Source organism: Gemmatimonadota bacterium, assembly GCA_040388625.1.
GTDB lineage: Bacteria > Gemmatimonadota > Gemmatimonadetes > Gemmatimonadales > Gemmatimonadaceae > Fen-1247.
The window spans coordinates 115,344-172,691 of record JAZKBK010000006.1; the positions used below are offsets into that span (position 1 = coordinate 115,344).

The 57,348-nt window shown below is 61.6% G+C and carries 43 protein-coding genes (1 of these 43 cut by a window edge); 16 read left to right on the forward strand and 27 right to left on the reverse strand.

Annotated features, from left to right (window positions below):
• The 13 genes from trmFO to V4529_14170 all read right to left on the reverse strand — a co-directional run.
• Positions 1-494: the 5' end (the start) of a methylenetetrahydrofolate--tRNA-(uracil(54)-C(5))-methyltransferase (FADH(2)-oxidizing) TrmFO gene (trmFO, locus tag V4529_14110; protein MES2359463.1), read on the reverse strand. Its footprint begins 862 nt before the window's first position; 494 of the gene's 1,356 nt are visible here — the first part of the coding sequence; its start codon is at positions 492-494; its stop codon lies off the left edge, out of view.
• On the reverse strand, positions 487-2,928 hold the full coding sequence (topA, locus tag V4529_14115) for a type I DNA topoisomerase (GenBank protein MES2359464.1): 2,442 nt from the start codon (positions 2,926-2,928) through the stop codon (positions 487-489). The genes trmFO and topA overlap by 8 nt, the downstream gene beginning before the upstream one ends.
• Positions 2,929-2,987: 59 nt before the next feature.
• Positions 2,988-3,251, reverse strand: coding sequence for a DUF494 family protein (locus tag V4529_14120; protein MES2359465.1), 264 nt, complete (start codon positions 3,249-3,251; stop codon positions 2,988-2,990).
• Positions 3,244-3,804, reverse strand: a complete 561-nt coding sequence (locus V4529_14125; GenBank protein MES2359466.1) for a shikimate kinase — start codon at positions 3,802-3,804, stop codon at positions 3,244-3,246. The genes V4529_14120 and V4529_14125 overlap by 8 nt, the downstream gene beginning before the upstream one ends.
• Positions 3,801-5,024, reverse strand: a complete 1,224-nt coding sequence (gene aroC / locus V4529_14130; protein MES2359467.1) for a chorismate synthase — start codon at positions 5,022-5,024, stop codon at positions 3,801-3,803. The genes V4529_14125 and aroC overlap by 4 nt, the downstream gene beginning before the upstream one ends.
• Before the next feature lie 595 nt (positions 5,025-5,619).
• Positions 5,620-8,166, reverse strand: a complete 2,547-nt coding sequence (locus tag V4529_14135) for a hypothetical protein (protein ID MES2359468.1) — start codon at positions 8,164-8,166, stop codon at positions 5,620-5,622.
• Position 8,167: 1 nt separating this feature from the next.
• A complete protein-coding gene (locus tag V4529_14140) occupies positions 8,168-10,153 on the reverse strand; it encodes an AMIN domain-containing protein (GenBank protein ID MES2359469.1) in 1,986 nt (661 codons plus the stop codon).
• A complete protein-coding gene (locus V4529_14145) occupies positions 10,150-10,638 on the reverse strand; it encodes a hypothetical protein (GenBank protein MES2359470.1) in 489 nt (162 codons plus the stop codon). Before V4529_14145 ends, V4529_14140 begins: the two co-directional genes overlap by 4 nt.
• Positions 10,635-11,249: a type 4a pilus biogenesis protein PilO gene (gene pilO / locus V4529_14150; GenBank protein MES2359471.1), complete on the reverse strand. Its 615-nt coding sequence runs from the start codon at positions 11,247-11,249 to the stop codon at positions 10,635-10,637. The genes V4529_14145 and pilO overlap by 4 nt, the downstream gene beginning before the upstream one ends.
• A gap of 1 nt (position 11,250) precedes the next feature.
• The gene (locus V4529_14155; protein MES2359472.1) at positions 11,251-12,039 is read right to left on the reverse strand and encodes a PilN domain-containing protein; all 789 of its coding nucleotides are present in this window, start codon (positions 12,037-12,039) and stop codon (positions 11,251-11,253) included.
• Entirely contained in the window at positions 12,036-13,082 is a 1,047-nt protein-coding gene (gene pilM / locus V4529_14160; GenBank protein MES2359473.1) for a type IV pilus assembly protein PilM, read from the reverse strand. The genes V4529_14155 and pilM overlap by 4 nt, the downstream gene beginning before the upstream one ends.
• Positions 13,083-13,169: 87 nt before the next feature.
• Positions 13,170-13,631, reverse strand: a complete 462-nt coding sequence (locus tag V4529_14165; protein ID MES2359474.1) for a hypothetical protein — start codon at positions 13,629-13,631, stop codon at positions 13,170-13,172.
• The gene (locus tag V4529_14170; GenBank protein MES2359475.1) at positions 13,628-14,533 is read right to left on the reverse strand and encodes a hypothetical protein; all 906 of its coding nucleotides are present in this window, start codon (positions 14,531-14,533) and stop codon (positions 13,628-13,630) included. The genes V4529_14165 and V4529_14170 overlap by 4 nt, the downstream gene beginning before the upstream one ends.
• A gap of 170 nt (positions 14,534-14,703) precedes the next feature.
• Between V4529_14170 and V4529_14175 the strand changes: the two genes are divergently transcribed.
• Positions 14,704-15,012, forward strand: a complete 309-nt coding sequence (locus tag V4529_14175; GenBank protein MES2359476.1) for a hypothetical protein — start codon at positions 14,704-14,706, stop codon at positions 15,010-15,012.
• A gap of 218 nt (positions 15,013-15,230) precedes the next feature.
• On the opposite strand, the gene V4529_14180 is transcribed toward V4529_14175, so the two are convergent.
• The 3 genes from V4529_14180 to V4529_14190 are packed head-to-tail and all read right to left on the reverse strand — an operon-like array spanning position 15,231 to position 18,547.
• Complete coding sequence (locus tag V4529_14180; protein MES2359477.1) at positions 15,231-15,827, reverse strand: prepilin-type N-terminal cleavage/methylation domain-containing protein; 597 nt, start codon at positions 15,825-15,827, stop codon at positions 15,231-15,233.
• Between the two features lie 21 nt (positions 15,828-15,848).
• Positions 15,849-17,213, reverse strand: coding sequence for a sigma-54 dependent transcriptional regulator (locus V4529_14185; GenBank protein MES2359478.1), 1,365 nt, complete (start codon positions 17,211-17,213; stop codon positions 15,849-15,851).
• The gene (locus V4529_14190) at positions 17,210-18,547 is read right to left on the reverse strand and encodes an ATP-binding protein (GenBank protein MES2359479.1); all 1,338 of its coding nucleotides are present in this window, start codon (positions 18,545-18,547) and stop codon (positions 17,210-17,212) included. The genes V4529_14185 and V4529_14190 overlap by 4 nt, the downstream gene beginning before the upstream one ends.
• A gap of 235 nt (positions 18,548-18,782) precedes the next feature.
• Here V4529_14190 and V4529_14195 point away from each other — a divergent pair, with 235 nt between their 5' ends.
• On the forward strand, positions 18,783-19,961 hold the full coding sequence (locus V4529_14195) for a hemolysin family protein (protein ID MES2359480.1): 1,179 nt from the start codon (positions 18,783-18,785) through the stop codon (positions 19,959-19,961).
• Positions 19,962-22,323: 2,362 nt separating this feature from the next.
• On the opposite strand, the gene V4529_14200 is transcribed toward V4529_14195, so the two are convergent.
• Both V4529_14200 and V4529_14205 read right to left on the reverse strand, forming a co-directional pair.
• Positions 22,324-23,694, reverse strand: a complete 1,371-nt coding sequence (locus V4529_14200; GenBank protein MES2359481.1) for a TldD/PmbA family protein — start codon at positions 23,692-23,694, stop codon at positions 22,324-22,326.
• Positions 23,691-25,310 (reverse strand): TldD/PmbA family protein, encoded by a 1,620-nt coding sequence (locus V4529_14205; protein MES2359482.1) that lies wholly within the window; start codon positions 25,308-25,310, stop codon positions 23,691-23,693. The genes V4529_14200 and V4529_14205 overlap by 4 nt, the downstream gene beginning before the upstream one ends.
• 558 nt (positions 25,311-25,868) lie before the next feature.
• Between V4529_14205 and V4529_14210 the strand changes: the two genes are divergently transcribed.
• From V4529_14210 to V4529_14220, 3 genes are read left to right on the forward strand one after another with little or no spacing between them, the layout of a single operon-like run.
• Positions 25,869-26,231: a hypothetical protein gene (locus tag V4529_14210; GenBank protein ID MES2359483.1), complete on the forward strand. Its 363-nt coding sequence runs from the start codon at positions 25,869-25,871 to the stop codon at positions 26,229-26,231.
• A gap of 2 nt (positions 26,232-26,233) precedes the next feature.
• Positions 26,234-26,662, forward strand: a complete 429-nt coding sequence (locus tag V4529_14215) for a phage holin family protein (protein MES2359484.1) — start codon at positions 26,234-26,236, stop codon at positions 26,660-26,662.
• Entirely contained in the window at positions 26,626-27,030 is a 405-nt protein-coding gene (locus tag V4529_14220; GenBank protein ID MES2359485.1) for a DUF3618 domain-containing protein, read from the forward strand. The genes V4529_14215 and V4529_14220 overlap by 37 nt, the downstream gene beginning before the upstream one ends.
• A gap of 80 nt (positions 27,031-27,110) precedes the next feature.
• Here the strand turns inward: V4529_14220 and V4529_14225 are convergent, their stop codons facing one another.
• On the reverse strand, positions 27,111-27,551 hold the full coding sequence (locus V4529_14225; GenBank protein MES2359486.1) for a hypothetical protein: 441 nt from the start codon (positions 27,549-27,551) through the stop codon (positions 27,111-27,113).
• Between the two features lie 190 nt (positions 27,552-27,741).
• Here V4529_14225 and V4529_14230 point away from each other — a divergent pair, with 190 nt between their 5' ends.
• A complete protein-coding gene (locus V4529_14230) occupies positions 27,742-30,351 on the forward strand; it encodes a M1 family aminopeptidase (GenBank protein ID MES2359487.1) in 2,610 nt (869 codons plus the stop codon).
• 64 nt (positions 30,352-30,415) lie between these two features.
• Here V4529_14230 and msrB read toward each other — a convergent pair whose 3' ends face one another.
• The 7 genes from msrB to V4529_14265 form a co-directional block, all read right to left on the reverse strand.
• Positions 30,416-30,964, reverse strand: a complete 549-nt coding sequence (gene msrB, locus V4529_14235; protein MES2359488.1) for a peptide-methionine (R)-S-oxide reductase MsrB — start codon at positions 30,962-30,964, stop codon at positions 30,416-30,418.
• An 86-nt stretch (positions 30,965-31,050) separates the two neighbouring features.
• Positions 31,051-31,887: a HEAT repeat domain-containing protein gene (locus V4529_14240; protein MES2359489.1), complete on the reverse strand. Its 837-nt coding sequence runs from the start codon at positions 31,885-31,887 to the stop codon at positions 31,051-31,053.
• Positions 31,884-33,281 carry a HEAT repeat domain-containing protein gene (locus V4529_14245; GenBank protein MES2359490.1) on the reverse strand — a complete coding sequence of 466 codons (1,398 nt, stop codon included), beginning with the start codon at positions 33,279-33,281 and terminating at the stop codon, positions 31,884-31,886. Before V4529_14245 ends, V4529_14240 begins: the two co-directional genes overlap by 4 nt.
• Positions 33,282-33,293: 12 nt before the next feature.
• A complete protein-coding gene (locus V4529_14250; protein ID MES2359491.1) occupies positions 33,294-34,175 on the reverse strand; it encodes a hypothetical protein in 882 nt (293 codons plus the stop codon).
• A complete protein-coding gene (locus tag V4529_14255; protein MES2359492.1) occupies positions 34,172-34,744 on the reverse strand; it encodes a sigma-70 family RNA polymerase sigma factor in 573 nt (190 codons plus the stop codon). The genes V4529_14250 and V4529_14255 overlap by 4 nt, the downstream gene beginning before the upstream one ends.
• 245 nt (positions 34,745-34,989) lie before the next feature.
• A complete protein-coding gene (locus tag V4529_14260) occupies positions 34,990-36,597 on the reverse strand; it encodes a DHA2 family efflux MFS transporter permease subunit (protein MES2359493.1) in 1,608 nt (535 codons plus the stop codon).
• A gap of 36 nt (positions 36,598-36,633) precedes the next feature.
• Positions 36,634-38,766: a DPP IV N-terminal domain-containing protein gene (locus V4529_14265; protein MES2359494.1), complete on the reverse strand. Its 2,133-nt coding sequence runs from the start codon at positions 38,764-38,766 to the stop codon at positions 36,634-36,636.
• Positions 38,767-38,906: 140 nt separating this feature from the next.
• On the opposite strand from V4529_14265, the gene V4529_14270 reads away from it, so the two are divergent.
• The 4 genes from V4529_14270 (at position 38,907) to V4529_14285 (ending at position 45,807) form a co-directional block, all read left to right on the forward strand.
• Positions 38,907-41,963, forward strand: coding sequence for a M14 family zinc carboxypeptidase (locus V4529_14270; GenBank protein MES2359495.1), 3,057 nt, complete (start codon positions 38,907-38,909; stop codon positions 41,961-41,963).
• A gap of 248 nt (positions 41,964-42,211) precedes the next feature.
• Complete coding sequence (locus tag V4529_14275; GenBank protein MES2359496.1) at positions 42,212-42,895, forward strand: Ig-like domain-containing protein; 684 nt, start codon at positions 42,212-42,214, stop codon at positions 42,893-42,895.
• 177 nt (positions 42,896-43,072) lie between these two features.
• Entirely contained in the window at positions 43,073-43,744 is a 672-nt protein-coding gene (locus tag V4529_14280; protein MES2359497.1) for a PEP-CTERM sorting domain-containing protein, read from the forward strand.
• Between the two features lie 188 nt (positions 43,745-43,932).
• A complete protein-coding gene (locus V4529_14285) occupies positions 43,933-45,807 on the forward strand; it encodes an amidase (GenBank protein ID MES2359498.1) in 1,875 nt (624 codons plus the stop codon).
• Between the two features lie 387 nt (positions 45,808-46,194).
• On the opposite strand, the gene V4529_14290 is transcribed toward V4529_14285, so the two are convergent.
• Positions 46,195-47,112 (reverse strand): hypothetical protein, encoded by a 918-nt coding sequence (locus tag V4529_14290; GenBank protein MES2359499.1) that lies wholly within the window; start codon positions 47,110-47,112, stop codon positions 46,195-46,197.
• Between the two features lie 2,382 nt (positions 47,113-49,494).
• Here V4529_14290 and V4529_14295 point away from each other — a divergent pair.
• From V4529_14295 to qatD, 6 genes are all read left to right on the forward strand, one after another.
• The gene (locus V4529_14295) at positions 49,495-50,016 is read left to right on the forward strand and encodes a hypothetical protein (protein ID MES2359500.1); all 522 of its coding nucleotides are present in this window, start codon (positions 49,495-49,497) and stop codon (positions 50,014-50,016) included.
• Positions 50,017-50,697: 681 nt separating this feature from the next.
• A complete protein-coding gene (locus tag V4529_14300) occupies positions 50,698-50,943 on the forward strand; it encodes a helix-turn-helix transcriptional regulator (GenBank protein MES2359501.1) in 246 nt (81 codons plus the stop codon).
• 785 nt (positions 50,944-51,728) lie between these two features.
• The gene (locus tag V4529_14305; protein MES2359502.1) at positions 51,729-53,735 is read left to right on the forward strand and encodes a P-loop NTPase fold protein; all 2,007 of its coding nucleotides are present in this window, start codon (positions 51,729-51,731) and stop codon (positions 53,733-53,735) included.
• A 309-nt stretch (positions 53,736-54,044) separates the two neighbouring features.
• Complete coding sequence (gene qatB / locus V4529_14310) at positions 54,045-54,671, forward strand: Qat anti-phage system associated protein QatB (GenBank protein MES2359503.1); 627 nt, start codon at positions 54,045-54,047, stop codon at positions 54,669-54,671.
• Positions 54,668-56,065 carry a Qat anti-phage system QueC-like protein QatC gene (qatC, locus tag V4529_14315; GenBank protein MES2359504.1) on the forward strand — a complete coding sequence of 466 codons (1,398 nt, stop codon included), beginning with the start codon at positions 54,668-54,670 and terminating at the stop codon, positions 56,063-56,065. The genes qatB and qatC overlap by 4 nt, the downstream gene beginning before the upstream one ends.
• Before the next feature lie 8 nt (positions 56,066-56,073).
• On the forward strand, positions 56,074-56,847 hold the full coding sequence (gene qatD, locus V4529_14320; GenBank protein MES2359505.1) for a Qat anti-phage system TatD family nuclease QatD: 774 nt from the start codon (positions 56,074-56,076) through the stop codon (positions 56,845-56,847).
• Positions 56,848-57,348 lie beyond the last annotated feature (501 nt).

The following is a 57,348-nucleotide window of genomic DNA, read 5'->3' on the forward strand; positions in this document are numbered from 1 at the left end:
ACTGGCGCGATCGCGTCATAGAACGCGAGCGCATCACTCCCGAGCCTCCGTCTGAGTGATTCGGCCAACAAATCGCCGGTCAAAGGTCCGGTGGCGATCACAGCGGGTGCAGCTGGCAGTTCGCCGATCTCGTCGCGCATCACTGTGATATTGGGATGCGCCAGAATGCGCTCCGTCACCGCGGCCGCGAACACATCGCGATCCACCGCGAGCGCCGTGCCGGCTGCAACACGCGCGATGTCGGCGCACTCGAGCACAAGACAGCCCAACTCGCGCATCTCCGCCTTGATGGCGCCGTGCGCGGTGGACAGTTCCGTGCTCTTGAACGTGTTGGAGCAGACCAGCTCCGCCAATCGGTCGGTGCGATGCGCCGGTGTCTGGCGCACCGGCCGCATCTCATGCAGCTCTACGCGATGTCCGCGTTGAGCAAGCTGCCACGCAGCCTCCGATCCGGCGAGGCCGCCACCGACCACGGTGACAACGTCGTCATGCAACGACGGCCTCCGCCGGCGGAGCAGCGGCCTCCCACTCATTCTGACACTTCATGCAGCGGCGGTATTCACCGCGAGCCTTGCTCGACTTCGCTTCAGCCCCGACGAACCCACACTCCGGACAGGTTTCCGCGACCGGCTTGTCCCACACCACGAAGTCGCACGCGGGATAGGTCGCACAACCGTAGAACGCCTTGCCACGTTTCTTGGACCGTCGCACGGCGACATCACCACCACACTTGGGACACTTGACGCCCGTGGGCATGGAGCGAGTGCCGCGACATTTCGGGAACTTGCTACAACCCAGAAATTCACCGCTACGACCGGTTCGAACCACCATCGGAGCACCGCATTCGTGACAGATCTCGTCCGTCGCACGCGCGACTTTCTTTTCACCGCGAAGCGGGCGGGTGAACTTGCATGTCTTGGGGTGGTTTTCGCACGCCATGAACGGGCCAAAGAATCCACCGCGCGGGACGAGCTTGCCGCCGCAATCAGGACACTTCTGCCCTTCGAACTCCGACAGGTCGTGCGCAGCGGCGATCAGCCCTTCGACGTCCGCATGCTTGACCTGCTCGGCGAACGGGCCGTAGAACGCGCTGAGCATTTCGTGCCAGTCGACGCTGCCGTCCTCCACCTTGTCGAGGTCGCTTTCCATGTTCGACGTGAACTGAACATTGAATATGTCAGGCAGACTCTTCACCATCACGCGCTCAACCTGCTCTCCCAGACCTGTCGGAAAGAAGCGACGTTGCTCCAGCAGTACGTAACGCCGTTCTGCAAGCGTCGAGATGATCGATGCGTAAGTCGATGGACGACCAATGCCAAGTCGCTCCAGCTCCTTCACCAGGCTTGCTTCCGAAAATCGCGGAGGCGGCTCTGTAAAGTGCTGCGTCGGCTCGATGCGCTTGACCGGGATGTTTTCCCCTTCCGACATCGCCGGCAGTGCCTGCTCGTCTTCGAGCGCCTTGCCGTCGCCGGCTTCGCGCGCTTCCTGGTAAAGCGCCTGATAGCCCGCGAATTTCATGACGCTTCCGGTCGCACGGAACACGTACCGCCCGAGATCGAAATTCACGGTCGTCGTATCGAACACCGCCGGCGCCATCTGCGACGCCATGAAGCGTTTCCACACCAGCTCGTAAAGCTTGAACTGGTCATCCTTCAGATAGCGTTTGATGGCATCCGGCCGACGCGTCGGATCGGTGGGACGTACGGCTTCGTGCGCGTCCTGCGTGTTCTTGCTCTTGCTATCGCCGTATAGCTGCGGACCCCCACGCGCGAGGAACTCCTCACCGAACAGAGTCCTCAGATAGTCGCGCGCCGCAGTCGCGGCCGACTCCGCGACACGTGTGGAATCGGTACGCATGTAAGTGATGAGACCAACTGCCCCTTCGGCGCCGATCTCGATGCCCTCGTACAGATCCTGCGCCAGTCGCATCGTACGCTTGGAGCCGAAGCCGAGCCGCTTGGCCGCTTCCTGCTGCAGTGTGCTGGTCGTGAACGGCGCGTACGGGTTCTTGCGACGCTCGCGACGCTTGACCTCCGTTACAGGGAACGTCTTGAGTCCACCGATGTCGTCGAGAATGCGCTGCGCTTCCGCCGCGTTGGTTATCTCTGGCTTCTTTCCATCGACGTGGTGCAGCTTTGCCGTGAATTCCTGACGCTCCTTCTCCAGCAACGCCGCGATCGTCCAGTACTCTACAGGCTTGAATGCGCGAATCTCGCGCTCGCGCTCGACGATGAGTCGCAATGCGACAGTCTGCACGCGCCCCGCGGATGCGCCCTTCTTCACCGTCTTCCACAACATCGGGCTCGCCTTGTAACCGACAAGCCGGTCGAGCATGCGACGCGCGAGCTGCGCCTCAACCAGACGCTCGTTGATCTGTCCGGCGTTGTCGATCGCCGCACGTACCGCATCACGCGTTATCTCGTGGAACAACACGCGCCTGATCGGCGCGCCACCCTTGCGCTGGATCTGCGATGCAACATGCCACGCGATCGCTTCGCCTTCGCGATCAGGGTCAGTCGCTAGATATATCTGGCTCGATTCCCTGGCGGCGGCCTTCAGCTCCGCGAGCGTCTTCTCCTTGCCCGGAATCGTGACGTACTCGGGTTCGAAGTTGTTTTCAACATCGATACCCATCTTCTTCACAGGAAGGTCACGGATGTGACCGATCGTCGCGCGCACCTTATACCCGCGCCCGAGATACTTCCCGATGGTCTTGGCCTTGGCCGGCGACTCGACGATAACTAGCGCCTGTCCATTGCCGCTGCCATCCATCGAAACGTCGTCATCGTACACGACGGCTTCGGCAGCGGCAGTCTTGCGCACGCCCTTGCCGGCCGCCTTGCGAGCGGCCTTTCGGACCGGGGTCTTTGCCACGGTCTTCTTTTTTGTTGTTCCGGCGCTCTTCGCCGCCGTCTTTCGAATTGCCATGATTTTACCATTGCCGGATTGCTCCGGATTCAATACGTAGTGAGTACCTGCTGATTCTTTCAGTGCGTGGTGATCGGAGAAGCGTCGCCGCCCCCCGAGCTTCCGTCGCCCAGGACGAGCCGGAGGTCGGTCAAGGCGACCCGCCCGTCGAAATGGGTGAGCACGCGCTCGATCACATGCTCGAGCTCCGTCGCGTCGAGTAGCCCCGACCGGCTGAGGCCGACCAGGTAGCCCCACGCTTCCGCCGTGAAGCGGCTGCGCTCGTGGGGTCCCAGGACGCGCATGGGGCGCGGTACGCTATAGCCGTCTATTCCTTCAGTCATTCCCGTTTTCTAAGTCTCGCTCGGCGGAAAGCACCAGCTCCACCACCGTGGCGATCACATTGGATCTTGCGGTATTGCCTGTCTCCACCGTCATCTCCGAACATCCCTCGTATGCCGCCTTGCGCGCATCGTAGATCGTGCGCATGGCTTCGTACGGGTCGCCGGATTTGAACAGTAACGGCCTTCGCCGGATTCCCCGTCCCATACGACGAACAGCGGTCTCCGGTGCCACTCTAAGGTATATGATACGTCCCGCGCCGAGCAAATGTGCTGTGGCTTCGCTGTTGAGTACCCAGCCACCGCCCGGCGCGATCACCGATGGCGCCATGCGGGCAACCGCCGCGCTGGTCTCGGCTTCCGCCTTCCGAAAGACAGCCTCGCCGTCCTCCTCGAAGATCTTGCTTACTGTCTTACCGAACGATCGTTCGATGTGGGTGTCGAGATCGATGAAGCCGCGCTTCAGCCGAGCTGCTACTCCTCGACCGACGGTGCTCTTGCCAACGCCGGGCAACCCGACGAGCACTACGTGCTTCACGTTCGCGTCAGCAGTCACCCAGCGTCATGCCCTGTCACGTGGCCACCGTCGCGCTCAGCCAGATACAGTAGATACCCCTCACGGTTCCGTCGGACCTCATTGAGGGAGTCGCCACCGAACTTTTCGAGCGCCGAGTCTGCCAGGATGAAGGCGGCCATCGCTTCCGCGATGACTCCCATGGCCGGGACCGCTGTGACGTCGCTCCGCTCGACTGTGGATGCGGCGCTCTCGCGCGTAGTCATCTCGACCGAGCCAAGCGGCCGCATGAGCGTACTTATTGGTTTCATGGCCACGCGGAGCACGAGCGGCTCACCGGTAGTCATACCCCCTTCCAGGCCACCGGCGTTATTGCTGCGCCGGCTCAGCCTGCCGCGGGTGATCGCATCTTCAGAGGGATCGATCTCATCGTGAACGCGGGATCCGTGCAGCCGCGCCGCCTGAAATCCCATGCCGATCTCGACCCCCTTTACGGCCGGAATGGACATGAGGGCAGCGGCGAGCCGCCCGTCGAGCTTGCGATCCCATGAAACGTGCGATCCAAGACCGACCGGGAGGCCGGTCACTACCACCTCACAGATTCCACCCAGAGTGTCGCCGGATCGCTTGGCCTCGTCGATGAGCGCTACCATCCGTGATTCTGCATCACTGTCGAGCGTACGAAGTGGTGAGCTGTCGGCCGCCGTGTTGAGGTCGGCGGGCAGGTGTTCCGGCCGGCGCGCCACGACATCCCCCAGTTCGACCAGGTGGCTTCCGATTGTCACGTCCAGTTGTTTCAAGAACGTGCGGCAGACGGCGCCCGCTGCAACGCGCGCTGTGGTCTCGCGAGCAGAGGCGCGCTCGAGTATGTCTCGCGCGTCCGCGCGGTCGTATTTGAGCATTCCCGCGAGATCCGCGTGCCCAGGGCGCGGGCGCGTGACAGCCCGCTTCCGGAGACGGGAATCCGCCGACTCGTCCGGGAGTGGCGCCGGACTCATGATCTCCTGCCAGTTGCGCCAATCGTGGTTGCGGATGAGCATCGCGATCGGCGATCCGAGCGTCTCGCCAGCTCGCACGCCGCTCAGGATCTCCGCACGGTCCGTTTCGATCTGCATTCTACGTCCGCGTCCATAACCCGCCTGCCGGCGTGCGAGCTGCGCGTCGACATCTTCGACGAGTAACGGGATGCCAGCAGGCATTCCTTCGAGAATCGATACGAGCGCAGCGCCGTGCGACTCGCCAGCGGTAGTAAAACGAAGCATTTGGGACAATAATAAACCCGGGCGGGGGCGGTCCGGCAAACGATTTCCATCCGGTGGCGACAGAATACCGCGGTATCTCGGTCGAATGTGCCGGAGTGCCCGTGTCTCGGGCGTTGGCCGAGGCTCGGGTTTTGTCGCCAGGCGTAACAGTGGACGAAGTGGCTCGCGGGAATTGGCGACAGTGAGGTCAGTGGTAGGATTGGAATCAGCGGTGGCACTGGAGTCCGTGGTGGCACTGGGATCACTGGTGGGGCTGGAATCAGTTTGTTGCACTGGAATCAGCTTGTGGCGCTGGGAGCAGTTTGCGGCACTGGGATCCGTGGTGGCACTGGGATCAGTTTGTGGCACTGGACTCACTAGTGGCACTGGCATGAGTTGAACCTCTGGGTTCAACCACCCCCACGTGCACCAGAGCTGGCACGTGCGACCAATCCACATGCAACCACGTCCGGCGTCGCATCAGCCGCAACCACGCTCTGCGTCGCATAGGCGCTGGCTGCACTCACCGTCCTCTCTACCGCACTTCAGCGAAACAACAAAGCCCGGCTCATCGCCGGGCTTTGTTGCTATCGATATGTTTCCTGCGCCACCGATCTTACGGGGGACAGCTGGCTCCGCCGAACAGCGTCGGATCCACGTTCACGATCACGACTCCCTTCGCGGTCGCGCCAACAAGAATCAGCTGTCCGCTGGGCTGACGAACCGCTGATTTGATCGGTCCGATGATCGGATTCTTGATCGGGATCACTGCGATACGCTTGAAGTGATTGTTCTCGTACACCTCGATGGACGGTTCCGTCGAGGCCGCGAATGAATAGCACGACTTGAGTGGTGACGATGCCGTGATGCCGTTTCCGCTGTTGCGCGGATCGAAATCAAAGCCTGGATTGCCGGATGTCGCGGTCTGGAATGTCCCCTGGTGTCTAAGATCCTGATTGAAGAGATAGATCGAGTCCGCGCGAACTGCGGCGAGCGCGCCGTCGAAGTTGATGGCGACACCACCTACCCGAGCGAAGGTATTCGCCGTGAGATCGGCCACGCGCTCAGGAGGAGAAACTCCCAGGTCGACGACCGGTATCGGGATTTTGGTGACGGTGCCATTCGACAACGTGATCGTGGAATCCAGTCCGAAGGCTGCGTTGAATCCGATGACTCTGCTGCCCTGCACGGCGCCGCCCTCTCCGAGGATGGCGCGAGCGAAGTTCCCGGAGCTGCGCGCGAACGTCGTGTCGCGAAATCCAATCAGGGGCAGCTGGACAACGATCGAGTAGAACGTGGTATCCAGCTTCGTGATGGTATCGCCGGCAAATTTTGGCACGTGAGGTGTCGTCCCCAACGGCTGCTGGAAGGGTACGAGAACTGAATCAGAGCCGGCCGCACAGTTCTGGCCGTTTCTGTCGCAATTGACGCCGAACCGGTCGATCTCGAGGGAGTCCGCCGTTCCGGCGGTCTGACCCATCGCCTGCTCGAAGAAGAAATGCGAGCTCTTCGTGGTCAGGTTCTCGTAGCGCACCGTTCCCTCGTTGGCGAACGGTGCCGTCTGACCGGGTGTTGGCGTGGTCGAGTAAACGAGAATCACCTGGTCGCAGGTCGTCCCCGAAGGGAACGCTGACGCGGTGCGGCATGTGGGCGCCAGGTACTGCGGCCTGTCGCTGAAGTCGTACGGCGTCTTCTGCGAAATGTTCACGGGCGGGTTCGTGCCTGTGGCTGCTACGGTCTTCACCGTGAGCGCCCGAATGTGAGGCAGCGGATATCGATACACTTCCCGCCCTTCACTCGAGAACGGAATCGAGTGATCGACGAGGCTTACATATCCGATCGACGTACCACCGGAATTTGCGACGAGAAGCGTGTCGCCATAATCACCAGTGGACGGGTTGCGCGGCCATGGGGCGATGCCCCACGGACGCGATCCAACCGCGATCGGCGACTTGAAGCTGGAATCGGCGAGGTTGAAGACTTCCAGCTCGTTGCGATCGATGTTCGTGAGGTAGAGCTTGTCGTAACGTGGGTGATAGATCGCGTCCGCAATCGTGCCGCCGCTCGGTACCTGACGTGTCACGCCGGCCACGACGACAAGCGTATCTACGCGATCGACTCCACTGGCGAGCTTCGCGTAACCCTTCACGCCGCTGGCTGTTGTCGCGAATGCCTTGACGTACACGGTCGTCGGGAACGGTGGTACGATGCTGCTTGGAATCTTCAGATTGAACTTGCGCGGGAGCGACGTCAGGTGTCCGTCGGAAGTCGAATCTCCCTGCACCACGATGGGCCCGCCGATCGTCGCGCTGATCTCGAAGCCGATATCGGTTATGCCCGAACCGGTGGTGTCGGTCGCGGTCACGGAAAGTGTGTCGTTCACTTCCACACGCTTGTCGGATCCGAAGTTGACGAGTGCTGCCGCTTTCACTCCGGTCGCCGTCTTCACCTGCAAAGTGATGGGCGTACCAAGCCCACGGTTGCCGAGTGAGTCGCGGATGAATGGTGTCAGCGTCACCGCGCCAACGGCAGTCGACGGAGGAACCGGCATCGTCAGCTGCGTGGCTGTCGAGTCGCCGAGCGGACTCGAGAACGCGATGGAATCCGACGATGTAAAGGCGCCCGAAGTCTGGTAGCCAAGCCACTGAACCTTCACCTTGCTGGTCCCGGTGATTCCAATGACTGTCGACTTGCCCACGATAGCGGTGGAACCGGTTACCGGTGCCGTAATCACAACATTGGCCGGCGCGAGATTTCCTGTGCCCAGCTTGAGGGTGTCGGGCTTGGAGGCGTTTCCGGCTCCGTCATATGCGATTCCCACCAGGGTGACCGGCGTTCCGGCGGGAACGCTCCGCGGCACGGATAGCGAGAAGGCGAGGCTTGTGCTTGTCACAGCTGAGTGAAAGGCGGTATCGAATGCCGCTGTCACACCGCCCGTTGCGTCTATATGTACGCGTGCGATTCCAAGATTGTCGCCAACACTTGCCGAGAAGGATAGTACAGAATCCACACTGCTCGTCGCCTTCGCTAGAGCGATGGTCGGCACGGTGTGATCGCTCGTTCCGTCCAGCGTCTGGTCGCTGCACGCGAGCGCGCCAAGGGCGAGGGCGCCGAGGGCGAGCACCGTGAATACCTCGACGGATTGCCTAATGTGCTTTGTCATGTTACCGCTCACGAGTCGATCTCACGCGCTCACCGTCGTCGATGACGTGCGGCGTGATGAGAATGAGAAGGTCGCGCTTCTCTTCGGACTTCTGCGTAACGCCGAACAGCTTGCCAACCAGCGGAAGGTCGACGAGGACCGGAATGCCACTCTTGCTCTGCGTCACCTGCGTGACGGTGAGACCACCGATCACGGCCGTTTCGCCGTCGTTCACGAGGAGCCGGTTATCCGCGCTCTGCTTGTTGAACACGTAGCCGATGTCGGATCCTGCGAGCTGCGCATCCGAGTTCTCGGCGTGAACGTCCAACAGCACCTGATGGTTGTTCGTGATGTGAGGTGTGACCTGGAGAATGATACCGACCGAGTGGAAGCTCACTGTCGCTTTCGGCTGAACCGCTCCGGCCGCGCCCGACTGTTGCGTGCTCAGGTCGAGCACGCGTACCGGGATATCCTGACCCACCTGAATGTTTGCCTGCCTGTTATCCACCGTCACGATGCTCGGCTCCGCCTGCAGATCAGCGAGGCGTACTTCCTGAAGAGCGTCCAGGAAGCTCGTGAGCGAGAAGTGACCGAGCGCAGCGGAGTAGACGAGCTGCAAGGCCGGCGATGCTATGCGATTGTTCGCGTCCGCAATGCCGGACAGTGTGTTGCCGCCCAACGCGATCCTGTTCCCCGTAACGGGTGTGCCGCCGCCAAGTCCAATCGGTACGCCGTCGGCGTTCGTGATCGGTTTGAGCGTGGTCGGATCGATGCGCGGCGCGAGCGTGCTGAAGAACTGGTTCTGAGTGCCGAGGTCGTACGAGAGACCGAGATCCTCGATGTTCGTGCGATCGACGAACACAATCTTCGCCTTGATCGAGACCTGCGGCGTGCGGACGTCCAGTGCCTCGACGTAATTGATGATGCCGGCGATGCGCGAAGGCGTCTCAGTCACTATCAGCGTGTTGGTCCCGGGGTTCGACGCAACCGCGCCACGCGTGATGCAGGTCTGGTTGCCGAAGCTGGTCGCGCTTCCGGCCGAGCCGGCTGCACTGGCCGGCCCGCCGGCGACGCAGTCCTTTGCGAGCAGCTTGGTAACGACAGGCACGAGCGAATCGGCCTTTGCGTAGTTGACGGGAATGAGCTGAGTAACCAACGGCTCGAATGCCTGACGGGCCTGTACGTTGGCGTAGCTGTCGACGGTGATGATTCCGGACGCAGGATCTTCCGAAGCCGCAAGGCCCTGTCCCTGCAGGATCGCGCGAAGTGCGACGTCCCACGGTTGGTTCCGGATCTCGGCTGTAACCGTTCCGGTAACGTCGCGGCCCGTAACGATCGTGCGCCCGGCAAACGTGGCAAAGGCGGCGATGACGTCGCGAATGTCGGCGTCCTGGTATGTGACGGTAATGCGGGGCTGCGTCGACTGCTGCACGCTCGGCAGATACGACGGCTGACTCACGACCGTCATCGTGGAGCGCGGCGGTGCGATCGACGGCGAAGCGTCATCGTTGGAGCGAGCATTTTCGTGCGCCACGTCGGCCGCGCGGCCGTCGAGGCCGGTCCATGAGGCGAAACCACCCGAGCCGCCGCTGATCGAGACGCGCACCTCGTTGTTGCCGCGCTGTACCTCGTACGGATGAGAGCCGTCCAGTTGCAGCACGACCCGAACGACCGTCGCCGAGAACTGTGACACGCGGACGTCTGTGATTCCGCCGCGTGCGACTTTATCGTATGCAGACGGTGTCTCGGACAGTGAGGCGCCCTTGATATCCACGACGACGCGGTAGGGGGCGTCGAGTGTGAAATCCTGGATCTCGACCGGACTCTGAACGCCGATCACAACGTCAGCGTGGCCAGTCGCGGGGACGACGCTCACTCCAGTTACGGTCGGTGCAGCCGTCCTGGGACACACACCAGAACAGGCAGTGTATCCCTGTGACGCGGCAGGAGTGAGAGAATGGCCCGGCGCGATTGCAAACGCGGCGAGGGTGATCAGGGGCAACTTCATGGTGTCCTCTTTATTGTGGTATCACCGATCGCGAGCGTTTCCTGACGGCTGAATCCGAATTCCTCGAGCGCAAACGTGACGACCTTTGGATCGATTCTAACGACGCGCATGCGGCCCAGTGCGGTGCCGACCTTGACGCGGTACTGCTCCTTCGTCCCGAGATCACGAAGCACGGCGACAGAATTCCGCCCAAGCGGATCGAATGCGATCGTAGTCAGTCGCAGATCGGATAGCGTGGGCCGGATCTCGCTGCTCTTGACCAGCGAGACGAACGGATCGCGCCGGCCATCGGGATCGTATCGAAAGACTTCGCGATTGAACGTGACGGTGGCCGTGCTGTCGTGAGTGCCGGCGGAGTCTGCGACCTCGTCGACCTGGGCATGTGCATCACCCTTCACCAGGAGCAACAAGGCAATTGCCATCACCAACGTCGCTGCAATCGCGAGAGGATGGTTCACAACGCCGTTACGCTTTTGCGTCGTCATTTTGTCTCCTTGCTCAGCACAAGCGGAGTTGTGCGTGCGACGTAGGTCTGGAGTTGAAAGCTTGCGTCGAGCAGTGACTCACCGGCCTTCTGATGCGATTTGTCCTTGTCGCCCGGGTGGATCTTGAGCTCCAGTCCCAGTGGTGCCATGATGCGGTTGAGCGAGCCAACGTTGGTGAGGAATTCGGCGAGCTCGTGGTAGCCGCCCATCACCGACACCTTGTAGCGGTACGTATCGAACTGCTCGCCGGGAATCACAGGAACCGGCTCGACCGACGCGAGGTCGAGTCCCACGCGCCGTGCCGCCGTGGACACATTTTCGAGGAGCGAAGGAACTTCGTTCGAGGTCGGGACGAGCTCGCGCATCATGTCCAGATTCTTCTGATATTGCGCGGCTTCTGTCTGCAGCTGCTGTACGGTGCCGCGAGCTATCGCGACACGCGCCTTGCGATTGTTCGTCTCGACGGAATCGACGTGGGCACTGAGCGCGCCGATCGTTACGGCCTTCGGTGTGAAGATGAACCACCAGAACGCCACAGCGAGCAGAATCGCGATGATTCCGGATCCGACCAGCGCCTGTTCGCGCTGCGTCATGTTTGCGCCGATTGCCATGCTAGCGCACCGCTATTGAAAGGGGAACTGTCTGCAGCATATGCGCAGGCGGAACTTCGGTCTGTGCTTCGAGCTGGAACTCTGTCACTTCCTTGCCCTCGGCCGTAACGAGGTCGGAGCGGGTCAGCTGTACATTCTTGATGAACGGAGACGCCTCGAGGCTCTTCATGAATTGCGTGAGAGCCTGGACGTCGACCGTCTGGCCGACGATGCGGAACGTCATCGCGTTCGCAACTCCGTTGAACAGCGAGTCAGCGCGAGCCTTTCGAGCCGCCGCCGAAGCCTGTTTCATGCCGCCAGTCTTTTTGGCGCTGTCCACCTTGGCCTTTCCAGCGGCGGACGTGTCACCGATCGTTGCTGCGGTCGTAGTGACGGCACTCGTCTGAGTTATGGAGACCAGCCAGGTGTACTGCGGCACGGCGAGGTTTACGGCCTCGAGCACGTGCGGCCACGTGTACCGCGTATCATCGATCGACTTGATGATGGCAAGCTGCTGATATACCGAGTCACGCGCCGTCTCTGCATGACTGCGCGCAGTGAGCACAGCGGCAAAGCGGGCGGAGTCCGTCGCAGCCGCGGATTCACGTGTGTCCACGGCACTCTGCTGCCTCGCCTGCAACAGGTACATGCCTGCGATTCCGCCGAGCCCCAGTACCACGCCAGCGACGGCAAATATGAGGTACTTGTCCTTCAGGTTCGCGCCAAGACTCGCGATGGCCGCGCCGGGAGCAAAGTCAGCACCACGACGAGTGGTGCGCTTGGCGCCGGGCAGAAGATTGATCTCTATCATGATGCCTTGCGGAGGCCGAGCCCCACGGGAAGCATTAGGAGCGGCGCGATCTCGTCCATGGTGAAGTGCGAGAGCGCACCGTCGCGTACGTGGAGATTCGCGAGTGGGTTGGCGTATTCGACCTTGAGGTGAAGCCGTTGGCCAAGCACGTCGGCGAGGCCCGGAACCCGCGACCCACCGCCACAGATGTAGATCGCGCGAACCTGCGGCGCGCCGCGCGCCGATGCGGCCAGGAAGGCTGCCGCCCGTTCGACACCGACGGCTATTTCCTCTCCGCGAGCTTCGAGGACGGCGTCGAGCTGAGCGGTACGATCGTAGCCACGCACCATGCGCTCCGCATCGTCCGCTGCAAGTCCGTGATGGCGTTGAAGGTCTTCCTGAAAACGACGAGTCCCGACAGCCAGGTCGCGCGTCAGGATCGGCACGCCGTTGTCCAGAACATTGACGTTCGTTATTTCGTTGCCGACGTTTACCAGCGCCACGGCGCCGCGCATCGCTTCGGGATGGTTCAGCTCGAATGCATTGTGCAACGCGAAGGCGTCGACATCCACCAGGCTCGGGGTAAGCCCGGCCTCGGCGAGAATGCGGAGCTTTGCGTCCACCAGCTCCCGCTTGGCCGCGACGAGCAGCACGCTCATCTCTTCGGGATTCGAACCCTCATCATCGTCGAGAACCTGGAAATCCAGCTCGACCGATTCGACGTCCGGGACGTGCTGCTCAGCTTCCCAGCGCATGAGCTCGCGCGCCTGTTGTTCCTTGACACGCTCGGTCTGGATGCGCTTGATGATGACGTCGCGTCCGCCGACAGCGGTGACGACCTGAGTCGCCTTGACACCCGCCCTTTCCATTGCTTCCTGAATCGCATCCGACACCAGTCGTGGATCCATTACCTCTCCTTCGACTATTGCGTCCGGAAGAAGTGGTGCAACGGCAACCTTCACCAGCTCCGGAACCCCGCGGGCGTGATCCATGATCACGACCTTGATGAGTCCAGAGCCGATGTCGAGTCCAACCGTTGTCTTACTGCGGCCGAAAAAGGACATGCGACTCCATCTTGAGTTCGGACGGGAAGTCCGTTACGCAACTCTTATCGAGGTCAATACGACTGGTCGGCCCAAAAGGTCACGTTTTCAGAACAACTCCACCCAGGCTCGATCCGGTACCGGGTGAAGCGAGAAATCGGTGGTATCGTGCGGGATCAGCGCGGTAATGCCAACCCGGTGACGGGCTGCCAGGCTTCCCCCATGAATTGTCGCTGTCGCGACTATCCATACGATCGAAGTATCGACCTTTTCCACCGTTGCGTTGAGCACGATGTTTCCATCGCTACGACTGGTGGCTCCGACGGGTCCGAGCGGGAGGTAGCGCAGGGTGCGGGCGTCGGCGGCCGCAAGCGCGTTCCACGCTTCGGACTCTGCACCGATCAGAACCTGGCGCTGGAGTGTGCCGGCTCTGGCGGTTTCCGTCTCGGTGAGAGCACCGTTGATCGCACCGAACATGAGCGCGCTGCCGAGTATCATCAGGAGCAGTACGATGACGAGAGCGAAGCCGCGTCGATCCGGCCTCACCGTCCCGATATTCGTGACCGTCATCTGTTGCGGATGGCAACGGTCACGGTTGCCGAATCGGCGACGAGCGGCGCGGCGAGTCCCGGCAACCGTACGGGGCGCTGATATCTCGCACGCGATACGATCTCGACGCGCGCGACATCGGTCGTGGGCCCGGTGCCTGCGAGAATGGCACCGGTGTGCGTGAAATATCTGAACTTGATCGGCGGGCCCACAGCGGCTTCGTACGGGCCGCTCACCGGTTGGACCGGTGCACACCCGCCGGTGCATCGGCGATAGCCCAGATACCATTTACCATCGCCGCCTCGATAAACGTCGTACCGGACGCGCCGGATAAAGCGCACTGGATGTCCACGGTGCACGCCAGCGGTCAACGCCGACGTGAGGGATATCTCGTATGAACGGCCTGACCCGACGTCGCTCGCGGACAGCAGGCCTGCTGAAAGGGGGCATCCGGTGAATGTCGGCGTGGTTACGAACGAAGCGATGCGCGCGCGCGTCCAGCCCGCAGGAGACGCGGATGACGAGTCCTTGAAGATGAGCACGTAGTCACCGGTATCGGGGGTGGTAACCCAGCTGGAGAGCGTGCGGCCGCTCGCGAGAGTGTCGGGTGGCAAGGTGATTCGCGCGGAGGTCGGAGCCGCGCAAACCGTCGACGACCCGATCGCCGAATAGAATTCCACTGCAGTGTCGGAGGCGAAGAGGATGCTGTCCCCCGCTGAGGAGCTGCCGCGCAGATCGGCGGCGACCAGATCGGACGCGTCGCGGAGTCGCGTGCGCAGATCGATGCCGGCTGCAATCGCGTCGTAGATCCGTTGGTGGCGAACAACGTGCGAAACCGCCATCAGTACGACGAGCGCCGCAACGACGATCCCCGTCAGAAGCTCGACGAGTGATACCGCGCGGCGTGCGTGTATCGATCGCATACGCGGGGTTGCTGCGCCTGGGTACGCTTCGTCTGATCGATCCGGATGCGACATGCCGATACAGTACTACCGGCGTGAGCGGAGGGATAAAGCCGAACGGACGGCACACAGTCATTTCGTTGCAATCCCGTGCGCCTGCAGCCTCAGCGGCAGGCGCTGGTCGCGGTGTAATGCTCGACACGTGCTCCGGATCGCTGAGCGAACCGAACTGTCTGGGTGATGTGAACCAGCGCACCCGTGGGCGACACGGACCAATCCGCCGCGACGGCGTTCACGGAATCAGAGCCGGCGCCTGCGACGCAGCCGAGAACGAAGGCTCGCTCGCGTTGCGTCTCAGCGATTCGCATTGCGGTGGCCTGCCGTTCGGAGTCAGCAAGGCTGCGCAAGACAAGCGTCAGCGATCCTTCGAGCCCGAGGAAGATTACGCCGATTATGACGAGTGCGACGACGGCTTCGACGAGGACAAACCCGTGACGTAACTGCGAATGACGATTTTGCATGTCGCCATGGTATAGCGGACACGGCGGCGCGAGGCTGATCCAAAACGCGGCGGACGGATCACTTCAGCCCCATGAATGCATCTTGCTAGCTAACCCGACTCCATCAGAGCCACACCCACGCAGGCGCGTCTACCTACGCAAAAAAAGAACGGCGGCCAACTGGCCGCCGTTCAAGTAGGATTGCTAGCTCGCGTCGATTACGGCTGGCAGTATGGAGCACCAGAGGTCGTATCCGTTCCAGCAAGGCCAGGCGTTGCGCCCGTGTGCATACCGCACTGCTTGGTGGTCTGGGTGCTAACCGCGAGCGCATGCCATGCGGTCGGCGGGCCGGCGTCGGCCGTCGCGGTAATAGTGTTTCCTACTGAAGGCGAGAACCCGTTGGTCGTATCGCTCGGTGCCGTGAAGGTATGCGAGAAGTAGGCGCCGTTGTTGGCGGATGCATAGCCCTCTTCAGCCGTCGCGAGATTCTTGAGGTCCGTCTTCATCGACGCGACGTATGCGCGCTCTTTCGTTGCTGCGAACTTCGGGATCGCGATCGCGGCCAAGATGCCGATGATCACGACGACGATCAAAAGCTCGATCAGGGTAAATCCTTTCACGTTGCGCTTCATTAATGAATCTCCTAAGGAGTCGTGGGATGCCGCTGCTGCGGTGATCGGGCAGCGTAATGGCAACGGTCGCGCCAACTGGTGACCGCTTTGTAACTCATTATCGTCAAAGCACTTGCGAACTTTAGTAAACGTCTGGAGCGGCAATGTGCCAGCGCATTCTGCAATCTCTCTGGCGTTTCGCAATGTCGCAATCCTGTACAGTGGCTATGCCGAGCCCTCCATCTTCTGAAGCTTCCGGTGCAGCGTGGACGGATCGATCCCCAGCACCTCGGCGGCCCGCGTCTTGTTACCGCCGTTGGTCTCAAGCACCCACTTGATGTAGGCACGCTCGATCACGTCCAGCGTCGGATCGAGCCGCTCGGCGTCCCGTACCAGATGCTCGCCGGACTTGCTCGTAACGCGCTCGGGTAACGCGTCCGGCATGATCACAGGACCGCTCGTAACGATCGACGCTCGCTCCAGTGCGTTCTCCAGCTCGCGCACGTTTCCCGGCCAGTCGTACTCGCACATCGCGCTCATCGCTTCGGCGCTTACAGACTTGTTGGGATCCTTGGCGCGCATGAGAAAGGCTTCCACCAGCAGCGGGATGTCTTCCCTTCTCTGACGCAACGGCGGAAGATGAATCGCAATCACGTTGAGTCTGTAATACAAATCGCTTCGAAACTGCCCGGTCTTCACGTCGCGCTCCAGATCGCGGTTGGTGGCTGCTATGACGCGCGCATCGACGGGAATCGCCTCGGTTGCGCCGACAGGGAGCACTTCACGCTGTTGCAGCGTACGCAGGAGCTTCACCTGAGTCGCCGGCGTCATCTCGCCGACTTCATCGAGAAAGAACGTGCCACCCATCGCCGCTGCGATGAGGCCAGTCTTATCCTTCACCGCGCCGGTGAAGGATCCCTTCACGTGTCCGAACAGCTCGCTCTCAAGCAGACTCTCCGGCAGCGCACCGCAGTTTACGGAGAGGAACGGCTTGCCAGTGCGGCCGGACATCTCGTGGATGTAGCGTGCGACAACTTCCTTGCCGGTACCGGATTCACCTTGCAGCAGCACCGTCGAATCGGTGGGTGCGACGGTCGCGGCGAGCTGAAGCACGGATAACCAGTTGGCACTCTGCCCGATGGGTGAATTCTCCCGATCGCGCTTGCGAATCTCCTGTCGCAGGGTGCGGTTCTCCACACGCAGGGCACGGTGTTCGGCAGCTCGATGCACGATGGCCAGGAGCTCATCGTTGCGGAACGGCTTCTGTATGTAATAGAAGGCGCCCTCGTTCACCGCGTGCATGGCGGACTGCAGCGTCGCCTGCGCGGTCATGAGAATCACCGGTGTTTCGGGATTGGCAGTACGTGCGGCGGACAGCACATCCGCACCACCCACATCCGGCATGCGTATGTCGCTGATGACGATGTCGGGCTCGATCGCCCCGATCTGCTCGATCCCGGCCCGCCCGCCCTGAGCGGTGTGCGCCACGAAGCCGTTGTTGGTGAGCAGGATTCGAATGACGTCCAGGATACCCTGTTCATCGTCGATGATCAGTACACTGGGTGCTCTTGTGGGCGCAGTGGGTGTCATGTGCGTGGGAATAGGACGGTGAACCGTGATCCGCGAGCATCGCTGTCGACCACTACGACTCCGTGATGTGCCTCAACGGCACGATGCACGATTGCGAGCCCGAGCCCGCTTCCCCCCGGCTTGGTGGTAAAGAACGGATGGAACAGCTTGGGACGCGCAGCGTCCGTGATTCCAGGACCCGAATCGATGACACGCACGGCGATCGCGCCGCTCTCGAAAGCAGCGGCGCGCCAATCGAGCTGCTGGGGAAGCAGTGTCGCGGCTTCGATCCGCACGACTCCATCATCGGGCGATGCCTGCAAGGCGTTCAGCACCAGGTTGAAGAAGGCGCGGTGCAGCATGTCCTCGTCGCCACTTACTTCCATCGAGGTACGAGCGAAATCGCACTCGATCCGCGTTCCCTGGGGGCGTGACGGATGAGACGATGCCAGCTCGGCGGCGTTGCGCACGACACTCAGCAGATCGAGGCGACGCGTGAACGGGACGTCGACGCGGGCGAAATCGAGGAACCCGGTAAGCAGCCGGGCGAGTCGGTCGGACTCGCGCACCACGAGCGATGTGAGAACACGGTCGTCGCTGGAGGTCTGGGCGGACAATCCCAACTGCTCGACCGCGCTTCTGATCGAAGCGAGCGGATTCTTTATCTCATGTGCCATCGAAGCGCCGAGCTCGGCGACCGCTTCCAGACGCTCTGCGCGCAGATGAAGCCGCTCGACTTCACCCTGATGCAGACGGAAGCGAGCGAGCTCTTCGGCCATGGCTTCACTGCCGGCGCTCTGAGCGCGTAAACGGGAGGCGATGTACCCGCTCCCGAGCGCGACGACGGCGAATATGGCCAACTGAAGGAAGACGCCGATTCCCACCGTGTCGCCCTGAATCAGAACTCCCTCTCCTGCGTACAGCAGGATCGCGAGTGCCGAGATCAGTGTGACGCCGCGCGCTGGCAGGAGCAGCGCACTTATGGCGATGACGAGGATGTAGAGAGGGGCAAATTGAGACGAGGTCGATTGCCACGTCAGGTGCACCATCGCGGTGACGAGCAGGACGTCGAAGATGGCCTGGGAATAGAGAACAGCGATCGCTATCGAGCGGCGATAGACATGGGTGTACAGAGCGGACAGCCCCGTAAACAGCATTGCGGCGGCGAAGATCAGCGACGCCAACAGCGTATCGGCGCGGGAGGCGTACTGCCACGAATAAACGGCAGCGATGTAGACAGAGCCCGCCGCGGCCAGGCGCGCGACATATAGCCACCAGAGGATCCGGCGAGCGGGGAGCTGTGGCGGGCGCGACCTCGATATCGCAGCGACTGATTGCGGAGTGCGGTATTGCATTTTGCAATAGGTTGACGATGGGCGGCGGGCTCGTGCAACGGAATCGTGTCGTTGCGCCGTCCCCTACGCGGGAGCCCTGTGGACGGGGCCATCGAAAACCTGGCCTCACGCGTTCGCGCGGAAGAAGGATTAGAACGACTGTTCGAGTACCGACTTCGGTCGGATCGGGCACGGTTCCGGTAGATTTAGACACGGAATGCCAACAGACTTACAAGACCATAGTTGGGCTGGCACCTTGGCGACCAGGTTGATCTGGATCGTCGTGCTCGTCGCGGTGAGCGCGATCTTCGCGGCTGCCGAAGCCGCTTTGAGCATTCCAGTCGACGAGGAGGACGGACGATCCACGCCGACCACCGCCGCGCGAATCGGAAGCTCGCTCAGCGCGGTCGGCCTCGGTGTGGTGGGCGGGGCAGCCTGGTTCGCGCTCGCTGTCCTTCTTCATATAGTAGTCGGCGAGCTGGTGCCGAGAGCGGTCGCCCGGGAGCACCCGCATATTGCCCGCAAATATGCGGTGCCGGTGGTGCGCCTTATCGGCCAGATCCTCACCCCGTTCGTAATCGTCGTCAACTCGATCGCCAGTCTGGTTGCACGTGCATTCGGAATGCACGCGGTGGTCGAGAATGAGGTTCCGGCGCACTCGCCTGACGAGCTACGAACGCTCGTAATGCACTCGCACGCGCACGGCGAGCTCAACGAATCCGAGCGAGCGATGCTTGCAGGCGTCTTCGACTTCAAGCAGAAGCGGGCGCACGACGTGATGCGGCCGCGGACCGATGTCGTCGCGATCGACATCGATTTGACATCCGAGGAAGTGCTGCACGTGCTGCGCACCGAGCGGTACTCGCGGTACCCGGTGTATCGCGAAACTCTGGATGACATAGTCGGCGTGTTTCTCGCCAAGGATCTGTGGCTTCGCGACCAGAGCTCGCCGTTCAAGCTATCGGAGCTGATGCGGGAGGCGCTGTACGTTCCTGATAGCCGAGCGGCTGAGCGGGTGCTGGACGATCTCCGACGAACGCGCGCGTACATGGCGGTGGTCATCGACGAGTATGGTGGGACGGCCGGCATCATAACTATCGAAGACCTGGTCGAAGAGGTTATGGGTGACATAACCGACGAGTACGACATGGCTGCACGGACCTCGCTTGAGATGAACGGCGTGCTCGAGCTGGCCGGCACTCTGTCACTCATCGATGCACGGTCGGATTACGAGCTGGAGATCCCCGAGGGAGACTGGTCCACGCTGGGCGGATATGTATTCGCGCGTCTGGGGAGGCTCCCTCGCGTGGGTGACAGGGTTCGGATTCCGAATGCCGGTCTCGAGGTGGTCGCCATGGATGGGCGGCGGGTCGCGGCGCTGCGTGTGCTGCGGGAGTCCGCCGATACCGCCGCAGAAGCCCGACAGAAGGCGTGAGCACCGGCTCGTAATCGGAAGATCCACACGTGTGACGCCGTTGGGAAGAGGAGTCACTCGCACCGCCGGGACCGTCATGCCGGGTGTTGGAAGAGCAAGCGAATCGACGCTCAGCGTGACCGTGGTATAAGGGATCACGTCATCGAGCCGATACGCGCCGACTGAATCCGTTTCGATCTGTACGTCGCCGGTGGAGATCGAAATACCCGGAAGTGCGGGCTCGGTCGCATCCCGGATTCCGTTGTCGTTCTCATCCAGAAACAGCAGCCCGCCGATGCTCGCGCGTCCACGGAGCTGCGTCGGCGACAACGCCGCGATGTGCGCACTCGACATCACAACGACCGATCCACTCAACGATTGCAAGGTCGACCCATTGGATCCAGCCGTGGAACGCGCCTCGTATCTGGCCGCACGTGTCAGCATGTCGATAGACACGGTGAGGCGCGGCGCGGCGGCACTGGCTGGCCACTCCACTCCGAAATCGAGTCGCCCGGAGCGCGCGACTGGGGTGGAGATCGTGATGTAGTTGTCACCGGCTCCGCCAGTCGCAAATCCCGAACGGAGGCGGCTACCGAGCGGGAACAGGAACGGGATCGGCGATTCCGCGAACAGACCTCGCCCGGTCGAGGTCGAAGCCCCGTTGAACTGACGCGCGACATCGATGAACGGGCGCAGATACAGGGATCCGAGAGGCAGCGACATGAAAAGGCGCAGGCGCTGCGTATCCGTCAGCCCGTAGCCTGCGATGGCGAGAGTCGCGCTCGCGGCATATCCCGCTCGAGCGATGCGCCAGATCGCAGTCGCCGTTGCGTTGGAATAGCGGACGGGAGATAGCGCTGACATCGATGCAAGCCGCCTGTTCGCATATGTAACGAAGGCATCGAACATCGGCGACGGTGCATAGCGCAGGTCGGCGTTCGTCGATGCGCTCGCGTAACGGAAAGATGCGTTGAGGTCGTCGCGCAGGTGCGTCGTCAGGAGCAACGAGGGCTCGATCATCGTGCGGTGCGATCCGGTCGACAGGCGCAGACCTGCTCCGGTCGTAACACGCGGGAACGGTGCGTATCTAAGCGTCGACTCCGCTGCGTAGTCACAGGTCGTGATCTCACAGCGCCCAATCGCGACGTTGTACACAGCAGTGCGCGCGGGCAACGCATTGTCGGCGACCGATACGTAGCGAGTCACCGATCGTTCTTCGCCCGCTGTGCCGTACGCTGAGACGGTAAGACGGTTGGAGCCACGAGAGGTTGGCATCGAGATCGCGTACGTTCCCGTCGAATCCGTGCGGCCGGAGTACACGAGCACGCCGTCGCGGTAAGCTTCGACATCCCAACCTGGGCCGGTGGCACCAACGAGTGCAACGGGCGGGGCGTCGTCGTGGATGACCGGCTGGGTGGAGAGGAATATTCCAGCGCCGATCGCAGTGCCGTCGCCGAGGGGCACTCGCCCGACACGGGCATAACGAAGCAAGGTGCCGGCAAGCTCTCGATCCCAGTGCCAGGCGACAATCCCAGGACGGCGATTCAACGGACTCAGCACATCGACGTCGAGTGCGCCACGGAGGAAGTTGGCGCCCATGCCGAGGTGTATGTTCGGCTGCGCAGTCGCACTCATGCTGGATGTCGTCGCGTCGTAGTCGACGATCAGGGTGGACGGCAGCAGCGGCGTTGTTCTGGTTATTGCGTGCGGCGCGTCGAGATCCTGTTTGGCGGCGTCCAGCAGAGCGCGCCGTTTCTCGCGTGCGGCGCGACGGCTTGCTGGCAATCCCCCATCGTCGACGATGGTGGCTGTGAGATCGTCCCAGTCGACGAGGATCGATGCGTGCAGCATCACCGCCAATGAATCGGCTGGCAGGTACTCGTTGGACGCGTCTGTTTTACGAAACTGCGCGAGCGCAAGTACAGGGGCCACTGGAAGCAGAGCTGCGTCGCCAATTCGGCGCGCGACGACGACGGCCGAAGCAGCGGTACCGATTCGAACTTCGAGAATTACCGGCTCAGCGAGTAGCGAGTCGTGTCGAATTCCAGGCTGGTATTGCTGTGGGGCAAGTGTTGCCGCAAGAATGAATGCCAGTGTCGTCACGATGGATCGTCGATGCTCTCCGGAGGTCGGGAAGCAATCTTCCATCACACGCTGGAACTGGCTGTGGCCCGAGCCCGCAGGATTGGGCAAAACATCGCACCGCTTTGCCGACAGCTGCACCGGACGCGGCGACAGTTGTCGCTGGACGACCGATGTAATAGCCGGATTGCTGGCGGGAGTTACGGTGGTGGCCGTTTGCGTGCTCGGGTATGAGCAGCGGGTGTACGGGTGACCGAGCGGTAGTGCGCGAATGCATTCGCGCACTACCGCCAATCAAGTGCTACACGGCATCACTCAGACTGGTGAAGTTGAAATCACGGACCTTGAGCGGCGGCATGATGATTGCCGCACCGGGGCTGCTGTCTTCACTTGCGCTCACTCGTACCGGCGCGCCGAATGCCTCGACGTTGTTGAGCATGAAGATCGGGGACTCGTTGTATCGGAAGTTCTTGATCGCGTGCGTCACCTTGCCGTTCTCGATCAGAAACGTTCCGTCGCGTGTGAGACCCGTGAACAGAATGGTGCGCTGATCCACGGGGCGAATGTACCAGAAACGCGTAACGAGAATTCCACGCTCGGTGCTCGCGATCATCTGCGGGATCGATGAATCTCCACCCATGAGGCGCATGCAGCCGAAGGCGAGACCTGTTGGCTGCTTGCCCTGCTTCTGCGCCCAGAAGCGATCGTAATTGAGGTTCTTGAGAATTCCGTTCTCGATGAACACGACCTTCTCGGTCGGACGACCGTCGCCGGTGATGCTGCTGCCGATATTGTCTGCTGGATCGGAAACGAGAGTAACGCGTTCGTCAGCGACTTTCATTCCGATCTTGTTTCCGCCACCGGGCTTGGAGAAGAACGATCGCCCTTCGTCCGCCGAGCGGGCCTGTGCGGAGAAGGCGATGATCGGGATGAGATTTCCGACAGCTGTCGGCTCCAGCACTACGGTATAGCGACCGGGTTCGACCGCGACCGGATTGCGGGACTTGCCTGCTTTTTCCGTGGCCGTTGCTCCGACCGCATCGGCGTCGATCCCCGACCAGTCATTGGCGTTGGCACCGCCCCAGCCAGAGCCGGTGCCGTCGGGTGTGCGCACTGTCGCGGTCATGCTGCAACCACCGCTCTGCTCGAAGGCGAACAACCCATGCGAATTGATGAGCGCGCGTGTGCCAACGCGAGACTCGATGTAACCGGTTGCGACGAATCCCGCGGCGCGCGCGCGATCGGTCACCGCCTTCACAGCGCGTGCGCGCTCTGCGGCCTCGGGGAACGAGATGGTCTGCGAACGCTCGGGTGGATACGTCTGCGGCCCGAGCCCCGGCATGGATTCGGGATCTTCCACACTCAGGCGCGCAAGCTCCTCGGCTGCTTTCACAGCGGCGGCCAGTGATGCGTCGTCCGTCTTGTTGGTCGTGACACTGGCTGAGCGCTTTCCGAATGTGCTTCGGATCGAGAGCGTCGTGTCGGTATCATCACCGGCGGTGGAAACCTGATTCACGGCGAAGCGAGTATTCGCGCGCGCGTTGCTGTTGATGCTGACCGAAGTCTCGTCGGCCTTGGCGAATGACAGAACGCGCTTGCCGAGCGCTTCTGCTTCGGAGCGCGTGAGGATGCCGGCTGGTACGGCACCAAATAGCGACTTCGGCCGACTCATGCCTTTCTCCCGGTGTTGATGACGTTGATGTTGCGGAAGCGGCTCGGAACGCAGCCGTGACTTATCGCATTCGACTGACTCGGCTGCCCCTTGCCATCGCTGAATGCACCGCCGAGCTCGTAGGATTTCTGACCACCGATCATGTCGAGGCTACCCCAGAAATCCGGGGTGCGCATCTGGTACGCGACGTCCTTCAACATGCCGACGATCTTGCCGCCCTTGATCTCGTAGAAGACCTGTCCGCCGAACTGTGCATTGTAGCGCTGCTGGTCGATCGAGAAGGAGCCGTCGCCGATGATCGCGATACCGCGATCGGTGGCTGCGATGATGTCGTTGTAGCTGATGTCCTTCTCGCCTGGCAACAGCGACACATTGGGCATGCGCTGGAACTGCACATCCTGCCAGGACTGACCGTACGAGCAGCCGTGCGAGCGCGTCGGCTTTCCCTGGCTCTTGTACCACCAGTCGAGCTGCATCGCTTGCTCGCGGGTTGTCTGATAATCCTGAAGGATCCCGTTCTTGATGATCATGAAATCATCAGGCTTGACTCCCTCGTCGTCCCAGCCGATGGCCGAGAGCGATCCGTGTTGCGTGCGGTCACCGCGGATGTTCATGAGCGGCGAGCCGAATTTGAGCTTGCCGAGCATCTTCTCGGGTGGACTCACGAAGCTCGTGCCTGCATAGTTGGCCTCGAACCCTTCGGCGCGATCGAGCTCGGTCGGGTGTGCGACGGATTCGTGGATCGTGAGCCAGAGGTGCGATGGGTGCAGGACGAGATCGTAGCGACCGACGTCGACCGACTTCGCAGAAAGCTTCTGCACCGCTTCGTTGGCCCACCGTGTCGCGTTCTCGACCATGTTCGCGCCGGTGACATATTCGTAACCGAGCCCCATCGGAGCGACGTCGTTCGACTGGCGGCTCTGGAAATCGGCAAAGTCGGCCGAAACGGCAGTCACATTCATCGACGGCTGCGCGCGATAGATCGTCTGGACTACGAAGGTCCCGTCGCTTGTCGCGAGCGTCTTCTCCTCGCGCAGGAAGAACATGTTCGACGTTACAAATTTGGCACCCTGAACCTTGAGTGCAGCGGCATTTGCGTCGAGCAGGAGTGCGACCTTGTCCGTTATCGGAACGTCGAACGGATCGATCTTGATGGGACTCTTCCACTCGCCGGTCGCGGCTGGCGCAGGAGCGAGAACGATCGGTCTGAGCTGCACCGCACTGTTCGCCTTGGCGATCGCCACCGCATCGCGAGCTATCTGCGCGACGACGTCCTTGGTGAGGATGTTGCTCGCGGCGAATCCCCATGCCCCGTTGGATAACGCGCGTACGCCGAAGCCGAGTGTGTCGCTGTCGTCCGCGCCCTGCAGCCGATTCTCGCGCGTGCTGATGCGCTGCGAGCGTCGGGCGGAAATGCGAATGTCGGCGTAGGTTGCGCCGGCGGCGCGGGCCGCATCGAGGGCGACCTGTGTCAGCTCCCGATAGGTCGGATCGCCGATGGAGGAGCCAGTCGATGAGATGAGACGGTCGACTGTGCCGAGACCACGAGTGCCAATGGCGCTCGTGGCAGCAACGGCGGATACCGTCTTGATGAAGTCGCGGCGAGAATGGGTCATTGCACTTGTGAGGGTGAGTGCGATCTGCTGCTACATGGATGTGCTACGGTAAAGCCGCCAAGTCTGTTGAAGTCGTACCGGCGAATGGTCCGGTCAAGCCGGGGCGATGACGAACGTTCCCGTTGACGCGATTGCCATGATTGCACCGAATTGTGGTGCCGGCGCCCATTCCAGCGGTGGGCGCGGCGTTGCGCCCCTCGGAGGTGCCCCATGGCGCTCGGCGGCGGCGCGGGCGCGTTCTTCAGTTGGAAACTCGCCCACTCTGTAGCCAGGGCGACCAAGTGGTGTGAATGTGAGGACAAATCGTCTCGGCATGGCAGTCGGCGTATCTCTCCTAAAGAGGGTGAACCGAAAATAAGCTCCCGCGCCAGATCCGGCTATTCGGCGCAAGAATCCGCTGGATCAATCGTGCAGATGGGTCGCGCGCGGCGCGGCTATGGCATGTGGTATGCCCGCCACTGCGGCAAATGCCGGAGGCACGGGGCTGTCCGACGGAATAGCGGTGGCGCGCCGAATCCACATTCCTTTTCACACTCCATTCACACTGCGGAGAGTACGATGACGACACCTGAACTGAACACCCCGGGGAACGCAGGATACGGCGCGAGCATGCCGCAAGGAAATACAGTACCAGCCGGGCCCACCGACGACGTTTCATTCGCGAAGAGCCTCGGCGTCGATCAGACGTCCGATACAGCAGAAAAAGTGAAGGACGCAGCCCACCATGGGATTGCGAGCGCAGAGGATGCAATGAGTCAGTTGCAGGCGAAGGCGAGCGAACTCACATCGAACCTGATCAACAAGGTCAACGTGGACGAGCTGACGGCAAAGCTCGAAGAACAGGTCCGGGAGCATCCTGCGCGTACGCTGATGTTTGCAGCTGGCGCCGGATTTCTGCTTGGCCGCGCAGCCAGGAAATAACGATGTCTGCGCCGTCGGTACGCGATATCGCGTCCGGCCGCTCGCTCGGTGATCTACTGAGCGAGCTGACGGAAGGCGGCGCGGAACTGGTGCGCGACGAGATTCGACTCGCTCGTGCGGAGACAGTGGAGTCGCTGCTCGAGCTGGGACGCGGAGCGATTCTGCTTGGGGTCGGTATCGCGTTGGCGCTCTGCGCGGCAGCCGCAGCTGTGGCGTGTCTCATCATGGTCGTTTCGCAGTATCTGGCGGGCGATCGCGCCTGGCTCGGGGCGCTGATAGTCGCGGTGGTACTAGGCGCGATCGGTTGGTTGTGCGTGTGGCGGAGCAGCCGGTCATTCTCCGGGTCGGCACTCGCACCGCGCGAAACAACGAAGTCACTCAAGGAGACGGCGGTATGGCTGAGACATCCCACGAGATCCGGCGCCAGATAGACGACACACGGGCGCGGCTCGGCAATACGATCGCCGCGATCGAGCGCAAGGTCGATCCGCAGCGTGTCGTCGACGAGCATCCGCTCACCCTGGTGGGAGTTGCATTCGGAGCGGGAGTGTTGCTGGCGACTACCGGGGCGACGAGTCGCGCGGTCAACGAAGTGCGCGATCAGGTCAAGCACAGAGCAACGAAGATCAATGAAACGGCAGGCAGCGCGCTGGACGGCGTGATCCACGCGATTGTCGGCGCAGCTACACAGGCTGTAGTCGAGAAGGTGTCAGAGCTGCTCCACGTTTCGGGCAGTGCGCCAGACGAAAAGCGACGGGCCGTGGACGCAAGACGCAGAGCGCAGGTGCGCGCCGCGTAGGCGACGTGCACCTGCAGCTCCTCCATCTATTGCATGTGGGGAGTGGGGGGATGCATTCCCGCCCCACCGCTCGTTAGCGGTTACGACTTGTGCGACGTGTCCTTGACCGATTTCTTCACGTCGTTGCCGGATTTCTGCAAGGCCTTGTGCGTGTCGCTGGCTTCCTCATGCACGCCTGCCTTTGCCGACCTTCCGACGTGCTTGATCGAGGCGCTCACATCGCGCGCCGCCTTGTTGAGTCCGCCGGGCTTGTGGTTCGGATCGTGGATTGTGTCACCGACGGCATGCGATAGAGTCGATTTGGTGCTCCGGCCCGCCTTTTTCAGAACCTTGTGCGTCTTGCTCCCGACTGTCTTTACGCCGGACTTGACGGCGCGTCCGGTGCTCTTTGCGGCGCCACTCACCGCGCGGGCGGCGCCATTGATGCCGCCATGGTGAATCGTGTCCTGCGCGGATGCGGGATTCGCGATCAGGGCACCTGTAAGTGTCGCTGCTGCGATCAAAGTCGATATGCGGAACATCTTGCCTCTCTGAATGGGTTCGGTAGCGATTCCTACCGCGCCTGGAAGTGCAAGAGGCGCGCTAACTCCGTGTCCGGGGGCGCAATTTTCAGTTAGATTCGCGGACCTCTATCGAACGACCGTTCGACAACCTTGCAAATGGTGCCTCCAGGCGGCATCGTCTTGGATGCGATTCTCCACTGTTTTCGGCTTGGCGGCCGGCCCGGCACTCCTCCTCACCAGCACTATGCTGGCGCAGCAGGTGTCGTCATCGAATGCGCCGGCTCTGATGGCCGCCGGCATCTCCCGGCAGCTTGCCGATTATCGCGCATCAAGAATCAGCGACGTACGCTACGATCTGTCGCTGGATGTGACCGCGCACGATACCGCGCACGGTCATGTCACAATCGCATTCGCACGGTCGGGCACGGGTGACGCGATAGTCGATTTCCGCGGGCCGCATCTTGGCACAGTGATTCTCAACGGTGCGGCACTGCCACCGGATGTCAGCAACGGAATGCACATCCGGCTCCCGGCCGCATCGCTCAGGCGTGGAGAGAACAGTGTATCGATGAGCTTCTCCGCACTCATCGCCCCTGCAGGCGCGAGTGTGATTCGATATCACGACGTAACGGATGGCGCGGACTATCTATACACGCTACTGGTGCCTTCGGACGCAAACCAACTCTTTCCCTGCTTCGACCAGCCGGACATCAAGGCACGCACAGCGCTGACTCTCACCATTCCCGAGAAGTGGAATGCAGTCGCGAATGGAACAGTCCAACGTATCGACTCGTCTCCGGCTACGAGGACAATTCACTTCACGCGCACGAAGCCGATCAGCACGTATCTGATAGCGTTCGCAGCCGGTCCATGGGCTCGCGTCACACGTTCAGTAAATGGCCACCCGATCACGATGTACGTGCGGGCCTCTCGGGCCAAGGAAGCAGAAGCCGATTCGATGATCGCAGCCAACGGTCGAGCGATGCACTGGCTGGCGGAATATTTCAACTTTCCATATCCGTGGCCCAAACTCGACTTCGTGCTGGCACCTGCCTTTCCGTTCGGTGGGATGGAGCATCCGGGCGCGATCTTCTACAACGAGAACAGCTTCATATTTCGTGAGCGCGCGACGAGGCCGCAGCGCATCTCCCGCGAGGCGACGATCTACCACGAAGTCGCGCACCAGTGGTTCGGTGATCTTGTCACGATGAAGTGGTTCGACGATCTGTGGCTCAAGGAAGGTTTCGCGACGTACATGGCGGCGAAGATGCGCGCGTCGCTGGAGCCGCGGTCGAATGCGTGGGAGACGTTCTACCTCCAGAACAAGCCGAGCGCTTATGGCGTCGACCGAACAGAAGGAACCACGCCGATCTGGCAATCGCTGGCGAATCTGGACCAGGCGAAGAGCAACTACGGGGCGATTGTCTACAACAAGGCGCCAGGCGTCATCAAGCAGCTGAACTATCTAGTGGGGGATTCGGCGTTCAGGCATGGGTTGCATGATTATCTCGCACTGCACGCCTACGGTAACGCGACGTGGCAGGATCTTCTCTCATCGGTCGGAGCGGCGGCAAAGATTCCGCTCAAGAAGTGGGGCGGGGCTTACATCCTGCGTCCTGGCATGCCGGTCATCGATCAACATCTGAATGTGCGCGATGGCGTGCTCGAGAGTTTGTCTCTGGCGCAGCACCCAGCTCAACCGATCTCCGGTGCAGGGCCGTGGCCGATCCGCACGCAAGTGCTGCTGCGATATCCCGGAGGGCGAACCGATCGCCTGCTCATCAATCTGGCCTCCGACAGTACCGTCGCGCGGTTCGCCAATAACCCGCCGGCGCCGGAATTCGTCTTCGCCAATGCCGGTGACAACGCGTACGCACTCGTCATTCCCGACTCGGCAAGCGGTCACTGGCTGGCGGACAGCGTGGGAACACTGACAGATCCATTGACACGCGCGATGGGATGGGACGCACTGTGGGAACTGGTGCGCCGCCGAGGCCTCACGCCGGCTCAGTTCATCTCGATCGCAGAGCGAGCATTGCCGGCCGAGCAGGACGAGCAGATCCTGGGTGCACAACTGCGACATGTAACGCGCGCGGCGGAGGCGTATCTGTCGCCGACAGAACGGACCGCACTGCTACCCGGATTGGAGAGCTCGCTCCGATCCGTCGAGAGCGATTCCACGCGACCGTACGAGATCCGAAAGCCCAATCTGGATGCGCTGATCCGAGTAACACACACGCCGGCTGGCCTCGAGTATCTGGATCATCTTCTCGACAGTGCTAACGCAGCAGGCGCACCACTCAAGGCGCCGACGCGATGGGCGATTGTTACTCATCTCGTCGCGACACGTGCCCCCACCGCGATGAGCAGGCTGGCAGCAGAAACGACGAGCGACTCGACGAGCGAGGGCAAGCGGTATGCATTCATTGCCAGAGCAGCGACGCCCGACTCGAATGTCAAGCGCGAGTACTTCACACGCTATCTGAGCGACCCGAATCTCAACGAGGAGTGGGCTACGTCGAGCCTCGGCGCGTTCAACGAGATCGATCAGCAGGCTCTCACGCTCAAGTATCTCAAGCCCGCGCTGGATACACTGCCATGGTTGCAGCGTAACCGACGCATCTTCTTCATCGGATCGTGGCTGGGTGGCTTCATCGGCGGCCAGACGACAGCCGAAGCGGCTAAGACGGTGCGCTCGTTCCTCGATTCGAACCCAAACCTTGGCGCCGATTTACGTCAGAAGATATTGCAGACGCTCGACGAGCTCGAGACTACGGTGGAGATTCGGTCGCCGAAGCGCGCGACGGGAGCGTCCTGAGGGAAGAACGTTCCCTTCAGCGTTGCCATTCCATCCGTGGCCCGGAAGAGACCCGCTGCGTCGGTTACTTCTTGAACAGACTCAGATATTCGCCGTAGCCCTGCGCCTGGAGCTGATCCACTGGGACGAAGCGAAGCGACGCCGAGTTCATGCAGTAACGATTGCCGGTCGGCTTGGGGCCGTCGTCGAACAGATGGCCCAGATGGGAGTTCGCGTGCGCTGAGCGAACTTCTGTTCTGGCGTAACCGAGTAGATGGTCGGTATCGGTCTTTATGTTCGCAGGTACGAGCGGCTTGGTGAAACTTGGCCAACCCGTTCCAGAATCGAACTTATCGGTGGAGCTGAACAGCGGCTCGCCGGAAACAATGTCGACGTAGATACCGGGGGTGTGGTTATTCCAGTATTCGTTGTGGAATGGCGTTTCTGTCGCCGCCTTCTGCGTAACATCGAACTGCTCGCGAGTCAGCTTGCTACGCAGCTCTGACTCGGATGGCTTCTTGTAGTTGATCATATTCTTTATGGAGTATTGCTGTGCCTGTACAGCGGGTGCGGCCGACACCGCGACTGCGAAACCCAGCGTGACCCCGAGTACGTACCGGTTGAGCGAGAACATCGCGCGCGTCCTTAAGTAGGGTTGATCGGGCACATTCGTACCTCGTATCTGTCTGAAATATGTACGTCAGGACGCGCAAAATGGTTCTATTGCCGCCCGGATTTACCCGGGCCGGCCAGGATATTCTCGAACACTGTAAGAGCCCGCGGATCGTTCGACTGTCCGAGCCAGAAGAGCGCCTTTTTCCGCACGGACGGATCGCGATTGGTCTGCGCAACGTGAATCAGTGCGGGAATTCCCTCCCCGCGCGGTTGCTGGGATAGTGCGAAGACGGCGCTCTCGCGGACTGCACGATCGACGGTGTCCTCGGCAACCAACTGAGAGAGGTTTGCCGTAACGGTGTCGCCAGCCATCTGGCCGAGCCAGAAGACGGCGTCACGTCTGGTCTCGCTCGGTACGCTTGCGTCACGTGCAAGCTGCATCAGCTGAGGCCAGATGACGACACTATCGCCGAGCGTGGCGGGAAAGATGGCTTTTTTCCCGACTGCGACAGATGACTGCTTCGCGAGTGCAACGAGGTAAGCCGCGGCTGTCTGCGGCGCGACATCGCCAAGATCGGTGACCCCATTCACAGTGCGCCAGCGACCGCCGACGTATGATCTGAGGCCGGTCACCGTGTGATCGTGTACGTCGAGCACGATACGAACGGGACCGCGGCCACAGTCGGCGTCCCATTCCACATCTGCCGTACTGCGTTGTCCGGAGGTGTTGCGATTTCCGTAATTGCCTACATATACGGAATTACCCGACCCGCATACATCGGGACGTGCGCGGAAGGTAAACCGCACTGTTCCATCCGGCGCGGAACGCACGCGGTCCGCGATCGATTGGCCTGACTGCGCACCGGCAGAGACGGATGTGGCCGCGAGGACTGCGAGCGCGAGAATTGTTCGCGCGCTGGGGAAAATCGAATCTCCTATCACTTGTCGAGTACCTCGCTAATGGCCTTGATTGCGCGTGGATCGTGTGATTGACCGAGCCAGAAGATGGCTTTTTTCCGCGAATCGGTATCCTTGTCGGTGCGTGCGATGGAAATAAGCTTGTCGAGCGCGGCGGGGTCGCGGCTTTGCGAGAAGACGAAGATCATCTGCTCGCGAAGCTCGCCCGGCGGAAGCGCATCATACAGGCGGGTCAGCCGGGGAATCGACGCTCCGGCCTGTCCCGCGAGGAAGAGCGCACGCTTTCTGTTGTCGACGCTCTCATTACTGCGCTGCGCAAGCTGCAGGAGCCACTCGGCGCGATCCGGCGACGAGCCCTGCGAAATTGCGAAGAGAGTCTGGTTCCTGAGGTCGTCGTCCGTGAGCTTTGTATATAGGTCCCGAAGAAACTGCGCATTCGGCACGCCGCCCTTTTGCTGGCCGAGCCAGAAGATCGCCTTGCCGCGTAGCGCGCCTGGCTGTGACGCATCGGACGCGTACGCCCGGAGAATGCTCGTCCCACGCTCGCCGGCCGACTGACCAAGCGCGAAGAGCGCCTTGTCGCGAAGCTCCTGGTCAGAAGACTTGTGCAGTATGTCCGACAGCACACTCACGGCGCGGTCACTGTGCACCTGCGACAACCAGAAGACAGCCTGACCGCGCACATCGGCATCGGGATCCGTCTGTGCTACGTGCAGCAACACGTCCACCGCTTGTGGCGACTGCTTCTGGGCCACGAGGAATACAGCCTTTCTGCGAAGCGAGGCGGAGCACTCATCGCGTCGCGCAAGTACCTTTTCGAGGATTGGCTCGGCACGATCCGCGTCCATCTGCAGCAGCGCGTTGAGCGCGGCAACACGCTCGTCGTCGTCTTCATTGACGCACTTGGCCGACGCAGCACCGCGCGCGGTGGAACTGCTCGCAGCAGTTCCGGAAGCCTGAGCGGCTATACTTGCGGCACACGTGGCGTCGCCCTGTTGCGCGAGCTCTCCGCATATACGCGTAGCGAGCGTGGCGGCGTCGCTGCGTCGGCCAAAGTCAGGGAAGCGTTGTTGGAGCGTTGCAAGAATGTTGTGCGCCGTGCGCATCGACGCAGCGCCGCCTGAGCGATACTGAGCGAAGGCCTCATAGTACATCGCATCCGGCAACAGCGACGACTGTGGATAGCGTACGCCGACTTCGTGGAACAGCTTCGCAGCGCGATCGTAGTCGCCCTTGGTGAGCGCATCGCGAGCGCTGCGATACAGAGAGTCAGCGGGATCGGCGGTCGCCGGACCGAAGAGCGCGGATGTAGCACCACTGCGTGTGGCCGAGTTATCTGCCGCAGCCGCTGCTGCGAACGCTCGCGGCGCTGGAATCGAGAGCGAGGCCGCGATCGCGCAGATTATGTAGAGCTTCATGTCGATCCTTCCTTATTGTAGGTGCGTTGCGACGCCCGCCGGTACTGCGGTACGAAGTCGCGTTATGACATCGGAATGGCGAACCGATCCATCGATCATCTCTCGATCGATCGGCGTGTTCGCCGGTGATAGTTGGGTCATCTGAACGAGCACGAGCTCGAGGTCCTGCAATAGTCTCTGTCGCGCTGGATCGGCGGCGGCGGGCGAATCAAGCAGCAAACGCGTCTGCGACAGCAGAGCACGCGCCCACGATGCCATTTCGGCGTCACCGCGCGCGTCGTGCGCCTCGGTCTGGTACGAGGTAAGCAAAGCCTCGACCGCTGTGAAATGGCGAACCGTCGCCAGTGTATACGCTTGCGAGCGCGCAGCGGCGTTCGATCCCGCCGCGCCGTCGACAGTCGCATACGTTCCATGATTCGCTGTGATGCGAGTATGCGCCGGCAGCGGTTGCAGGCTCCTGGTCTCAGTCGCGTCGCCGGTATCGATGGTGGAATCGCGCGGCTGCGGCACCGCGACCGCTACCTGAGGCGCACTCTGGGGCACGCTCTGCGGAGCGCTCTGCGGAGCGCTCTGCGGAGCGCTCTGCGCGAGTGGACTCGCGTGTGGTCCGACGCGTGAGTGCACTTCCACACCGATTCCAATGCCGACGCCGAGCAGGAGACCGGCGGCCACGAGCACGCCCCATATTGGCCGCCTGCGGATCGATCCACGGAGGCCGCCCTGCTCCCCTATCTCGTGCCACATCTCTTCGCGCGGCACGATGTCGGGTGGCCGATTGTAGTCCGCGCCGAACCGGGCAAGAAGCGCGTCGAGTTCCCTGTCCTCGGCGTCATTCACCGTTGGCTCCGGTGGATCGCCCGGATCCTGCCCGTGGATGTAATTGTCGTCGTTCATTGCCTGTCCCTCGCGAAATGCTTGAGCGATTCGCGCAGTTTTGCGCGCGCCCGAAAGAGCTGTCCCTTGGATGTCGTTTCGGCGACGCCAAGAGTGCGTGCAATTTCCTGATGGCTGAATCCCTCGATCTCGTACATCACGAACACCGCGCGATATCCGGCTGGCAGGGCATCGATCGCTGCATGTAATTGCTCCCGCAGATCGACGTCGGCGTGGTTATCGTTGCCGCCGACGTCGGCGGCAGCGTCGAGCGGAACGTGTCGTTTGTCCATGCGTGCTCGTTTGCGCAGCGCGCCAAGTGCGATGGAAACCGCGATACTGTGCAGCCACGTACCGAGTGCTGATTCATGCCTGAACTCCCCGAGTCTTCCAAATGCGCGAATGAACGTTTCCTGCGTTATGTCGCGGGCGGCGTCATCATCGCCGGCCAACCTGAAGGCAACTCGATACACACGATCCACATGCCGGTCGTAGAGATCGCGCTGTGCGGCTGGATCTCCGGAGCCGGCGCGGGTGACGAGCTCTCGCTCGGACCGCGCGGATGTGATGTCGGTTACAGGTGCCGTCATTGTCTCTTCTTGGACGGCGGGATGGCTCTGGAGGTTGTGCGGATCCGGGGACCCGGTTTCGATGGCATTTCAGGTGACAGGCACGGATACAACCGTGCCCCACATTCGCGTGCCATCGTTTTGCTCCTGCAGCGAGGCGCTGACTGGGACGACGGGCGGGTGGGTTCCCGCCGTCGTGGACGATGAGGCGAGGCGGGTATACGTGGCCCCCGCTGAAACTACGACCGCAACTGCAACTGCAACTGCTAGTGCATGTCGGGCGCTGGGCCGCTCCTCGGACGGGGAGCCCGGAGGAGAAGCACCGCGGGCGAGACGACAATGAACGTGAGCATGATCATGATCCACGCGTCGTTGTAGCTGAGCATGGACGCTTGCCGCTCCAGGGTGCCTTCGAGCAGGGCGTACCATGTTCTGGCGGCGGTTACGGCCGGCATCCCCTGGGCCATGAGGCCGGCGATCACGCTGTGCTGGCGCGCGACCAGCTCTGGGTTGGTCGAATACAGATTTGTGATCAGATCAGCCCGGTGCATCTGGGCATGGGTGGTCACATAAGTGCTCAGAATCGCGATGCCGAATGAACCACCCAGTTGGCGCGAGAGATTGATGAGGCCGGAGGCCTGTTGCGCCTCGCTTGGCTCCAGAACGCCATAGGCGACGTTATTGATTGGCGTGAAGAGGAAGCCGAGCGCGAAGCCGCGATAGATGAGGGCGTATCGGACATCGCCCTCGCCCGCCTGTGGCGTCAGGTGACCCAGCTTCCACATGGCGACGGTGAATATGGAGATGCCGATCACTATAAGGATGCGGCCGTCGACCAGCGGCTTGGCCCCATTCAGAAGCTTGCCGCAGATGATTGCCGCGATGGCTGTTGCGATACCGCCGGGCAGCAGCGCGAGGCCGGTGTCCATCGGCGTCAGGCCGAGTATGGTCTGGGTGAAGAGCGGGAAGATGAAGGTCCCGCCGTAGAGGCCAAAGCCAAGCGCGATGAAGAGGAAGATCGACGCCGACAACTGCCTGTTCTTGAGAACTCTGAAGTCGACCACGGGATGCTTGTTCCGGGACGACAGCTCCCACCAGAGCATCACGGTGAGGCAGATACCGGAGACGATCGAGAGGCGCAGGATGAGCGAATCCGAGAACCAGTCGTTGCGGTTGCCTTCCTCGAGGACGTACTGCAATGATCCCACGCCGACCATGAGCAGCAGTATCCCGACGAAATCGATCCCGCCTTCCCTGCCTCTCTTGCCGGGCGGGTCGTGGAGAAACGTGCTGACCAGGAACGCCGAGACGATTCCAATCGGAATGTTGATGAAGAAACACCAGTTCCAGCTGTAATTGTCCGTTATCCAGCCGCCCAGGGTCGGCCCGAGTGTGGGGGCGACAATGATGCCGAGTATGAAGATCGCCTGGACCATGCCCTGCTGATCGCGCGGGAAGATCTGGCGGATCGTGGCCTGGGCGGTGGAAAGCAGGGCTGCGCCACCGGCGCCCTGAACGATTCGCCAGATGACGATCTCGGTGAGGCTGGTGGAGGTGCCGCAGAGAAACGACGCAACGACGAAGATGATGATCGACGCCGTGAGGTAGTTTTTCCGGCCGAAGGTTTCAGTGAGGAACGCCGTCATGGGTAGGACGACGACGTTCGATAGTATGTAGCCTGTGAGAACCCAACCGATTTCCTCGAGCGTGGCGCCGAGGTTTCCGGCCATCTGGGGAAGTGCGACGTTGACGATGGTGGTGTCGAGCACCTCCATAATCGCCGCCGTTATGAGACCAGCCAGGATGATCCAGCGGAAGGGGTTCAGCTCCTCCGATTCGGAGGCATTCGCGGGTACTGCTGCTGCGGTCGCCATTGATCCAATGAAGAAAAACGGCGACCGCGAATTGGGCTAGTGGCTGGCGACAGATACGTTTGTTCTGGCCGGCAAATTATCGATGAAGAATTCCATCATCCGCTCCGTATTGAGCGCGGAGTGACCCTGGTCCGGCCCGACCTGCACGTCGAAGCTCTTGCCTGCTTTCTGGAGAGCCGAGACCATCTGCATGGTGTTCGAGTTGTGGACATTGTTGTCGGCGGTTCCGTAGTAGAGCATCAGCCGGCCCTTGAGCTGGGACGCGTAGGTCATCGCGCTGGCCGCATCGTAGCCCGCGGCGTTTTCCTCCGGAATCCACATGTACCGTTCGGTGTAGATGGTGTCGTAGTTGCGCCAGTCCGTCGGCGGCGACATGCTGCATGCAGCGGCGAAGAGATCGGGGTAGCGAAGCAACGACATGAGCGACGCGTATCCGCCATACGACGTACCGTAAATCCCAACCCGATCGCGGTCGACGTATGGGCGTGCGTCGAGTGCGCGCACACCTGCGGCCTGATCGTCGATCTCGACGATGCCGAGCTTTTCGTAGATGGCGTCGAGGAAATGCTTGCCGCGGCCGTCGGCACTTCGTGAGTCGAGGGTGGCTACAAGAAATCCGAGCTCGGTGAGTCGATTCGGGAGGGTGAAGTTCTCGGTTGCACCGTTGGTATTGGGGCCTCCATAGACGCTGACGAGGAGCGGGTACTTCCTGGTCGGATCGAAGTTGGAAGGAAAGTGCAGCATTCCGTGCAGCATTGTCGTTCCGTCACCCGCCTTGTAGCTGAACATTTCCACGCGCTTGAGACCGAGCTGCTCGAACTTCGTCATGTCGCTCCGGGCGATCTCCGCAGCGACCTTTCCGCCGGCAGTGACGAGCTGTGCCATCGGTGGCCGATCGTGAGTCTGCGCGACGTCGACGAAGTATTTGCCGTCGGGTGCGAAGCTTATCGTATGATTGAAGGCAGGATCCGTGAGGCGACGGTCGTTGCGGCCGTTCAGATCGACGCGACGCAACTGCATCTTCATCGCGTTGTCACCATCGTGAGCGGTGTAGTAGACGACACCTGCTTTCTCGTCGACGCGCGCGATCTCTCCTGCGTCGAACTGGTTGCTGGTGAGAGTTGAGACCAACTTCCCCGTGAGATCGTACAGATAATAATTGCGGAAACCGTTACGCTCCGATTCCCAGATGAAGCGCTTGCCATCGGCGAGATACGTCATCTCCGGATTGTTCGCGACCCAGCTTGCGGGCCACGCATCACGCACCACCACTCGGCATTTTCCGCTGTCGGGACCGCATGCCGTGAACTCGAGGATGTTCTGGCGGCGGTTCGTGCGATTGAAGGTGATCTCGCGTCCGTCCGGGCTCCAGCCCACATGGTACACGTAATGGCCAACGACGGCATTATCGAACGGCTTGCCATCCCGCACGTCGATGCGAGTCGTCATCTTTTTCGCGACGTCGTACACGAACAAATCGACGATCGGATTGGGGACACCGGGTTGCGGGAAGGCCTCGACGTCGACTGTCGTGTGCAGCCCGGTCTGATTCATACCAATGTAGTAATCGGGGACCTTGCTCTCGTCGAAGCGGTAATAGGCGATCTTCGAGCCGTCCGGCGACCACCACATGGCGGTGCGCTGATCCAGCTCCTCGCCGTACACCCACGAAGCTGTGCCGTTCTTGATGCGATTGGGGACGCTCCCGTCAGTGGTGAGCGCAATCTCGCCGGCTCCGCTGGCGTCACTCAGCCACATGTTGCGGTCGCGGAAGAACGCCTTGAGCTTGCCGTCCGGGGATAGTGCAGACTCGAATTGGCGTCCCCGCTCCGGGCCACCGGCGAACCGTGCGCGCCGGGCTGCAAGGTCGGCAGCCGCATCGACGGCGCCGGAAACAGTTGCGGTGCGTTTGGCAACGTCATAGTGATACCGCTGGCCAGCAAACTCGTATTCGAATGCCTTTCCACCATCCAGCCATACCGGCCGGATGGCCGCGCTCGTGACCGAGCTGAATATCTCTTCGCTGAGTTTCTGATACCGCGCGTACTCCGGCATCGCTCTCAGGCGATCCTGCGCTTGAACGGGCGACCCGATCGATATCGCCGCGGCGGTCGCGAGACCGAGCAGGCGTGGAAGCGTAACGCGGCGGGCTAGCCAATCGATGACCATTCAGATTTTTCCATGGGTAAGTGTGCGGCGGTGCTTCCGTATCGCCGATATAATCTGCATTCTGTACGTCCGGATGACCGATTCTGTTTTGCCACCGTCGTTCCCCCGCCATTTCCACAGCCCCCTCGATGAGAATATTCATGGATCGTCGCTCACTCACCATCGCGCTGCTCCTTCCATTGATCGGCGCGCCAGTCGCCACGAGCGCACAGGCGCCCCAGGCCCGCAGCGTCGAAATATCGACCGCGGCACCAGGGCGCGATCCGAGCCAGCCGATCGACACAGCGTACACGAACAAGATTCACGAGTACACCACCGAGTCCTTCTTCCTGTCGCCGCTGGTCGACTATCTGCCGGCGTCGGCAACGGTTCCGACACCGAAAGCGGTGCTCGGTGACATTGCGGGGGCGCGCAACAACCTCCCTTATTCCAAGGACGTTTACGCCTACATGCGCATGCTCGCCAAGGCGAGTCCGCGCGTCAGAGTGTACTCGATCGGCACTACGGAAGAGGGGCGAGAGATGATCGCCGTGGCGGTCGCGTCCGAGTCGCTGCTGACCAGGCTCGACGACAACAAGGCGAAGCTCTCCAAGCTGGCCGATCCGCGGACGATCAACATGGACGACGCACAGGCCGAGCAGATCATCGGTGGAGTCACGCCGATCTATTACATCACCGGGACGATCCACTCTACCGAGTCCGGCGCGCCTACCGCGCTGATGGAGCTCGCTTACCGGCTCGCGGTCGATGAGAGCCCGTACATTCGCAACATCCGGAACAACGTCATAACGCTCATCACTCCGATCGTTGAAGTTGACGGGCGCGATCGCATGGTCGATCTATTCCGGTGGCACATGGCTCACCCGGACGACACGTATTCGAATCTGATCTACTGGGGTCATTACGTCGCTCACGACAATAATCGTGATGCGATGGGTCTCACGCTGAAGCTGTCGCAGAACGTGCTGAACACGTACATCGACTGGCGTGCGATGGTTCTGCATGACCTGCACGAGTCGGGCTCGTATCTGTACGACAATACCGTAGGAGATGGACCGTACAACGCCTGGCTGGATCCGTTGCTGACGAACGAATGGCAGATGATCGGCTGGAACAACGTGCAGGAGATGACACGCATGGGGATGCCGGGCGTGTTCGCGCACGGAAATTTCGACACATGGTCGCCGGGCTACCTCATGTTCATGGCCGCGACGCACAACGGTATAAGCCGGTTGTACGAAACCTTTGGCAACGGCGGCACGGCCGAGACACTGGAACGCACGCTTCCGCCCAGCGAGACCTCGCGCACCTGGTACCGCCAGAATCCACCACTTCCCCGTGTGATGTGGTCGCTCCGCGACAACAACAATTACGAGGAAACGGGATTGCTCGTGTCGTTGAGCTACTTCGCGAACAATCGCCATCAACTGCTCGAGAACTTCTACCAGAAGAGCAAGCGCTCGATTCTCAAGGCGCACACGGAAGGACCCGCGGCCTACATATTTTCCGCGGCCGATCCGCGCCCGGGCGCGCAGGCCCAGCTGTTGCGGATACTCCAGCTGCAGCACGTCGAGATCTCGCGCGCGACTGCGCCGTTCACCGCGCAGGTGCGAGCTCACAATACGCGCGCACGGCGCAACGGCGCTGCGGACAGCGCCGCATCGACTACGACTCCGAGCGTTACACCGACGGAAACGCGTCAGTTTCCGGCCGGAAGCTACATCGTCCGAATGGACCAGCCGTATTCACGGATTGCCGACGCGCTTCTCGATTATCAGTTCTGGAGCCCGAACGATCCGCAGAAGACCCCGTACGACGACACCGGCTGGACCTTTCCAGAGAATTTCGACGTGCGGGCGGTGCGCGTCGTCGATCCACAGGTACTGACTGTCCCGATGGAGCGCGTCACGGACACGATCAAGGCCCCTGGTGGCGTTACGGGGACTGGAACCGTGTTCGCGATCAACAACAACGGCGACAATGCGCTCACGACACTGCGTTATCGTTTGCGTGCAGCCGATTTTCAGGCTGCTGAAGAGCCATTCCAGGCGGCAGGCAGGTCGTTCGCTCGCGGCTCGTACGTGATTCGCAACGTCTCGGCGGGCGATCTCGACAGGGCGGCGCGTGAGCTCGGTGTTTCGGTGTATGCGATTCCGTCGGCGCCATCGGTTGCAATGCATCCGGCACGCGCCGCGCGTGTCGCGATCCTGCATACGTGGTCGAGCACGCAAACGGAAGGCTGGTGGCGCCAGGCATTCGATGTTGCGCACATCCCGTACAGCTACATCAGCGTTCAGGATGTCGCAAAGAATCCGAATCTGAACGCGAAGTACGACGTGATTCTCTTTCCACCCTCGGGGAACGCTCAGTCCATCGTGCAGGGAATGCCGATGTGGCGCAACCCGATGCCATGGAAGACGACGACGCTCACGCCGAACATCGGGAAGCTGGACCAGACCGACGACATCCGCCCCGGACTGGGGCTCCAGGGAGTTCAGAATCTCGAAGGCTTCGTGGCACGCGGCGGTGTGCTGGTCACTGTATCGAGCACTGCCGACTTCGCGATCCAGTACGGGCTAGCGAGCGGCGTCAGCTCGAACCAGGCAGGGCGTGGCAAAGTCGTCGGAAGTCTGCTGCGCACTCGCATAGTGGACGACGCCAGTCCACTCGTGTATGGCGTGTCGGACAGCCTCGCTGTTTACAGCGAAGACGGCGAAAGCTTCAGCGTCAGCAACACCCGCGGCGGTGGGCGCGGGAGTCGGTTCGGTGGCGGCGAGGCGGTGCGAGCAACGGGCCGCGGTACAACCGACGATCCCGACGTTCCCCAGGGTCGACCTCAACTCGCCCCGCGCAACATGGCGCCACCTCGCGTGACCGTCGAACCGTGGCAGGCGGCACCGATCACTGATGAACAACTGCGCAATCCGTTGTCGATCATCCCACCGAACCAGCGCCCGCGTGTTGCGCTGCGATTCACCGATCAGCGCAATCTGCTGGTCTCGGGCCTGCTCGATGGCGGAAGCGATGTTGCGCAACGACCGGTCGTCGTGGATGTCCCGATGCAGAAGGGACATGTAGTCCTGTTTGCGAACAACCCGATCTATCGTGGAGAGACGATTGGCGCCTATCCGCTCGTGTTCAACGCAATCCTGAATTTTGATCATCTCGACGCGGGGCGAAAGCTGGACACGAAGTAAGTCTGCGAGCGTTGGCGTGGGCGGGCATATGAGCCTGTCCACGCCAACTCGGGGCCCCGCCCTGCCAAGGGGAAAGCGCGACGGAAAGTCCGCGCGCGGGAAGCTGCCCGGCCGCGATGGGCCGATTTTTGCCAATCCAGTGTGAGCACCGCAAGCGATCAGGCGCGAGGAGACGCGCTCGGGCCGTCTTGCGATGAGTATGGCGGTACGAGGGTGCCACCGATTTCATGTCTCACACGGATTACACAATGCAAGCATCTGATGCACCATTTCGCCCTGATCCGCGCGCACTGACGAAACGTGCGTGGGTCGCGCTCCTTGTCCTTGCCGTCGCATGTGGAGGCAGCAGCGATATGACCGGGCCCGGTCCCGGAAACGGCGGTGGCGGAAATCCAGCCCCAGTGGCGTCGGTAGCAGTAAGTCCAACCACGGCGAATCTTTTGGTTGGCGTTGTTGATAGCGCAACGCTTGGCACAGTTGTGATCGCCCCGACGGTGAAAGACGCGAGCGGTACCGTACTCTCGGGGCGGACCATCACGTGGTCATCGAGTGCACCCGCCGTGGCGACGGTGAGCAGCACGGGCGCAGTCTCTGCCGTAGCGCCGGGCACTGCATCAATAATGGCTAGCAGCGGTGGTCAGAGCGGGCAAGTTTCGGTCACTGTGACTCGCCCCGTTGTCGACACTATCGCAGTTACCCCCCTTGCAAGCACCATAAAGGTCGGCGCATCCGAAACATTACTAGTCACCCTTCTGGATGCCCAGGGGCACGCTCTCAACGGTGGTCGAGCGATCGTCGAGTTCAATAACAGTCCGTCGATCATTACGGCGTCTGGTGGCACGATTACTGGCGTTGCGCCGGGCACCGGGACCATCAGTTACAAGAGCGAGAACAATACTGTGACAGTCGCGACGATCACCGTAACGCAATGATGCGTCAGGTTGTGTTCAGTTTCGACGCTGCATTCGGGAGCGGACTAGCCGTTCGGCACGATCTCTGCCTTCCCTGAGCGCATCGTCAGATATGGTCGGCGCGGTTCGAATGCACCGCGATTCGCATTTTCCAGGGACACGCGTCTGGCGCAACACTTCAGCACGGAGAAGCACATCATGAAGCAACTTTGGAGAGGAGTCAGCGCGGTAGCACTGGCTGGCGGCGCAATCCTGATAGCGGGAAGCACAGCAGGAGCGCAGGTAACGTTCACCGGCAGCACATTTGGTTGCTTCTACACGACCGCAACCGCGCCGACAAACTGCTCCGGCCTGCTGGCGAACACGGGTAATCTCACGTACACGGGCTCGACGTTCAACGTGACCAGCAACCCCGCAGATGGCCTCGTATCCATTGGAGCCGCGCCGGGTACGCCCAACGTGAACAATCTCGGATCCTTCAAGCTGGTGGACGGCAACAACAATTATACGGGTCAGAATTTCGCTCTCTTCATGAACTTCACCAACCCAACGGGCGTCGTCGGCAACAACGTGTACACGGCGATGTTAACTGGAAATCTGTCGAACGCCACGAGTGGCAACGTCTTCATAGATTTCAACAACACGGCACATGACTACACATTCGCCGACGGCACTACGCTGAGCTTCGCGGTCGATGACGCCTCCCTCAACGATCAGACAAACGGCGGGACCGGCACCACGGTAGCTGTAACGGGACACGGCTTCACGCGTGTGCCAGCTTCGACAGTACCTGAGCCGAGCTCGCTCGCGCTGATGGGCACGGGACTGATTGGTATCGTTCCTCTCATCCGTCGTCGCCGCAAGGTGTGACCCACCATCGCACTTCCACGGTGCATTGATGTGAAGAAGGCCAGCGACATATGTTGCTGGCCTTTTTCACATCCCGGCTTTCCAGGGACAGCATTGCGCGCCACCGCGCTCGACGCGCCGTAATCCGTTGGTACGCGACCGCTCACCGTGCGCGCGTCTAGCGCAGACGGACATCGAGAGGCTAATTAATGCGGCGAGCCGCCTGCCGCGCATTGCGACTCGAGCCCTTTCCAACAGCCCACTACAACCCGTCTCTCGTGAATTCCCGTCGCCAGTTCCTGATTCAGGCTCCAATTGGTATCCTCGGCGCACTCGTCGCCTGTCGTAGCGACGAACAGGCAGCAGGTGGACATCCCGCTGCCGCCACGCCGGGAGCGCCGCCGGCGTTCAACACTGCACCCCCCGTTGGACCCGAGGTGACACCGGCCACCTTCGCCGAGGCGGAGAAGTTGGTCCAGGTGCAGATGACCGACGTCAAGCGGCAGATGGCGGCGAAGAGTTGGCGCACGTCGATGGCCGCTCTGGTCGAGCGACGAGTCGGACCGCGGAAGGTACAGTTGGAGCCTACGCTCGCGCCTGCCACCGTTTGGAATCCGGACATAGGAGAGCAATCGACCGGGCCCGCTCGGGACAGGTTCGTGCGCAGCAGCGCAGATCCTGGCCCGTTGCCGGCGAGCGACGAAGACATCGCGTTCGCGCCCGTGACGCAACTGTCTCGCTGGGTGGAGACGCGCAAGCTTACCTCCGATCGGCTAACGCGTATCTATCTCGACAGACTCACGCGCTTCGATCCACAACTACGGTGCGTGATAACGTTGACGCGGGATACCGCGCTTGCCCAGGCGAAACAGGCGGACGCTGAAATAGCAGCTGGCAAGTACCGCGGACCGCTGCACGGGATTCCGTATGGCGTGAAGGATCTGCTCGATACCGCAGGGATCGCGACCACGTATGGCGCCGAGCCGTTTCGGAATCGCGTACCGAGCGCCGATTCAGCGGTTGTCGCGCGGCTGCGCAAGGCGGGCGGAGTGCTCGTGGCAAAGTTGAGCATGGGCGCGCTGGCTCTCAACGACATCTGGTTCGGCGGTCAGACGATGAACCCGTGGCTGCCGGAAGAAGGCTCCTCCGGATCGAGCGCCGGACCGGGTGCGGCGACGTCGGCTGGCCTCGTTGGCTTCTCCGTTGGAAGCGAGACCGGCGGGAGCATCATAAGTCCGAGCATGCGTTGCGGCATCACTGGATTGCGGCCGACGTACGGTCGCGTACCACGCACCGGGGCAATGACGCTCTGCTGGTCGCTCGACAAGCTTGGTCCGATGACACGAAGCGTGGAAGATGCGATGCTGGTACTCGATGCGATCACGGGCCCCGACTCGGGCGACGTAGCGAGCATGCCAAGTCATCTCGACTTCGATGCCGGCGCGTCGGTGAAGGGGCTGCGCGTGGGATACTTCCCTGCGTGGATGAAGGAAGCACCCGCGACCGACGTCGATCGCGCAACGCTGGACGCGATCGGAAAGCTCGGCATGGTGCCGACGCCGGTCACGCTTCCCGACTGGCCGTACGATTCACTGAACCTGATGTTGTTCGCCGAAGCGGCTGCCGCGTTCGAGGAGCTCACGTTGAGCAACCGCGACGACGAGCTCAAAGCGCAGGTGCCGGACGCGTGGCCGAATCAATTTCGAGAGGCGCGCTTCCTGTCCGCGGTCGATTTCGTTCAGGCAGACAGATTGCGGCGCAAGGTCGCGGCCGAGATGGCGCGAGTCATGTCGCAAGTCGATCTGTTGCTGGTTCCGTCGCTGCGCGACGAGATGCTCGTGATATCCAACAACACGGGGCACCCGTCGCTCACATTACGCACCGGCTTCGTGCACGTGTCCGAGGCACGCAGCGACTGGGCTCCCGATCCAGCACATCCGCTTCCGAAATTCTCGCCGCCGCGTCGCGTGCCGCACGGAGTCACGCTCATCGGGCGGTTGTTCGATGAAGGGACCATTGCGCGCGCGGGACTGGCGCTGGAGCGGTCGCTCGGAGTTGTGGGGGAGCGACCGCCGGGATTCTGAGCGCGTGGTAGTACGCAATAGCCGCAGGAACAGTCCGACGCAGGTTCTCCAGCCAAATCCGACCGCGCCATCGAACCGTCTCGAGCAGCTGTAAGTCAATGTGTGGACAAGGTACGAACGCGGCGAGCAGAGTGAGTGCGCTCGCTGAACCCACTAGCTGGCAACGGGTGCCTTGCCGCACGATTGGAACGGCTACCGACCGGTCAGAGCATCGGCATGCGCCGTTCAGAACGGCGCATGCCGATATGTCAGTGCACCAACGCCGACACGTACCGCTTCTGTCGATAGTGTACCACCGACGGTTGCGTTTCCACCCAATCATACCTCCGTCGGCCAACCACGCTCCGACCAAAACCAGCGTAGCGGGTCGGAAGTAATCGCTAGGTTTCAATCTATGTTGCAGCCCGGTGGGAGTCGCAGTGACTCGATGATAGCTTGCTTCTTAGCAGCAAAATCCTCGATCAAGTAGAGCGGCCCGAAGAATCCCGGATGCTCGTGCTGCCGATAAAATTCGTTCCACTGGCCGCTAATACGCTCATTCAGTTGAATACTGGGATATTGATCGGTATGGGAGCTGACCAATTGGTAACGCCCATCCGATCCTTTCCCAACCGTGAATTTTGCGTCTATTGACGGGCAGTTCTCGCGTGGGTTGTATATATGTGCACAAGCGCCATTATAGAACGTCGCACTCACAGTCATCTCCCCAGTGTTCAAATCGGTATGCGTCTGTACATCACTAGGAAGATGCGGAAATGGCGAATACACAACGGCCGAACCCACGATCCATGGCTCGCCAGATGGTACGTTGGGAACTAGGACCATCGAAGAGTTGATAAATACCTTGTACTTATGTGGATCGCCGTCGCTTAGAGATGGGTCAATATAGAGTTGTACGCGTGACGCCGTCACGGGCGCATTGCTATCAAACGATCTGTCGTCACCGGAGCCGAGAAAGAAGACGGTGGGCGATGCAATGAAGAAGTCGAAACACAAAGTTTGCGTGCTGGTTATCCCGTTGGCCGAGAGATCTCGCTCGCACGTAATATCTTGCACGGCGGCGGCGGCATTGGTTGCATCCACGGCGTCCTGCTCCTCCGCCGCTAATGCTTCCAAGGTCGCATTAAATGCATCGGCAGACCGGTTACAATTATCCCAGTATAGCTTGAGTTCGGGCGGAAGCTGGAGGAAGCTAATGCTGTAGTTCCGAGGTACCCAAGACATGTAGAGATTCGTTAAATCGACGACCACTGGTTGGGTGGGATCAGCTGGCGCCGTTATCGGAATGACCGGCATTTCGTACATGTGACTAACTGTGTCAACAGGGTACGATAGTGGGTCAGACCACCACGCGTTCGGACTGTTTGGCTTAAGGAGCGTCGACCGCACGGACATGCCAGCCATGATAGTTGAAGTTGCTGCAACGCGCGGAACTAGCCCAGCTGCCGACATCAGCACGTCGCGCGACGTAACAATCGTAGGAGGAGTGTTTGATGCCCCCTGAGCGGAAGCGGATGCAATGACGTGCCAGAAGGCATCGTCGGTCCATTCCTGAATTACACGGCCTACGCTAAGCGCCGTGCGCGCGGTACCAACAGAAGTGGGAACCAAACAGCTCATGTTTACCGATTGGTTTCGCGTGCCGCGCTGCCTAGTAACCGCGTAGTTAAAGACCTGCAGATGCGGCCCACCACCGGGACGGACTCGAACAGAGTCGATGAGCGGAAGCGATCGTCCGAACTCCTTCCGCGCGATCATACCGACCACTTTCCGTCCGCTTGCTTCAATGTATGAAAATGCGCAGCCGGTGGTCGCGACTTGCGGACTGAGGCGAACAAATGACGCTGTAGGGTTCGTAGCTGTCTGCAACAACGGCGCTGCTATTCTTGACACATCACTACACCCGGCGAGCATGAAGACGGCGGAAACTGAAGCGAAAAAGGAAATTCGCTTGACGCATTCGAAAGGTGGCGACCGCATTGAGCCCACTCCGTGTTAGTAGGTAGTTAGTGGTCTCGACGTCAAGCGCGCGTTTGATTCCCCCGGGTTGAAGTAGATCGTGCCTTTGGGTTCTCCCTATCGAACTATGGCGCACTGCTTGGCGAGCTCATTATCGGTATCGATAGGACTTCCGAACATGACGTGTTCGACTACGCCAATTCCGTATCGTGAACAAGTGGCGAGAATGCCTGACGGACCGACGTAAAAGCTGATGTACGCTGGAGTATTCGGAACATTTAGCAATACGCGTGGTAGCCAACATGCCGAAGTTGGACCACTAAGCAGTCGGGTCGTATTGGTGCCACTGTTACACTCCGCCCGAACAGGCAATGGAGCCCGGTCGCCAACCACACGTATGAACGTCGCGGTGTAGCCCCAAGGTTCAGGGGGTTGGACCCGTAGGATTCCACTGGCAGGGAGCTGATAGACGAGAGTGTCTCCCCGGAGAACCCCCAGACTGCCAGTGGCCTGGCCGTAGATTACAAGACCGACGCCCAAAAACTCCCGCGACATTTCGATCAGTTCTGCGGTGACGCCGCTGTCTCGCGCGGCCGGGAGTAGCGATTGGACGCTTATCGCTGCCGGTGTCGGCGTAGTAGTGGGATGTGGCGCGCAACCGCCGACCGCTAGGAAGACGATCGACCACCATTTGCTTCCAGCGACGCTCGGCGCAGGATTCGCCAGCCTACGGTCGGTTGGCATAACCGATTTCGCTTGAATCGCCGTCGCCGTGGTGCATGAGCCTCTCACTGCGTGAGGGTCGCAACGTGTTGCTCGTCAGGCAGAATGTAGCGCCTCAAGCGTGCATGGCTAGTAGGCGTCATCCGTACTCGATGGTCGCTGGTTCCTGACCCTCGCGCAATCTCGCCAAGTTGTGAGCCCTGCACCGTCGTAAGTTGATCGCTCGGAGGTGCTGGCTGATACCGGCAGCCTCATCTCGTCGGGTATAACTCGCGCTTGAAGTACCGTAATTCGGTAGATTGAAAGCAGGAGCTCGGATTGGAGATGCGAATGGCGGACCGATCGAACACAGGCAAGAATGTTGCAATTCGTCGTGGGGCGAGCCCCGTCGCGCTACGCCCCTCGAAACGCAGACCTGCTTGGCGCGTTGCGAGGCGAGGCGCCGCGTGCGGCGCGCTATGCGGCGCGATCTCAGGTCTCCTCGCGCCTGTAACCCTCGGTATAGCGGGCTTCACACTCATAGCTCTTCCACCAGTGGCGCTTCGATGCGCGCCGGGTCTATGCCTCGCGACAGTCGGCGCGCTGGAGTGGGCGCTCGCTGGATTCGCCGTTGGATTTTTCATTGCCGCTCTACGCGCCAGCCGGCACGTTAACCCTTAGAGAAATGCGCAATCGACTCGTGCCACGCGGCGTGAGCAAAAAGACAAAAGGTGTTGCACCTGAAAACTGATTTACTGATTTGCCGGAAAGCTGACTGCCGTTTCGCGACCGTACTGGCGCCAGCGACACAGGCCTGCAGCTTGCTGCACGGCCTGTGTCGCTGATCTCCGTTCCCGTTAGCGGGTCGAGCGTGCCCCCGGGCTGGCGCACACGTGGGCGCCGGAGTGAAGCACCACCGCAGAGGAATGGGATGACGACCGCTTGGCGAACGCAGTTCAGGCTCGGAGCCCCGGCTTCCAAGAGGTCCATGAACTAACCCGCGCACGGGCCGTCGGACCAAGGAACGTGATCGGCCTGCCTTGGGAGCCGGCGAACGGGGAGTGGGCGGACCCGAAGGTCGGGGCGTCCGCTCGCGCACTCGTGATTTCCGATTTCACGCTCTCCCCGTACGCAGAGCAGGCGGATTGCGGCGCTTGGGCGCTGATGCTGACCCGCCCCGACAATCACGCGGGTCTCCAATGGGACGTCGAGGTTGCGGCCGAGCACGTGACGTCGGCCGGGACGCAGGTGACAATCACTGTATCGCGACGCGCGTTCGAAGGGCGGGCGCCGCGATTCGAGGACGTTTCAGTCGTTGCGCCTCGACTCTGCGAAGTGCTCCTGCACGGGTGCAGCTCTCCGAATGTTCCGCGCCTGCCGCAGCACATCGCCCAGCCAGCCGACGTCGCCGCGCTCCTGGATGCGATCGTCAGCACGGGCGGTCCGTCCAGATCATCGTCGTGTCGGAGGGTAACCACGCGCGCACCTCTCGTCGCACCGCTGGGCTCGCCAAGAGTCTCGTTGGTACGGCCGTCGTTGTCCATCTGACGAACGAGGGATCGCTCACGCTCACCGAGTCGTTTGAGGCGTGCGACTCTCGACGGTCGATGCGAGTCGGTGCGGAGTCTACAACGGCGCGGTCCGCGTTTACTCGCCCGGCTGCGACTTCACGACACAGAGTCCCTTCTCCCATCCGCTCTACATGCCGGAGGCGGTGGACACGCCGGAGTTTACAGCGACGCCCGAATCTTGCGCGCATGCCCTGAGCGTGCTCGCGGCGCCCCGTCCGTACCGGGGCTCCCCGTCCTTAGGATCGAGCAGCTCCGGGCGCAGATCGACGAGTCAGCTGACGCGCACCTCGCGCTCGAATGGGCACCGGAGGGACTGTTGGCGTTTCGGTCGGATTCACTGTCAGCGATGCTGAAGGCAAGCGAGTTTTCCGGCAAATCAGTAAATCAGTTTTCAGGTGCAACACGCGCAGGCTCAGGGCGGTCCAGTCCGAAACTAGGCCATTTCGGAATAACGACCCCGCCATCCGATGCTTCGACCGTCTCGTTCAGGAGCGGCTGTGGCGAAAGGACGGCGGACCGGCTCCCGGGCTGATGCATGGTACAACGAACGAGACCACCTAAACGCTTGGGATCGGCTTATCGGGCGACGCGTCGCCTCGCTACGCTTGCACCGGAAGGCGGATAGCGCTCGGACGTACACCGGGCCTCGCCGCGACGTATGGGTTGGCACGCAGAGAATTTCAGTCAGGAGTCACTCAGTACCCGCCTCGGGAGGACGCAGAGCTGGTGCTCCAAGATCGAACGGGGCGAGCGGTCGCTGACTGTCGGTGACGCGTACCTGCTTGCTGCCCTCCTCGACGTGGGCGCTCACGCACTCGTGGGACCGCCTAACGAGGAGGAGCAGGCGCAGCTCGACAGAGATCTCGAGGATCTCAGCCGCACTAGCCAGGTCCGCCTCCACTAACACGAGGGGTGCACCGTCACTATGTGGAATGCTTATTCCAATTTGGAATATGCCATTCCGGAATGAAAACTCCGCCTGTCTCGCATCGGAGCGGTCTTGGCGGAGAACAGAGCGAACGAACGGGCCGCCCTCGAATGGCTCGCAACAAAAGATCATCAGCGCGCCTGGGACCGACTTGTCGGCCGTCGCATACGCGCGGTGCGCGACGAGGCGCAGCGCAAGGAACAGGTTGCGCGGCAGGCTACCGCCCCAACGCGTCGAACCCCGGACCCGATGTGGCTACGGGCGTCGACAGCGTCGAGCCAAGAGGCTCGCACGATGCGTCGCACGCACGCAGAGTTGGCTTTCGAAGCTCGAGCGTGGGGAGCGCTCCATTACCGTAGGAGATGCATACCTCTTTGCCGCACACTTCAACGTCAATCCGCTGTGTATAGTCGGGCCACCAACCCAAGATGAACAACAGCGTCTGGATCTAGACGTCGCAGACATCCGGAGGGCACGTGAGAAGGCAGGCGTGATCGCGCAGAAGGTCGTCGAGCGGCAGTCCGAGTCTAGGACCAATCGTCGGCGTGCGAGCAAGCTGAATAACGCGGAGAAGCGTAAGCCGCAACGCTAAGGCGTGCGTCGTTCGTCTGGGCGGAGCGGCCAAGCGAGCTCACTGGCTCAAGGTCGCGCTTGATAACGTAGCCCGCCAGTGGTATTACAGAGGCGTGCACGCGCACGAACTCACTCTGGCGAGCGGCGGACGATTGAATCACCTCACCTACGCATTCGGGGAATGACGCGTGTGGTCTGACAATGAAGCGGTTGTTGATCTCCTGAATGTGAAGCACCTAGTCGGGGCGGTGCTTCGCGTCGTGAAGGATGATCGTCTTGATCCCGTCACCGTCGGCGTTTACGGCGACTGGGGGAGCGGCAAGTCGAGCGTCATCCAGTTGCTGCTGCAAGAAATCGCGACCGAGCCTGACCTTCTCGCCGTGTACTTCAACGGCTGGCGTTTTGAAGGCTACGAGGACACGAAGGCAGCCCTAGCATCGACGATACTGGAACAGATCCAGGGCGAGGCGGAGAAGCCTTCAGGCAAGCTCAAGCAGGTAAAGGATGCCGTCTTGAGTGCCGTGACCAGTGCGTGGAGTCGCGTCGACAAGCTTCGGCTCGGGAAACAGGCGCTGGCAGTAACCGCGAATGCAGGCATTGCTGTAGGGACGCTCGCGCTCGGCGCTCCGGGGCCAGTAACCGCGGCGGCGTTGACGGCGGTGCTTCTCCATTCCCTCAGTCAGTCGGGGAAGAACATTGACGGGGATGCGTTGGCGAAGCTGATCAAGGAGCGCGAGGATGCAGAGGCCCACGAGCAGCGCAACATGCACGAGTTGGTGCGTGATTTCCGCAAAGAGTTCGGTGGGCTCATTGGGCAGCTCGGCGTGAAGCGACTGGTTGTGATAGTCGACGACCTAGACCGCTGCCTGCCGCAAACCGTCTTGGAAACGCTTGAGGCGATTCGACTCTTTTTGGCTGTGCCGAAGACCGCGTTCGTGATTGCGGCTGACGAAGCTTTGATCCGCGAGGCGGTCGCGTACCGGTACCCGGAAGCAGCCCCCACGGCGAGTGCTGACGAACGCCCGCGCGCGGCGGTCGGAACTCGGTATCTCGAGAAGCTCATTCAGGTGCCCGTTCGCGTCCCTCCGCTCTCCCGAAGTGATTTGCAGGGGTACCTCAACCTGCTGTTTGCCGAGGAACGGACGAAGGACGCGGCGGTCTTCGCGGCGCTCTGTGATCGGGTACGTAAGGCCGCTTCGTACGACGCAATTTCGTTCCACGCGGGCAACGCAGAGGAACTTCTCGGCGAGGTGGTCAGCGACGAGTTGAAGACTGACTTCCTACTTGCCGAACAGATCGCGCCGGTTCTCGCGCTCTGCGCGGAGGGAAACCCTCGGCAGACGAAACGGTTCCTCAACGCCTTGGTGCTTCGCTTGGACATGGCAACGGATCGCGGGGTCGAGCTCGACCGACCAGCCGCGGCGAAGTTGCTCCTCCTCGAGTATTTCATGCCAACGCTTTTCCGCGCCCTCGCGCTCGACGTTGCAGCGAATGAAGGACGTTCCGTAGCGCTCGCTGCGCTCGAACACAAGGAGCGTGCGGAAGGAGCCGACGCGAACGACTCAGTCGACACACAGGATTCGGCAGCAGTCGCTTCGAGCACCTTCACCGCCCAAGCGGCTGCCATGCGCGCCACGGACCGGTTCCTCACATGGGTGCATGCCGATCCGCCGCTTGGCGATAGGGATCTTCGACCGTACGTCTACTTCGCTAATGAGCGGTACGCACTCCCTGTCGGTTTAGCGCAGCGACTAAGTGTCGCCGGTTCGCGTGCGCTCGCGCAACTCCTGGGGGAGTCAGAGGCGGAGCAGGCCGCCGCAGCCGGCATAACAGCGAGTCTGCCCATTGCCGAGGTCACCGCCATCCTAGGCGAACTCACTGCACGCGCGCGGTCGAGCGGCGTCGACTTGCAGACGCGTACCTCACCGCTCCACGCTATGGTCGAGGTGGCGAAACAGCGCCCGGACGTCGCGCCGGACGTGATCGCAGCCATCCTAGGCATGCCATATGAGGTTCTTCCTCCAGGAGCCGCGCTGTTGGTCGCGTCGCTCGCGACATTGGGCAACGTGCACGAATCTGCGCTTCGCGCGCTGCGAACGCTCCGAGAGCAGACCAAGAACGCTGGGCTCAAGGCCGCCGCGCAGTCGCGACTCACGCAGCTGGAAGGTCAGACCGCGAAGCCCGCGCGCAGGTAAAGCTTGGGAACCTCCACTTCTAATCCGGGCCCCGGTGGGCCTCCCCCCCTCCTTCCCCCGTGGGCACCCGCCGCCGAAGATGGCGACGACGGCGTTGGTCCAGATGACAACGAGACCGGCGGCGAAAGCGCTGCTGCGCCGGACGGCGCCGTTGGAGCTGAGCGTCCGCCTGTGCCAGACGTTTCACCAGGCGACCCTCCGAGCTGGCGAGCGGTGCGCCTGCTGATTGGCGGGGTTGGCTCCGGCCGGGTCGGCGGGCCCCGCGGCCGGGACAATGTTCGTAGAAGTGTACGAAACGCGGTTGGCGCGATGGGTGGTAGTCACCGCGCGGCACAGGCATCTCCCGCAGGACAGAAGACGGCGGCCGGGCTCGCCGGCTTCCTTTCTGGCGTTGCGACCCGCGGCATTGTCGACGCAGCGCGTGTGCTCGGCATCGGTGAGTTTCTAGACCGCAGCGCGGATGTTTTTCTACTCCATCTGGCCGATGCGTTGGCGCCTGCGGGAGCGCTGACGGAGGATTCCGTCGCAAGGGACGCCATGGACGACACGCTGCAGGAGCTATTCGACCGACTGGACATCGCCAATGAAGGCGCCCAAGCACTTGAGCACCTGACCCCTTCCATGATGGCCGATGCGCTCGTCCGCTATGTCATCAACTACATCTACACGCGTGTCATTAATGCGCTCACGGCGCACATTCACGCCAAGGCGGGAGTGGTGGGCCGCATGCGGGATATCGAGCGCACGGCGCGCCACTACATCGAGGACGCGGTCCGCCTTGACATCGACACAACTGCGTTCTTCGGGCCGGACGGGGCAGCATTTGCCGCGCAGTGGGATGCTGGCGTAGGACAGCGGGTAATCAACCGCCTCTTCGAGGAGTCTTACGGTGTCGTTCAGGCAGGGCTGCAACATGGTGATCGGAGGGAAGAATGACCCCGCAGACGGCTCCGACATATCACGTCGTCCTCCGCGCGGGCGTCGGGGACAATTTCTCGGTCGACGCGTTTGGCGCCGCGAGGCTAGTGGGCCTTCGGATGGACGGTGCGCCTGGCGACGACAGTTGGTGCGTGAATGAAGCCGTCTGGGAGCCACTTCGACAGGCAGGCATCGCTCCCAGCCAGGAGGCCGTTGACTTTTTCCGTTTCGCCGTCACAGCGTACTCTGCTGATCTGCTAGTCCCGCACCGCACAGCGTTCGACCGCTGGTCGCGACACATCGTGCTATATCTGCCGGTCGCAGACCGGCGCCGGTGGGAAGGGGCTTCCGCAGCACTGGGTGAGCTGCTCGACTTTCTCTCCGGCGACCGTTGGGAGTTGAAATTCCGCGAGCGGTGTGTCTCGCCGCCGCCGAGGCGGCGCCGCATGCAGAATCGCCCGACGCCGATCACGGCGGATACCGTAAGTCTCCTCTCCGGTGGCCTCGACTCTGCCATTGGCGGTGCTGACCTCTTAGCGGATGGCCACGCTGTGGCGTTTGTAAGCCATAACGCGAAGAGCGGCGGCGCGACCTTTTCCAGCCCGTCGCAGCAGTCAGTGCTTGCGGTGCTCCGACGCCACTTCGCCTCTGAACGTGTGCATCCATTCCGGTTCCGCCTCAACCCTCCGGCCGCGGTCAGCGGCGAAACAGAGAGCGTCACGACGACACGGAGCCGCTCGATCATCTTTTTCGCGCTTGGCCTGCTCGTAGCGAGTGCGCTCGATGCAGCACACGGCGGCACGCCGGTGCCACTCGTCGTGCCGGAGAACGGACTTATCTCGCTGAACGTGCCGCTCACGAAGGCACGCCTCGGGAGTTGGAGCACGCGAACAACGCATCCACACACGTTGGCAATGCTGCGCGAGGCAATGCGGATGCTGGGCCTGAGCACCCCGATCTTAACGCCGTATGCGACGACCACGAAGGGAGAGATGTTAGTCGCGTGGGCCCAGCGCGACCGGGGCATTGCGGAGGAGCTCGTTGCCGCAAGCAACTCCTGCGCGCACCCAAACCAAAGCAGATTCTTGTCCAGTGAACAGCGGCAGCCGCACTGCGGCACGTGTGTGCCGTGCATCATCAGGCGCGCCTCGACGCAGCGCGCTGGCGTCGACGACGGCCGCTACAGCTTCGACCTGCCGTCCGCACTGCCAAACCTCAAGCCGCGCCGGGCAGCCGATGCGCTAGCGTTCGTGTACGCGCTTGAGACCAGGCGACGACCGGCTGGACCTTTCGACATCAACTTGAGCGGCCCCCTCCACGTAGACACGGATGACGATCTACAGGCATTGCTGCGGGTCTATGACGCTGGGATGGATGAGGTCGCTCACCTGCTCGGGGTGCGGATCCAGTAAACTGCAGCATGCCCTCTACCGTTCCTCGTCACCGAGCGTCAGTCTCCGCTCTCGTCGACACGCACTGCCACGTCGATCTCTACCCGGACCCGAGTGCGCTCGTTACGGCAATCGAGCGGCAGCGCGTTTTCACGATAGCTGTCACGAACACTCCCTCGGTGTTCGCGAGGCTATGTCAGATTGTGGGTGCTGCACGGTACGTGCGCCCGGCACTGGGGCTCCACCCAGAGCTCGCGGCCGAACGGCACAGGGAACTGACGCTGTTCGATGCGCTACTGCCGCAAACACGGTACGTCGGCGAGGTGGGGCTGGACTACCAGACGATGGTCGAAGCTGAACGCTCCACACAGCGTCGCGTGCTCGCAACGATCATCGAACGGTGCGACAACGCGGGTGGGAAGGTCGTGACCGTGCATAGCCGCCGCGCCGCAGATGACGTCGTGGACGCCTTCGGACCACAGTTCCGGGGCACCTATATTCTGCACTGGTATTCGGGGAGCGTGCGCGCGCTCCGCCGCGCGCTAAACCATGGAGCCTACATCTCCGTAAACCCCGCGATGGCGCGTTCGGAGCGCGGCCGATCCTTGATCGGCGAAGTGCCACGCGAGCGTGTGCTCACCGAGACGGACGGCCCATTTGTAACTGTGCACACTGGACCGGCGGTCCCAGCTGACGTGCGCGGCGTGATAAGTGAGCTCGGGCGCCTCTGGGGCACGGACCCCGACGAGGCAGCCGAGATGGTCTACCGCAACTTTTCGTCGCTGGCGAACGTGCCAGTGTAGGTCGCATCGGCCGGCGGCAGCGTAGAAGCGGTCCGAAGCCCACGTCGTACTCGCGGATCCGAATTACACGGTGCGACTCCAACCCGTCCGAACGCATGCCGTCCCGAGTACATCGTTGTGAAGGGCGTGTGAAACGTCTCGGCGACGCATCGGTGATGACCGAATCAGCAGCCCCGGGCGGCGCCCGTCGCGGACGCCGATCATCCATTGCGTCGTTCGTCCGAGACAGCGCCCGCTAATCCGTTGCGCTGTACTGTCGCAAACGCTAAGTCGATTTTCTTGCAAGCTGGAAAATCGGTCACAAGGCCACAGACACCCGGCAACTCAAGTCTGCTGTCGCGATACTGTGGCGAAACGGCAAGTGAGTTTTCCGGCAAACTGGAAAATCGGCATTCCGCCCAGACAGGCAGAGGCGACCGCCACGTGACCCGCGCCGCCCGAGGCGGCGATAGGCGAAACGAGCGGACCGATACGGCGATGGCCCCGCAGTGCACTGCGGGG

Coding starts and splice junctions, on each gene's coding strand:
- topA (MES2359464.1), bottom strand. CDS start 2,928: ATGGCAATTCGAAAGACGGCGGCGAAGAGCGCCGGAACAACAAAAAAG.
- V4529_14120 (MES2359465.1), bottom strand. CDS start 3,251: ATGACTGAAGGAATAGACGGCTATAGCGTACCGCGCCCCATGCGCGTC.
- aroC (MES2359467.1), bottom strand. CDS start 5,024: ATGCTTCGTTTTACTACCGCTGGCGAGTCGCACGGCGCTGCGCTCGTA.
- V4529_14135 (MES2359468.1), bottom strand. CDS start 8,166: ATGACAAAGCACATTAGGCAATCCGTCGAGGTATTCACGGTGCTCGCC.
- V4529_14140 (MES2359469.1), bottom strand. CDS start 10,153: ATGAAGTTGCCCCTGATCACCCTCGCCGCGTTTGCAATCGCGCCGGGC.
- V4529_14145 (MES2359470.1), bottom strand. CDS start 10,638: ATGACGACGCAAAAGCGTAACGGCGTTGTGAACCATCCTCTCGCGATT.
- pilO (MES2359471.1), bottom strand. CDS start 11,249: ATGGCAATCGGCGCAAACATGACGCAGCGCGAACAGGCGCTGGTCGGA.
- V4529_14155 (MES2359472.1), bottom strand. CDS start 12,039: ATGATAGAGATCAATCTTCTGCCCGGCGCCAAGCGCACCACTCGTCGT.
- pilM (MES2359473.1), bottom strand. CDS start 13,082: ATGTCCTTTTTCGGCCGCAGTAAGACAACGGTTGGACTCGACATCGGC.
- V4529_14165 (MES2359474.1), bottom strand. CDS start 13,631: ATGACGGTCACGAATATCGGGACGGTGAGGCCGGATCGACGCGGCTTC.
- V4529_14170 (MES2359475.1), bottom strand. CDS start 14,533: ATGCGATCGATACACGCACGCCGCGCGGTATCACTCGTCGAGCTTCTG.
- V4529_14175 (MES2359476.1), top strand. CDS start 14,704: ATGCTCGACACGTGCTCCGGATCGCTGAGCGAACCGAACTGTCTGGGT.
- V4529_14185 (MES2359478.1), bottom strand. CDS start 17,213: ATGACACCCACTGCGCCCACAAGAGCACCCAGTGTACTGATCATCGAC.
- V4529_14190 (MES2359479.1), bottom strand. CDS start 18,547: ATGCAATACCGCACTCCGCAATCAGTCGCTGCGATATCGAGGTCGCGC.
- V4529_14200 (MES2359481.1), bottom strand. CDS start 23,694: ATGAGTCGGCCGAAGTCGCTATTTGGTGCCGTACCAGCCGGCATCCTC.
- V4529_14205 (MES2359482.1), bottom strand. CDS start 25,310: ATGACCCATTCTCGCCGCGACTTCATCAAGACGGTATCCGCCGTTGCT.
- V4529_14210 (MES2359483.1), top strand. CDS start 25,869: ATGACGACACCTGAACTGAACACCCCGGGGAACGCAGGATACGGCGCG.
- V4529_14215 (MES2359484.1), top strand. CDS start 26,234: ATGTCTGCGCCGTCGGTACGCGATATCGCGTCCGGCCGCTCGCTCGGT.
- V4529_14220 (MES2359485.1), top strand. CDS start 26,626: ATGGCTGAGACATCCCACGAGATCCGGCGCCAGATAGACGACACACGG.
- V4529_14225 (MES2359486.1), bottom strand. CDS start 27,551: ATGTTCCGCATATCGACTTTGATCGCAGCAGCGACACTTACAGGTGCC.
- msrB (MES2359488.1), bottom strand. CDS start 30,964: ATGTTCTCGCTCAACCGGTACGTACTCGGGGTCACGCTGGGTTTCGCA.
- V4529_14245 (MES2359490.1), bottom strand. CDS start 33,281: ATGAAGCTCTACATAATCTGCGCGATCGCGGCCTCGCTCTCGATTCCA.
- V4529_14250 (MES2359491.1), bottom strand. CDS start 34,175: ATGAACGACGACAATTACATCCACGGGCAGGATCCGGGCGATCCACCG.
- V4529_14255 (MES2359492.1), bottom strand. CDS start 34,744: ATGACGGCACCTGTAACCGACATCACATCCGCGCGGTCCGAGCGAGAG.
- V4529_14260 (MES2359493.1), bottom strand. CDS start 36,597: ATGGCGACCGCAGCAGCAGTACCCGCGAATGCCTCCGAATCGGAGGAG.
- V4529_14265 (MES2359494.1), bottom strand. CDS start 38,766: ATGGTCATCGATTGGCTAGCCCGCCGCGTTACGCTTCCACGCCTGCTC.
- V4529_14270 (MES2359495.1), top strand. CDS start 38,907: ATGGATCGTCGCTCACTCACCATCGCGCTGCTCCTTCCATTGATCGGC.
- V4529_14275 (MES2359496.1), top strand. CDS start 42,212: ATGCAAGCATCTGATGCACCATTTCGCCCTGATCCGCGCGCACTGACG.
- V4529_14280 (MES2359497.1), top strand. CDS start 43,073: ATGAAGCAACTTTGGAGAGGAGTCAGCGCGGTAGCACTGGCTGGCGGC.
- V4529_14285 (MES2359498.1), top strand. CDS start 43,933: ATGCGGCGAGCCGCCTGCCGCGCATTGCGACTCGAGCCCTTTCCAACA.
- V4529_14290 (MES2359499.1), bottom strand. CDS start 47,112: ATGTACGAAATGCCGGTCATTCCGATAACGGCGCCAGCTGATCCCACC.
- V4529_14300 (MES2359501.1), top strand. CDS start 50,698: ATGGGTTGGCACGCAGAGAATTTCAGTCAGGAGTCACTCAGTACCCGC.
- qatB (MES2359503.1), top strand. CDS start 54,045: ATGGGTGGTAGTCACCGCGCGGCACAGGCATCTCCCGCAGGACAGAAG.
- qatC (MES2359504.1), top strand. CDS start 54,668: ATGACCCCGCAGACGGCTCCGACATATCACGTCGTCCTCCGCGCGGGC.
- qatD (MES2359505.1), top strand. CDS start 56,074: ATGCCCTCTACCGTTCCTCGTCACCGAGCGTCAGTCTCCGCTCTCGTC.